Origin of the sequence: Maribellus sediminis (assembly GCF_011799805.1) — a bacterium.
In the GTDB taxonomy this organism is placed as follows: domain Bacteria; phylum Bacteroidota; class Bacteroidia; order Bacteroidales; family Prolixibacteraceae; genus Draconibacterium; species Draconibacterium sediminis_A.
The window spans coordinates 692,058-749,728 of record NZ_WXUB01000003.1 but is presented as its reverse complement, the minus strand read 5'-3'; the positions used below and the strand labels follow the sequence as shown (position 1 = coordinate 749,728).

Genomic DNA, 57,671 nt, shown 5'->3' with positions numbered 1-57,671 from the left:
AGTTCACGTTAAGCCCTCCTTTATCAAATACAATTTTAACGGCTGCTTCCGCTTCAGGAAGAATGATATTCGGGATGGTTGTATTGCTCCACGCTTCCCAACTTCCGGTTTTGGGAATTGTGATTTGCGGCGATGCCACTTTCCCGTTTACTTCCAGGTGGATAAGCGCATCATTGGGCGAAGCAGTGCGGATAACAAAATCGTAGGCAGCGATGCTATCGGAATTGATCGTGTACTGCAACCACTCGCCATTGTCGATCCAGGCCACGTGGTAACCACAAGTCGTATCCGGGTCGGTGTTCATTTCAATGTCAACGCCATCGTTCCGGTAATTCCAACCATTGTTCCATTGGCCAAACTTCTGGGTATTGTATTCATGATTTGCAGTGTCAACATCAAAATAGGCATAGCCGTTTCTGCCCAGATCGTAATCCACAGCGAAAATTTTCTGTTGTGTTTTATGCGCCTTAAAAGGCAAGGTTTTGTTGGTGTGTGGTTGTCTGATCAAAGCATCGATCACGTCGTATTTGATTTTACAGTTTTCGAAACGGTGATTTTCAGAAAAGGTCATCACGGCATCGAAGGCAGCTTCGGCCGACATCGAGCCGTTTCCTTTCCACATGTCAATCAGCGCCAGGTAATCTTCGTTGGTGGTTACCTGCAGCACATTGTTGATATTCGTCTTTTTAACAGGCCACCACGACCAGCCAATGTTCTGCGATTCGCAAAGACCGACCAGATTAGTAAACCACACATTGGAATTTTCTCCGGATTCACCCAGCCATATCGGGCGATTTGAATTTTCGCGCAGATCGGTTACCCACTTTAAAGCATCGGCATTGTTGTACGACCAGTACTTATGAAAACTGTATACCATATTGTCGTCCCATGGCTCGGTTAAGCCCGAGAAGTCGTTGGCAAACCAGTTTCCTTCGATAAAAAGGATGTGATTATTGTCAACTTCGCGAATGGCGTTGGTTATTCGTTTGTAAAGGTTGAGCAAGGGCTGATTATTGCCTTCGTCGAACGTCCAGTTCACTTCGTTAATGAGATCGTATCCGCCCATCCAGGGTTCGTTGGCATAGCGTTCGGCCAGCTTTTTCCACAAAGCCACCGTTTTGCTTTTATTCAATTCACTTTCCCACAACGAGGGTTTTGTTTCGTCGTAATCCGAGATATCGGCATTTTTCCCCTGTCCGCCGGGTGCGGCGTGCATATCGAGAATAAGGTACATTTGGTTTTCGCCGCACCATTGCAACAGCGAATCGAGTACCTGAAAACCTTCTTCCAGCCAGGTATTTTCGCCGGGCACAGATTCCTGTTCAATCGGCAGGGTAAGCCACTTGTAATGCATGGCCACACGAACGCTGTTAAATCCCCAGGCCGCCATCGAATCGACATCAATTTTTCGGAAATGATTTTTTATCCACGAATCATAAAACTGGTTGGTTCTTTCTTCTCCTATTGTTTCTATCAGTTTGTTTCTGAACTGGGTCTGCGTTCCGGCCAAACCGGCAGTCTGCATCATGTAACCCTCCTGCAAAAGCCAGTTTCCCGTACCGATGCCTCTCAAAATGAAATTTTCGTTGTTCGCATCAACAATTCGTTTCCCGTCAACATGAAGGAAGCCTTGCGCCAAAGCAGCTTGTTGTGCCCCTGTTAAAGCGACCAGCAGAATTAGAAATAAAAGTGGATATTTAATTGCAAGTGATTTCATGAAATATAAAGAATGAACTAATTAATAATTAGGGTACTTATGCCGTGAGCAGGAATCGCGGCAAGCGTGCCTTTTCCTTCAAGCCAGATTTTAAAATTGATTTCACTGTCGGTTGGATTCATGGCCACCACCGCGATACTGTTGTCGGGGTTGATAAAAGCCGTGGCCAGTAACTCATCGTTATTTGATGAGCAGATAATACGCTGCGCTCCCGGGCGAATGAATTTTGAGAAATGACCCAAATAATAGTATGAACTCATATAAATCAACTCTCCGGTACCGGTGTTGCCAATTACGGGCGCATAACAAAAATTTGCCACATGGTTTGGTCCACCGGTTTCGTCGAGCAAAATGTTCCAATCGACCCAACCTGATGTTGAATTATTCAGATCTTTAATAAGGGATTCGCCGTAGCGCTCTCCCCATTGCCATTCGTCAATTTTAGTATAATCGAAAGGAAAAACGCAGCCTTCGGTAAAAAGGGTTTTCTTTTCGGGAAAAGCCTCTGCAACCTGTTTTACATTTTCAAAATGATCGCCGCTGTACCAGTGAAAGCCGGTTCCCCAGATGTATTTTGAAGCCTCGGGATCGTCGAAAGCAACTTTGGCACGTTGGTACATGATGCCGCGGTTATGGTCCCAGATAATTATTTTCTTATCGCCCATACCGTTTTTTTCGAGCGTAGGCCCCAGGTAGTTTTTCACAAAATCCCGCTCTTCGGTTGCTGTAAAAATGCACGATTCCCAGCGCTGTTCGGCCATGGGTTCGTTTTGCACGGTGAGTCCCCAAAACGAAATATCATGCTCCCGGTAGGTTTCAAAGAAACGCACAAAATAATCGGCCCAGGTCTGGAAGTATTCGGCCCTTAGTTTGCCTCCCTGCAACATACTGTTATTAGTCTTCATCCACGCCGGCGGGCTCCATGGCGAGGCAAAAAGTTTCAAATTTCCGCCTGTTTCTTCAATGGCACGACGGATAAAAGGAATTTTGTAATTCAGGTCATGTTCAATTGAAAAATAATCCAGATCCTTATCTCCCGGCACCTCGGAATAAGCATAACTCTCGCTCGAAAAATCGCAACTGTGAATATGGGTCCGACATAAACTGTAGCCAATACCTTCGTCGCTGTCGAAATAAGCCTTTATAAGTTCGTCCTGTTTAGCCTTCGGCAGTTTGTAAAAAGTCTCGGCTGCTGCATCGGTTAGCGCTCCTCCAAATCCTTCTATCGTTTGAAAGCGTTTTGCAGGATCCAGGATCAGGGTTGGAAAATGTTCATCGGGTTGCGGAAAAGTACCGATTAAGAAGTTATCGTGTTCTGCGAATCTTAAATCATTGCCGCGCGAAGTAGTGTATTGTGTTACCCCGGAGAAATTGAATTCAGTAACTACCGGAGTTTCTTCGTTTAAAGCGTCGTCTTGCTGATTCTTAACAGAGGTACATGCCGACGTTGCCAGAACGATCACAAGAATCGCAAATAGTTTCAGTTTAGCTATGGTCATAGCGTTTTGGTTTAATTTGGAGTCGAAATTACAGGAGTATCTGGCAGGTCGAATGAATTGTAACCTCTCAATTATTCATACGCTTTTAGAGTGCGCCTCTCAAAACCACTCAAAAAAGCAATACAATTCTGACTTATAATCTGTTAGCTAAATAAAAAAGATTCAAAAAAATGCCTGCCCGGGTGCTGTTACAGGTTTAAAAGATAAGTTTGAAGCGACTCGTTGGAATCGAGTTTTAATTTTTTGCGCAAACGGTAACGATCGTTCTCCACAGCACGAATGGTTTTATTCATGAACTCGGAAATGTCTTTGGAAGTTAAATTCATCCGCACATAGGAGGCGACCTTAATATCTGTTAAGGTCAAATCAGGGTGCCTTTCTCTTAACTTGGTGATAAAATCGTTGTAAAGATTGTCCAGCCGCGGTTCAAGGTATTTCCAGTCCTTATCATCGGTAAGTTCTTTATCAATTTCCCCGATTACCACTTCAAGGCCTCTTTTAACTGATTCTTTGGCTTTTAATGACAAGGATTGCAACCTGATTTTATAATTCACTAAAATCCGTTTCCGATATACCGAGTAGTAAGTTAGTTTTTCAAGTTCCTTTTCAACGTTCTGCTTTTCCAATTCAATAATCTGCTTTTCTTTTGACGCTTTCTCCTGCAGGAACCTGTTCTTCAACAAATTTACCCTGTAGCGGTAAGCGGCAAACAAGATTCCTAGAACCAAAACCAGCGCCAATGCAATAAACCAACTGGTTTTCCAAAATGGTGGAAGCACCCTGATCTTCAGTTCGATTTGGTTATTCCCCCATCTTCCATCGTTATTCGATGCCTGAACCTTAAAGGTGTAAAATCCCTCGTGCAAATTTGAATAGGTAGCAAATCGGCGATTGGGTGAAGTAAAAATCCAGTCGTTGTCGAAACCTTCGAGCATGTATTTGTACTGACATTTTTGTGGTTGGGTGTAGTTTAGAGCAACAAACTCGATAGCGAAAATTTTATCGCTGTAATTCAGTGTTAACTCCTTTGTATAAAGAATATCTTCTTCGAGATAGCGCTTCTTCCCTGAAGTTTGGTTGGGCGTAATTTCCTGGTTAAGTATCGTCAGCTTCGTGAAAAACAAGGGAGGAATATTCTGATTAAATGAGATGGAAACCGGATCGAAAACATCGATGCCGGCAACCGATCCCAGAATGAAATAGCCGTTATTCAACTTTATAAATGCTTCTGCATTGAATTCATTTGAAGTCAGTCCATCGTAACTGTAAAAGGCCGTAAAAACATTGTTCTTTTTATCGTAACGTGCCAGGCCGTCATAGGTCGATACCCAGATATTACCTGTTCGATCTTCCTGGATACCCATGGTGATCATTCCGGGCAAACCATCTTCTGTTGTGTATTGCTTTATCGATTTATCAGCTTTATTGTATTTGAAAAGCCCGCTTCCTTCGGTTGCGATCCAGATCTCACCATTGCCGTCCTGGTAAAAATCCTTGATAACACCTTCGCGGCATACCGTTGATTTTGGCTGGGTATCCAGGCGTAACATTTTTCCCGCCTGCTTATCATAGATGTATATACCATCGCCTTCGGTTCCAAACCAAATATCACCATCGGCGTCCTCCAAAAGTGCCATTACATTGGGATGCCCTACTTTAATGAGCTCGTTGGAATACGGACCAACATTTTTGAATACGTTCGTTTTCGGATAATACAAATCAACGCCGTTGCCCAGCAGGCCGAGCCAGTTGTTCCCTTCACTGTCGGAAAGCAGGGTCCAAACATTATCCGAGTGGATCTTTTGGTTATTATTCGATTCAGGAAGATGGCGGGTAAACTTATCGCTTGCCGGATCGTAAACACAGAGCCCCCCGGTATAGGTTCCGATCAGAATTTTGCCTTCAGCATCCTCGGTTATGCTGGTAATTACGTTTGAGGAGATGCTGTTTTTATTGTTCTCTTCGGTATAATAACTGGTAAGTTTATTAAAATCAGTGATTTTATGTAAGCCATAGCCGTCGGTTCCGATCCAGATATTCTCCCTGCTGTCTTCAAAAACACTCAAAACAGATTTATCCTTAAAAAAGGAAAATATATTGTCAGGCAGCTGGCTATTTTTAAACCGGTGTTGCTGGGGATCATACAAGGCCACACCACTCTTAAAGGTTCCTATCCAAAATCGGTTGCTCCGGTCGATAAACAAGGTGTAGATGTTATTCGAAGGCAGGCTGTTTTCCCGGAGCCCGTCATGTGTCAGGTAATCGAATGTTTCGTTTTCGGGATTGAAAACATTGATGCCGCCGCCATCTGTAGCCAACCATATTTTTCCATCCGGTGCTCTGACCATGTCGCCGTTCAGCACATCGGTATTCAATTCGTTATCACCCTCAAAATAGAATTTCACATCCCCCGACTGAATGTTGTATTTAAATAGCCCGTGAATATTAGCGGCTATCCATAAATTCCCATTCTCATCATCCAGCAGCCTTTTTCTATAATTCGAAACGGCCCGGTTTCCTTGTTGATAAGCAATTGATTCAAATCGATTTGATTCCCGGTTGAAACGCTGAATATCCGCTTCCCATGTGGCCACATAAACTTCTCCTTCTGTAGTTTCAATCACGTCGCTAACCATGAACGAGTTTAATCCCTGACCGGTGTTCGGAGTGTAAGTGTAAAAACTATCCTGTTCGGGATAATATAAAGTTAAACCATAGTTTGTGCCCAGGCAGACGGTGTTATCACTCAAAACACTAACCGAATAAACCTGGTTACCGATGTTCCCGATACTGTCGTATCGTTCAAACGTGTTGGTTCTCGCATCAAATTTGCTTACCCCGTTCTGGTAGGTACCAATCCAGATGTTTCCATCCTGATCTTCCGCCATCGATAAAATCCGGTTCCCTGAAATCGATCCCGGATCAGAGTTTTTTAAATAGATCTTAAAATCGTATCCGTCGAATCGGCACAATCCGTTCCGGGTTCCAAACCACATAAATCCATTCCTGTCCTGTAGAATACATTCGACATTGTTGTGCGAAAGTCCGTCTTCTTTGGTGATTTGCTGAAATTCAAGTGCAGGAAGCGCAGAACTGTATATGGCGAAGCATACAAGAATCCACATGAATGCATTCTTTATTAGTATCCCAAAAATATTTCGCCTGTTAATCATATTCTACACCATATTCTTGAACCGAAGTTTCAAAAGTGTAATAAATTCGGCGAAATTGAAAATCTTGTTATTATAAATATTTTGATTTTCCCTGGACTACATGGCACAACATTCCTGCCTCAAACATTAACAGTGAAAGCCGCGAAATCGTGATTGAAATAACGGCAAACAAAAAGTATGAAAGGCAGTACACAAATTATCCGGCTCAATCCGGAAAAACTAATTACTTCGTAAAAGAAAAACCATGCCTTACATCGGGCATGGTTTTTTCATCATTCAAAAAACGTTATGTCGGACTGTAATTTAGTCCCTAATTCTATTATTGCTATTCATTGCTATGCGATTGAATAATGCGAACCACTTTTGGAATGTCGCGAGTAATCGACATGGCCGAAATGGTAGCACCGGAAATAGCTGAAATTTCTTCTTCGTAATACAAATCGCCTCCCGAGTAATGCTCGAATTGTGACAGCCACTTTGATGATGCAATTTCGCCGCCATGTTCGGAACGGTATTTCAAAACCTTTACAGTCTCAATTTCGCCTTTTGGATTAATAACCACTAAGTAGTCGAACATCTCGTAACGTCCTTTCGACTCTGTAAACACGGCATACCACTGTTTAGCTTCACCCGGGTAAGTAAATCGGTACGCAACCAAGTTGCGGCCTTCCGCCAGTTCGTCGCTTAAGTCGATGCAATCTCCCAACTCCAGGTCCTTATTTTTTAAGGCTTTCTGAAGTTGACTTAGAGCCTTGTTTTCGGGATAAAAGCCATCAGAAGAAAAGGCTGAAACCGAAATTGCCATTAAAGCGATAAGTAGCAGTAAACGATTCATATTACAAATTCTTAAAACCAAATTCCTATTCCAAGATTAAATTGACCGCTGTTGCTGTCGTTTGCATTAGAAAAGAACTGATAATCGGCTTTCAATACGGTACCGGTAGTCAACCACCAGCCTGCACCAACAGTTACGTCAGTTCTGTTATACTTGTCGTTTACGGCAAGATTTCCATCAGTTTTTGAATGGGTGTTGTATTGCTCGTAACGCACAAAAGGTACCAGACGTTGTCCGCTTTGGTTTCCGTGAAGTATGTTGTAGCCTGCTTCCAGGTACCAGCCCAGCATTTGACTTCCAAGGTCGCTGCCTGTCAAATCGTTGTATTCATCAGTATTCGAGATATTGGCAACGTTGAACTGGCCTCTGGCTTCGAAACCTCCATTGCGGTAACGGGCATCAAAGCCAAGCATATTTATTCCAACTACCGACGAATCAGCCATGGCTAAAGCGGCATCGTCGTCATCCGCCAATCCATCATACAAGGCCGATTGCGATTTTCCGTTGTAAGTGCTCAGTCCCAGTTTTAATCCCGGCAAACCGTAATAATCGATTCTTGCTGCCAGTGTTGGCGAACTCATGAACGACTCTGCACCTTTCTGACGGCCTTTTCTGAAGCCATCGCTTCCGCGAAACTTGCCTCCGCCATCGTAGCCGTTAAATCCGTTCATTACATACAACTGGTATTTCAAAGAAGCATTATCTAAGCGCCCCGTAAAACCTAAACCGACTTCACGCCAGGTTGTTGGTACAATCTTACTGTCGAGATTCGGACGCTCAACACCATTGTATGTTGGTGGCTCGTGATATTCGTTGATAATGCCCATCGGAACCAGCATCAATCCGCCGCGCAAATTCAACCAGGGCAGAAACTCGTGATTCATAAAAGCCTGTTCCACGTAAACCTCCTGTACATGTTCCAACTCGATTTCAGAAACAAAACTTGTTTTTTCGCCAAAGCGGTATCCAAATAGCAACACCAGTCGATGAACATCGAGTGTTGCATTTTGGCGCTGGCCATCGCTCAATGGCTGGTTAAAATCGATTTGCGCATAACCACCTATCGAAAGTTTTGAATCGGAATTCAAAAGTGTTTCAGCTGCATTTAAAGCAGAAGAATTGTTTGTTTGATTTTGAGAGAATAATTGTGCACTAATAAACAATAGCGCTACAAAAAGCATTGATCTTTTCATTTGTCTGATTAAATTATTATTTCACGGCAAAAGCCATTAATCTACATTCCGGGGGCAAAATTATTTTGAATGCAGCGGAATTTTATCCCAACATGTTGGGATATTTGAAATGAAGAATGTTAAAATTCAGGAAAGTTGGTCGGGAGAAATATCGGACGGACCTACAATTTTCTGGATAATGGCATAAACGGTTAATCCGGGAATGGACTTTATACCCAGTTTCTCGGTGATGTTTTTACGGTGCGAGATTACCGTGTGCGTACTGATAAACAAGGTGTCGGCAATGGTTTTATTGGTGTTTCCAAGTGCGATCAGGCGCAATACCTCCTTTTCGCGAATGGTAAGTTCACCTGAATTATCGGTGTCATCACTCTCAAAAAATCCTTCAGCAATCTGAATGAGCTGTTTGGCAGGTACATCAATCGGGATCAGATGATCAAAAGCGTTGTCTTCGCACTTCTCCTTGTCGTTCGTAAGGACACCTACCAACTCATGCTCGCCAATTGATGTGCGCAGCTCCAGCAATTCCTGGGCATAGCGGCAATTGGCCGGAACGATTAATAACAGCTTTTGAGCCGCTTTAAGTTCCTGCATGTTTAGCTTTGAAAAATCAGGGAAACAGCTGATCCGAACCGACTGAATATCTTCCAGCAGTGAAGAAATGCCTTTTCTGATGATCTCTGCCGGATGTATAATAACGATTGACTTTGCCATTATTCTGCAGCCCTCAGTAACTGTGTCATTTGCGGAATCAGAATAGCATCTTCCATCCTCGAGTGATCGTGAATATCCCGTTCGAAGTGGTAGATCTCCTCCATCAGTTTGTTGCAGATCAGTTCGTCGTATTCGGGAACCAGGTATTTCAGAATCAGGTTTTTCAGATCGTCCAACTCAAAATCCACATGCTCGTGTTCCTTCTCAAAATTGGCGTCGAAATTTTTATCCGCTACCTGATCGGGATGCAAAACAAGCTTTTCAACGATCGGGAATACTTCCTGTTCTTCCTCATCGAAATGTTCTAGCAGTTTCTTTTTGTAAGCCAGGTAGAACTTCTCGATCATCTGCATTTCGCTGTTTTGTTTGGGCGTACTCATCAACAGCCGATGAATCAGCTTTTCAATACGCGGAAGCGAATAATCGACATAATACTGATGTGTTTTTTTCAGGTAATCAACCAACAGGAGCGGCGAAAACGCCAGCAGCTGGTCTTTCGGAAAAAAATTCTTGTTATGAAACGTGTTTACAATGGCCAGAAAAAAATCCGAATTTATTTCGTAGTCGAAGCAGAGTTCTTCCACGGTTTTATTCCCGAATCCTAAACGGATACCAAAGCGGTGAATCACCGGCAACAAGTTGTGATTGGCCTGTACCAGGTGTACCATTTTATCGTTTTTTGAAAATACCTGCATCACCCAAATTTTTGGCAAAGAAAGAAAAACTCTAATAAATGTAGGTCTTAAACTTTTCTTTACCCGTTTCTGTATCACAACAAACGGTTTTTACAAAAGTTGTGATTATTTTCAGATCGTAATTTCAGAAATATGTCAGGGATACTGCTTTTTTCAACCACAACAATTACCCTCGCCCTGGTTTTCTATTCGCTTGGTGTGTGGGCCGAACGCCTTTCATCGTACCTGAAATCCTGGCACGTAGTTACTTTCTGGATTGGGTTTACCTTTGATGTAACCGGTACACTTGCCATGCACTTTATTTCAGAAAATCCTTTCGACTTAAAAGATACACACACGCTCACCGGCCAGCTAGCCTTATGGCTGATGCTTGCTCACGCCATTTGGGCTACCCGCGTAGTTCTTAAAAACCATGAGCAACTGCGTCAGAAATTTCACCGATACAGCTTAATTGTATGGGTGATCTGGCTGGTTCCATACATCGGCGGGATGATCATGGGCATGCATTAATAGCATCCACTCATACAAACAAGTGGAGACATCCCGGACAGTCCTACACCGATTTATTTTATTGTTAAAGTATTGCCACTCTTAGTCACGGTATAGCTTTTAAGATTGGCCATGGCCGGTCCGTTAGTTACCACTCCTGATGTGGTATACATCGAACCATGACACGGGCATGGAATATTTCCGTTTGCATGACTGTAGGTTACATCGCAACCCTGGTGTGTACACTTTCTCGACAAGGCCATGTAATTGTCGGTTCCGGTTCGGAAAATAATCAGTGTCCCGGAATAGGCATAGCCACCAACCGTATCCAAAGCATCGAATGCCGAATCGGTAAGATCAATGGTAATTCCTTCATTTCCGCCCCCATTGCCGGGATCCGTCATATCATCATCCTTTGAACAGGAAGTCATGAAAGCCGGAGCAATCAGCAATAAGCTACCTCCGGCAGCTACTTTTCTTAAAAAATCTATTCTGTCCATAATGGATCATATTTAAGTTTGAATTTACGAATCAGATTAAAGCCGAAATACAGATGCCCGTCGCCCCAATTCCCTGTTGTATTGGTGTATACCGCCTGGTCAAACATCCTGTTATTGTTCGATAGGACCAATTGAAACAGGTGCCCTCCCGTATCAATATCCACTCCCAGTGACAGGGCATTATCACCGGGTATTTCATCGTCAAAAGGGATGAGGTATTCGAGATTTGCAGATACCTTTTTTGAAATACGTACTGCAGCACCCGTTCCCAGCGTAAACATTGAAAGATCGTCGCCTACGTCGGTTAAATAACCGGTTTTCATGAACCCCGGCGAAAGCTGTAAAGCAAAACTTCCCATTGTTTTTGAAAGATGAAGTTGCGCGTTCCACGAGAACTTATCGGAAAACTGATCATATTCATCCGGGAAATAATCCCGAATTGTTGGCACCGAACCTCCTGCACTTAGTACGGCAGAAAACGGAAAACTGCTATTTTGCTGAACGAAACTGTATTTTGCAAAAGCATCATAGGTTTTTAACCAGGTACTTCGCCCAATTCCTAAATTTAGGTTATTCCCCAGACCATATTCGAAGCCGAGTCGCATCGACGCAAGATCAAGCCCGAACAATTCGTATAATCCGCCACTGATATCTCCAAAACGGTGCTGGATAAGCAAGTCGAGTTCACCATCCTTCGATAAGTTGGTCGATTGCCCGTTAACCAGTCGGTTTCCCTGAAAAGCATTCTTAACTTCATCATCCTGTGCCGCTAATGCTCCCGACACAAAAACCAGAAATATTACAAGCCAAAATCGCTGTTTCATACTCTACTATTTCTTTAGTAATTTTCGTGTCACAACAGATTCATCATACTGAAGTTGAACAAGATAAATCCCGATAGGTAATTCCGAAATGTCGAGCTCTATCCTGGATCCTGTATTCTCAGATATACGAACATCACGAGCCTTACCGGCCAGATCGAATACCCGAATTGAGGGCTTGTGGCCAAAATCCGGATACTCAAGTGTAACTCTTGATTTCGCTGGATTGGGATACATTTTAACCGCGTAAGTTCTGAAATCTTCGACCGCGGTTAGCGGGAAAATATCGGTAAAATTTGTATTGTGTGTAAAGTTAAGTGTGGTATCCCCCATTACATCATTTAGTTCCAGTCGCCAGGCATGGTCTGTTGGTGGTGCATCGTAAGTTCCATTAGAGTTATGATCGGAATAAAAATCGATTGTGTACGATTTTCCGGCCTCCAATGCAGGCGCAAAGATTGAAAATTCACTCATAACAGTAGTTTCCGAAGTGAAAATCACGGTATCCATACCCTGTTCATACAAGTAAAAATGCAAAGTTTGTCCTATATGAGGATTCATGGAATTGAAACTTAATGTTAGCAAATACTTCCACTTGATATCAGTGAAACCGGTATTATGTGTGAAGTTTAGCGTGGTATCTCCCATCACATCATTTAGTTCCAGTCGCCAGGCATGGTCTGTTGGCGGAGCATCATATATCCCATTACCATTATGGTCGGCAAAAAAATCGATGTAATATGATTTCCCGACTTCCAATACTTCCGCATGAAGCATGAAATCAGCTGTAACCGTGGTGCTTGTTCTGTAAACCTCTTCCATACTACTTTGGTCGACGACTCGCAAGTTCATCATTTGCCCTACGTGTGGATTCATCGACATAAAATTGAGCATCAGCTTGTATGGCCACATAATATCAGTGAAACCGGTATTATGTGTGAAATTCAGCGTAGTATCTCCCATCGCATCATTTAGTTCAAGTCGCCAGGCATGGTCTGTTGGCGGAGCATCATACATCCCGTTACCATTATGGTCGGCAAAAAAATCGATGTAATATGATTTCCCGCTTTCCAATACTTCAGCGTGAAGCATGAAATCAGCTGTAACCATAGTGCTTGTTCTGTAAACCTCTTCCATACTACTTTGGTCGACGACTCGCAAGTTCATCATTTGCCCTACATGTGGATTCATCGACATAAAATTGAGCATCAGCTTGTATGGCCACATAATATCAGTGAAACCGGTATTATGAGTGAAGTTTAGCGTGGTATCTCCCATCGTATCATTTAGTTCAAGTCGCCAGGCATGGTCTGTTGGCGGGGCATCATACATCCCGTTACCATTATGGTCGGCAAAAAAATCGATGTAATATGATTTCCCGACTTCCAGTACTTCAGCATTAAGCATGAAATCAGCAGTAACCGTGGTGCTTGTCCTGTAAACCTCTTCCATACTACCTTGCTCAACGACTCGCAAGTTCATCATTTGCCCAACATGTGGATTCATTGACATAAAATTGATGGTCAGCAATTGTTTAGCATTACTGTCTATTACCTCAATTTTACCTGTCATACCCAAACCGGCATGAGGGTCACAATGATAATCATAACTACCCTGAGTGTTAAAAACATACGAGTAAGTCCAGCCACTCCCCTGATTATTGCCAAAAGATTCCGGGTTGTTTGGGAATGTAGCTTGTGTACCATTAACATTGTGCCAGCCCTGAGTATTTTGCCATTCAACAGTATCACCAACCGAAATAGTCAGTTCATCGGGTGTGAAAACATTACTGGTGACTCCTACCACGTGTTTGGTTTGGGCTTGCGCTATAACTGCAATCATAACGGCAAGAAGAACAACGGCATTGCGGGTTATTGACTTTAAAGTAATGATTGTTTTCATAGGCTATTGTTTTATTTATAGTTTGAAACTGCTTCTGGATTACACGAAAAGAAAAAAGGTCCAATCGCCTGATCACTTCTTCCCGGTAGTTTTTAAACCTAACGGAAGGTATAGGGGACAAAAACTGAAGATACTGGTCAGCAAAAATACAGCTGCCAAAACCACTAAAACGATCCCTAAAGTTCCGCTAACAGTGCCCGAGAAATAAAGCGCTGCAAGTATTGCTGCAACAATAATCCGAACAATACGATCGACTATTCCCATATTCTTCTTCATCTTCCAAAAAATTATGTTAGTAAATTAAAATCCTGCTAAAAAAAGAAACTTTAAAAGACTTTATACTCTTTTAACACATAGAACAACCACAAAGCCAAATGGTTGAGTCCTTGCACTATATTTATTTTTGAACCAGCTGCTTTTTGCTCAAAATTGTAACTTACAATACATAATGAAGACTTAGTTCCACGATTTAAAAGCCGGTCCGAAAAATTTGGAAAACCATCTTCTAACAATTCGCGCCGTTCAATGTTATTAGTTTAAGGAAAATCAGGAAAGGTCATGAGAAAAGTATTTCAAACCCGGGTTAGCCCGCTTGCTGCAAACATTGGATTATTGTTATTGCGCTTAAGCGCCGGTGGTTTTATGCTTACCCATGGTTATCCGAAGTTACAACGACTGCTGTCGGGAGAAATGCGTTTTGGCGATCCCCTGGGGCTTGGCCCTGAAGTATCGCTGGTACTGGCGGTGTTTGCCGAATTCTTTTGTTCCATACTGGTAATGCTTGGAATAGGAACACGTTTGGCAGTAATTCCCTTGATAGTAACAATGAGTGTTGCTGCCTTTATTGCTCATGGCGACGATCCGTTCGGACGTAAAGAACTGGCACTGATGTATCTTGTGAGTTACGTAGTGCTTTTACTTAACGGTAGCGGAAAATTTTCGGTGGACCAGCTATTGGGTAGAAGAAAATAATTCTGCTTCCCTTGCGTTATAGTTTAGTCTGAACGACTACTTCAAAGCCTCAATTTGCAAGCATCGACTGTCAAAAGCCAAATGGCTTAAGTCAATAAACCATCCCTTTAGAATTTGTAAGAATTGAAATGACGTAACATGTGTACCGTGTGCACCTGTATATTTTACAACCATTAAATTAAGACAGATTATGAGAAGGAGAAAATTAGTACTTGCTATTGCAGCACTGGCCGTCGTACTTGCGGCTTGCCAGAAAAACGATTTTAACAGCGACAAGGATCAAAGTTCAGAACTTGGTGTACAACTGAAAGCACTTAATTCGAGTTTTGCGCTTCCGGTAAACACAACCAAATCCGGCGCAATTGCCATGGATTCCATTACCTGGGACAGCGCGCAAATGATTGTTTCAACCATTAAGTTTGAGGCCGAACTGAAAAGCCTGAGTACCGGTCGCGATTCCATTGAAGTGGAGTACAAGTGGCACGGCCCTCAGCTGGTCAATCTGCTGGATACGAACCTCACGCTGGGGAACTTTGTACTTACACCGGCAATTTACGATGAGATTGAACTGAAAGTAAGTGGCGACAAAGAAGACGCCGGCGATGACCCTGTGTTTTATCTTTCGGGAACCTACAAAAGCAGCACCGGAAGCTGGCCCATTGCAGTTGAAGTTTGGGACGACCTGAGTTTTAAAACCGAAAGGGAGGATGTTGAAGTGACCGACGAAGGAATTGACATTACGTCAGAAATTCATATTTACCTGGATGAGCTGATGCTAAATGTTGAACCGGAGGACCTTGACAATGCGCAGCTTAGCGATGGCGTAATCCTGATTTCGAGGGAAGTAAACCGTTCGATTTACGAAACCATTTTTGGAAACTTAAAACGCGACTGCCACGCAGAATACAAATACTGGGGACACAAAAAGAAGAAAGATCATCACGAACATGGTGATGACGATGAGGACTAACTAACTATCATATTATTATTTTCCCCGAGAGCCACCGGTCCGGATTGCAGAAAAAGTGCTGTAAGCTGCCGGTGGCTGTTTTTTATCTCTTCACATGTTAACTATAGGCTATTTAAAGGATCAAAATGAAAATCTGGATGATTACAATATTAGATTAACAATAAAGCTTCTGAATTTTGTGCCTGCCGGCGGCCATACTATTTGGCTTGAACCAAATAGTATGCACAAAGTTCAAGGCTGCTTTTGGTCCTTCCCTTTCGTTTTCATAAAACCTAAGTTCGGACGGGTGATCTCCTTGATTCCTCGGAGCTTCCCGCGCTCACTAAGGTTTTATTTCAACTCCAGGCAATGATCAAAAGAGGCCGGTCCACTTCTGTGTGAACAACAAATTTGAATGCTACCTTCGGAGCTTTGGCCTCGTCCGTCCGCTGATGGGCAGAAAACAAGCTGTGACGACGTTAAAAAATTACTGTTGTTTGAGGAGGTACGACGAGTTCAGTAATTTTAGTCGGCATCGCGTACCTGCCTGCCGGTAAGCAGGGCTTTTTTGAAGGAAGCGGGCGCAGCCTTGGGTTTTCTGTTTACTCTTTGGGCTAAGCCAAAGGGTAAAATCCGCCTGATAAGGCAACAACCTTTTTCACTATGTATACAGTTTATTTAATACCTAAGTTTTCTCCATTGCATATCTAATGTGATCCTATTCGAAGAATCACTATTCCGATACATTCAGCGACCAATTGGGCAGGAACCAGCCCTTCTGATCTTCGTATTTTCTGACATGGGTACTAAATTCCATCCACAATTTCCGGTAGGTATCCTGGTATTTATCGTTTAACATTTTCTCATGTTCCCGCATGGTTAGTGCATTTTCGGCCCTGAACATTAAAATCCACATCGGGGTGTCGTAGCCCATTACAACAGAGTAAATATCCCATTCATCCGTTTCTTCAATGCTGTTGTAAAAGTCGATGTATTTCTTTACCACATCAGCTGCTGCTTTTTCGTGGCCTGCACGCAAGGAAACGAAGGTCCATTCGCAATACCGGTTGTCATTCGTTTGCCCCATATTACCGTTGGGATGATACGACAGGTTTTTCATCCAGTGAATAACCATTTGCCGTGAAGTAGAAAGATCGCGAAATTCTTTATCGGCATCAAAACCGTCAGCTTTCATTTTAGCTACCACATCGCCGGCTTTTTGAAATACACCATCAATACTTCCCATATTCTCAATAGGAACCACCCAGTAAAATGAATTTACCGCAGTCCTGTAGGTGAATAACGGAATATCCAATTCGTGTTTTTTCCAAAGATCCACGGCTTTTTGCTGGGTTTCAATAAAAGCCTGCAAATCTGACGGAGCTACAAACTCCTCCATAACAAAGAAGATTTCGGGCATTGCAGGAGTTTCCTGAGCCCGTGAACTGAACGATACAAATCCTGCGAACAGGATACACAAAGCGATTAATAAAGTCGATTTTCTCATAATACATGATTTTTTTGTGAAGTACGTAACGATACGAAAATCAGACTATAAGGTTTAACGCCTGACAAAAACCGGAGGAGTGATGGATTGAATGATCATTGAATATTCCCCACCCCGCTGAGGAATGGTGGCCCCGATCCGTCAGCTGACGGACGGGGACGGATTGGTGCTTCAACGAATCAATCTTTTTATATCTTTAAAGTCGCCTGACATAAAAACTAAAACCATGTATAAAACCACAATTTATGTTATTGCTTTGGTAATCCTACTTTTCGCAGGATGCAAACCAACAACTTCTCCAGGTTCCAAAGATGATTTTGCAAAAGGCGCCGACATCAGCTGGTTGCCGCAAATGGAAGCCAGCGGCTATACCTTTTACAACGAGAATGGTGAAGCTGAAGACTGCTTTCAAATCCTGAAAGATCATGGGATTAATGCCATTCGTCTGCGAACTTTTGTCGATCCTTCCGATAATCCGTTTAGCGGACACTGCAGCAAAGACGAAACCGTTGCCATGGCCCTTCGCGCTCAGGAATGGGGTATGAAAGTGATGCTCAATTTTCATTACAGCGACAGCTGGGCCGATCCCGGGAAACAACGAAAACCCAAAGCATGGGTAGGTCACGATTTTCCCACGCTGCTGACCGATTTGTACGATTACACGTACGATGTGATGTCGGCACTAAAAGATGCCGGCGTAACTCCCGAATGGGTGCAGGTGGGCAACGAGATTCCGGGTGGCATGATCTATCCTGAGGGCAGCACCGACAACTGGCCTCAACTGGCGCAACTCATCAACAAAGGGTACGAAGCCATAAAAGCGGTTAGTCCGCAATCCATCGTTATTCTGCATGTCGACCAGGGGAATAACAACGAGCGTTTTCGCTGGTGGTTCGATGCTGCCGAAGCCAACGGTGCAAAATACGACATGATTGGCCTTTCGTATTATCCCTACTGGCTGGAAGGACGACCCGATTACACCGAAAATATCGACGATCTGGCTGCCAACCTCAACGACATGGCTTCGCGTTACAACAAGGATGTAATGGTGGTGGAAGTGGGAGGCATCGATACCATGGTACAAAACACCTACGACATGCTCGTGACTGTGCAGCAAAAAGTCAGGGAAGTGCCCAACGAACGTGGCAAAGGTGTATTCTACTGGGAACCGGAAGGTGCACGCAGCTGGAGCCGCTACCCGCTTAGCGCCTGGGGCGACGATGGCAAACCCACCAAGGCCCTGAAAGCTTTTTTAGTAAAGGATTAGCAACATTACCTTACCACTTTCGAAACGGTCTCCCGCAAACATTGGCTATTTTCGCGCATTATCTGTTTGATAACAGATTGCTAATCTTCTTTTTCCCTTCTTGTTTGCTGAAAAATTTTAGCTTTGCAGCTAACTAACATTTTACCAATGGCAACTAATCAGAAATACGGCATTATTATACTGTTATCTATTTTATGTATTCTGCCCGCTAAGGGTTTTTCAAACCTGCACTGGGAAAGCGTTTTCTATCCCGATACTATTTTTCAATATGCTTTAAGCAACAACGGAGCTCCAAATAGTAACTGGCGCAATGTTGATTTCGATGCAACGGGATGGAGTGAAGGGAAAGGCGGGATCGGTTATGCCGATAACGACGACAATACAATTATTGAACAAACAAACGCGCTCTTTTTACGCCGTACTTTTTCGATCCACGATAAAGCTGAAATTCAGACCGCGCTTTTAAGCATCGATTACGACGATGCCTTTGTAGCTTACCTAAACGGACAGGAGATTGCCCGCTCGGCCGGACTTTCAGCAGGATTTCCTGCTTTCGACGAGATTTCAACTGTTAACCACGAAGCCCGGATTTACCAGGGCGGAAATTACGAGTCGTTTCTTATTGATAAAAGCAAACTCAACGAACTGTTACTCACCGGCACGAATGTGCTGGCTGTTGAAATACACAATTCCAGTGTCAACTCTTCTGATATGTCTTCTACTTTGCTTTTGTCGGTTGAAGTCGATTCCGAAGAAAGGCGCTATCTACCTATGCCCGGGGGCATTGAAATCCCACTGGTATTTTCCAGTTCCAATCTTCCCATATTCGTGATCGATACCAAAGGGCAGACCATTGTGGACGAACCCAAAATAAACGGACACCTTGGAGTAATTTTTAACGGTCCCGGAAAAAGAAACAACCTGAGCGATCCCTTTAACCACTATGATGGAACCATTGGTATTGAACTGAGAGGAAACTCAACAATGGGCTACCCGAAAAAGCCTTATACCTTTGAAACACGCCTCGAAAACGGCGATAATAACGATGTTGCCTTGCTTGGTTTCCCGGAAGAGAACGACTGGATATTGAGGGCCTCCTACATCGACCATACCTTTTTACGTAATCCCGTGGGGCATGAGCTGTCGCGCCGTGCAGATCACTGGTCGAGCGGAAACAAACATGTAGAGGTGGTGCTGAACGGCGAATACCAGGGCATTTATATTTTGCTTGAAAAAATAAAACGCACCAAAAACCGGCTCAATATTGCCAAGCTAAAACCCGAGGATATTTCAGGAGAGGAACTCACCGGGGGATACATCTATGAAATCGCCGGACAGTACGATGATTTTGGACAGGCACGGCGCCTGCGTTACCCCGATATGGATGAGGTAATGCCTGAACAGCTGGCCTATATCAGAAAATACGATGACGATTTCCGTTTTGCGATGCAGCAGTTTAATACCGATAATCCCGGGGATTTGTATGCCCAGTGGATCGATCTACCCAGTTTTGTCGACTTTTTGCTGGTAACCGAAGCCACCCGCGACCCCGACGGTTATGGATGGAGCTGCTATTTCCACAAAGATAAAGGCGGAAAATTAAAGGCCGGACCGGCATGGGATTTCGACCAGTCGATGCACAATTCTACTTACCGCGATGGCGATCGCTGGTGGGGATGGAGCATCGATTACAACTTTTGGCCCGATCCTGCTTTTTACCAGATGATGATACATGAGCCTTACTTTCAGTACCAGATGAAAAAACGCTGGGAAACCTTACGGCAAAACGAGTGGAGCACCGAAAATATGTTCCAGTACATTGATTCCATTGCTGCCAACCTGAGTGAAGCAGCAGACCGGAATTTTAAAAAATGGCCCAACCTCGGAAAATGGATCTGGCGCGAGCTACCCGGTTTCGAGCTGCTCGACACCTACGACAAGCAGGTCAACAGCATGAAAGAATACCTCATAAAACGCTGGAACTGGATCGACGACGAAATGGCAAAAGTTTCGGTTTACGTGGTGGTGGAAGAAATTCAGAACGATACTGAATTGCTGATGTATCCCAACCCGGCCACCGATCATCTGAATGTCGACCTTACGCTCAACAGCAGTGAAGAGGTAACGCTTACCATCTTTAACAACCTGGGGCAGGCTGTTCATCAAATCAAACCCGGCTTATTGATTAACGGGAATAATCATACACATATCGACCTGCCCTCATCCATGAATCCGGGTGTTTATCTGTTGCAGGTGCGTATAGGAGATCAACAGGTACTCACGGAGCGTTTCATCAAAAGGAACTAACCTGCCTTATTGGCGAGGATCAGTTGCGCTCTGCTTAAGCATCGGTTCTCTGCCCCTGTTCCCTTGCTTTCAACCCTTAAAGTCGAGTATTTGTCGAATAATATTCGTATTTCAGCTTGTTCACGGTAATTTCAGGAACTGCATAAAAAAATAACCGTTAATAATCACTAAGCTGATATGAGACTTGATTTTAAAAAGGAGCTGAATGTATGGGGATTGTATTTCCTGACAATTTTTATAAGCATCTATTTTCATGAACTGGGTCACTGTATTCCTGTTTGGGTGAAAGGAATCAGGGCTATACCAACGCCTGCCAAAGAGTACATTCTGGAAACAATTCCAGCCGATCTGCAGCAGAAGGTATCACTGGGTGGTATTATCGGAACCGTGTTGATTACCCTTGTTGTAATGGTTTTATTCCTGGTCAAAAAGTTCAAATACAGTTCTGCTGTTTTGGCGGGTGTTCTGGCCATGCCCGGAATGTACACATTTCGGTTTTTCCTGGTGGGAAGAGGACATGATGCAAGCGAATTTCAGGAAGCCCAGGCAGCGTTGGGCGCAGCTTATGAGGGGCATTTAATCGATTGTTTGTTTCTTGCGCTGTTTCTTGCAGGAATTGCCTTATGGATATTCAAATCGCAACCCAAACTCCGGATTACCGGGCGGCTGGCCATTGGTTTTGTACTGACTGTAATTTTTGTGATCATTCACCAGGTTGTTAACAATGCTATATTCGATCCTGTTTTTCTGTAAAACTTTTTTATTTCCCTCAAAGGTTTCCGTTGTTCAGTCCCCCCTCATTGTTCTTCATTCTACTGGCGACTTAAAACTATGATTGTCAACATCCAAATCAACAAAGATTTTCTTACTACCTTTAAGCACCATGCACTGGATCAATCAAATACAGGCCTTATTCCACCCGGAGCGCTACCACGGCTGGTTGCGTTCAAAAAAGTATTTCGAAGGCTGGTACTACAAAATAGTTTCGGCCAACGAGCAACATGCCTTTGCTTTTATTCCCGGAATTGCCATGGACGAGCAAGGTGGGGCGCATGCTTTCGTGCAGGTGCTCGACGGCAAAGCACAAACAGCCGAATACATTAAATTTCCGGCGAGTGCTTTTTCTGCCAGTGCAACTTCGTTCGAAATAGGAATAGCCGGTAATCAATTTACAGGCAACTTTATACAACTCGACCTTGATAATTATTCTGGGATACTGCAGTTTAAAAATCCTGTTCCATGGCCAAATAAGTGGTATTCTCCCGGAATCATGGGACCTTATACTTTTGTGCCCTTCATGGAATGTTATCATGGCATCATCAGCATGGATCATGAGTTGAATGGCACCTTAAAAATCGGGGGTAAAAACATCGATTTTACGGGCGGACGGGGTTATATCGAAAAAGACTGGGGCCACTCCTTCCCTTCGGCCTACTTCTGGATGCAGTCGAATCATTTTTCACAGCCCGGCATATCCTTTAAAGCTTCAGTTGCTAAAATTCCCTGGCTGCGCAGTTCTTTTGTCGGCTTTATTGCCGGATTGTATTTTAACGGAAAGCTGATTGAATTCACCACCTACAATGGCACCAAACTGCTGCACTCGTATGCCGACAGCCAAAAAGTGATGCTGCTGATGGAAAACAAACAATACCGGCTGAAAGTAATGGCACACCGCGACAACGCCACTGAGCTGGCCTCACCGATTGCCGGTATCATGGAGGGCCGCATCAGCGAAAGCATGACTTCTGAGCTGACAATCTCACTCTCCGAAAGAAGCAACGGCAAAAGCCTTTTTCACGATACCGGCCGCAACGCCGCACTTGAAATTGCCGGAAAAATCGACGAAATCATTTTTGAGGATCCGAATTTTTGATGAGCATTCGCTAACGGAAACCTGTCCTGCCTATCGTTTGCAACCAGGGATCTTTATTCTAACAGATTGCTTTTCCATTATCCCGAAGGAATTAAATAGGAATAACCCCGGGTTTCAACCCGGTGAAGAAGTCAAGGTTTTTTGTTATCCCTGAAAGGGGTGAATAATCCTTTTATCCCTCATTGGTGCACATTCAACCACTTCGTGGCTGTTTCGTATTCGGCATTGTCCCACGGGTTTCACCCGAGGTTATTCAAATTTTACCACTTCGTGGCAATTACTTGTCCACCGCCTTATATTCACAAATGATTGTCATTGCGAGGAGGAACTGCTTGTCCCGAATACTCGGGAACGAAGCAATCTTCTCTGCGACTGCAAACTAATCCCTTCCCCCTTGTTTTTCCCCAACCTCTTCGTAAATTTAATGAAGCATTCTCAGAACACCGACTTATGAACAACACATCCCGGCCTATTTTCACGTTTTGCCTGAGCATTGTATTTGCGCTTATCGTCTTTCAGATAAATGCACAGGAAGAAAACAAAACCCGGCTTCTGATATCGGGGCAGGTGATGACGGATGCCGGTTACAATTTCAACCAGATCAATCCCGATTATTTCGATGTTATGCGCCCCACGCAACTGCCAGCTTACAAAAACGAATATGGCAGCGATGGCAATGTATTTTTTGGGGTGCGGCAATCGTTGTTTCGGGTACAGAGTTTTACGCCTACCAAATACGGCGAGCTCATGATCCATTTTGCCTTCGATTTGTTTGGCTCGGGTGAAAATGCCGACGAAACCACCTTTCACCTGCTCTATGCCTGGGCCGAACTGGGTATGTTTGGAGCAGGACGCAACTGGAGCCTCTTCAGCGATGTTGACGGCTTTCCGAATATGCTCGAATACTGGGGACCGGTGGGCCTGTCGCTGTGCAAAAATGTACAACTGCGCTTTATGCCTTTACGAGGCGACGACTACCTGGCCTTTGCCCTCGAACAGCCGGGTGCGAGTGCCGACGAAGGAGTTTATGGCGACCGCATCGAACTATCGGATGTAAAGCCCAGATTTAATATCCCCGATTTTGCGGCCGAATACCGGATGACACGCCACTGGGGTTATGCCGAAATTGCCGCGGTACTGAGAAAGATCGAATGGGTGGATCAGGGTAACGAGCCTTACGACCTTAGCGGTAAGGTTTGGGGCTGGGGCTTTAACCTGAGTTCGAACCTGAACCTGAACGAAAACAATGTGCTGCTGCTGCAAACAGTTGGCGGAAAAGGTATACAAAACCTGATGAACGATGCCCCCACCGACATCGGTATAAAAAACGATTTCAGCAATACCTTGCGCCCCATAAAAGGTGTGGCGCTGCCCCTTTACAGCTATTCGTGCTACATCAACCACCACTGGAATAAAAAGTGGAGCACTGACGCAGGCTACTCAGCCATACATACTCAAAACTCCGACGGACAGAAACCTGAAGCTTTTCGTAACGGGCGTTATGCCAGTGCCAACCTCCTCTATACCCCTCTAAGCAACGTGATGGCCGGGATTGAGTTGCAATGGATCGACCGCGAAAACCACAGCGACGGCTGGAACACCTCGGCCACCAAAGTTCAGTTGTCATTTAGGTATAGGTTTAGTCAGAGGCTTTAAAGGGAGAGCTTTGAGCTGCGAGCCGTGAGCTTGTAAAACTTCTTCATTGAAAATTGCCCTAAAAGAATTAAACTCAAATAACCCCGGGTTAAAACCCGGGAAAGGTACATCAAAGGTAGAAAGGCTCATCTGATTAAAGCGTTTGAAAAGCGAAGCATGCATGAGCCGCAAAGATAAGCGTTTGTTGTACAAGCGTTGATTTTACTACCCTGGTATGTGTTGTTGTTATTACAACCACCTCCCACCCCGAATTCTCAGGGCGTACTCCTCCTTCGTAAGGAGGAGAAATTCTTTTTCCAAAATAGTTAAACGGACTGAAAAACAAAATCCCGGTACGAAAATTTCCCCCGCCTCAACAAATCAGACATACCGCTTTGTTTCTCCGTCAGCTGACGGACGAGGACGGGGTGGTGCCTCATCTATTCCGTCTTTTCCAAATAATCCTTCAACCATTTATTGGTTACGCTTTTGGGCCGGATTATGGGCTGATTCAGTCCCAGTGCTATAATGCTCTGTGCACAGAACCCAAAAGTGCGCGAGATCCCAAACATCACGGTATAGAAATCAAAATGCGTGATCCCGTAATGGTAAAGCAGGGTTCCCGAAATGGCATCCACGTTGGGATAGGGATTGGCCACCTTTCCGCCTTTATAGCTTTTCAGAATGTCGGGCACCACATGGTACAGTTTCTTTACGGTTTGCAGGTAGGGTGTATTCGGGCAATGCCGGTTGCCAAACTCCATAAAGGACGTAAACCGCGGGTCGGTGACACGAAGCACAGCATGCCCGTAACCCGGGATTACCCGCCCGACATTTAGCTCTTCCTTAACAAATTCACTGAGCTGGTTGGTGGAAGGCGATTCCCCGAAATGCTCATGAATAGTATGGATAAACTTCAGGCATACCTGGTTCGCCAGTCCGTGAAGCGGCCCCGCCAGTCCGTTTAGCCCTGCCGAAGCGGCATAGTAAAGGTTCGACAGCGCCGAATTCACCACCCTCGACGTAAAAGCACTTACATTTCCGCCTTCATGATCGCAGTGCAGCACCAGGTACAAACGCATGAGCTCGGCACACGAGATCCGCGGATTCACACCCAGCATATTCGCCAGGTTACCGCCAAGGTCGAGTGAAGGATTATAGGCAATGGCTTCCTCGTGCAGCAGATGAATACGGTAAATTGCCGCCGCTATCGTTGGCAGTTTGGCCAGCAGGTTAAGTGCATCTTCCAGGGTATATTCCCAAAATTCCGATTTTGAAATTTCCCCTGCCGCATACTTCCGTTTAAACACTGAAAGTCCTTCCATCGCCAGTATGCACATGCTGAACATGGTCATCGGATGCATCCCGGCAGGCAGATTACGGATGAACGACCACATGTAGTGCGGTAATTCAGCACGCAAACGAAATTCCTCCTTAAGCTCCTCCAGTTCGAATTCGTCGGGAAACTTACCCGCACAAAGCAGGTAAAAGATCTCTTCGGGTAACTTGTCCTCAAATTCAGGAATCGCATAATTGCTGATGAACAATCCCTGGTAAGGATCTACAAACGAGGTATTGCATACCAGGGCTGTCAGTCCCCGCATTCCGCCTAGTACCTGTTTGAGTTTGACTTCACCAAGGCTGCAATCCGGGTGTTCTTTTAGCAGCACCGATATCTCCTCTCCCAGGAAATCTATTCGCTTTTTGACATTGTTTTTTAGTAGTTCCATGGCCGATCATTTTTTGTTTTTAAACCTCATTCTGTGCAGGAAAGGTTAATCGTGTGCCGGGAGCAGGTGGGGGTAAATGCTGTTTTATTTTTTACTGTTTCAGCTGCCTCAGGGTTTCACGGATGGCTGAAGTTCGGACTTAAGAGAATTAAACTTGAAACACGAACATTTCCCCTCCAAAAATCAAAATTACCGCTTTGTTTCCCCCTGCAGGGGGAAATGTCAGCGTACGGACCGGGCGAGGCCGACAAAGGGGGTCTAAGGAGGGGTGGCCCCGATCCGTCAGCTGACGGACGGGGACGGGGTGGTACATAAAAAGATTAACATATCAACCACCTACCCCTCGTTTGCAACGAGGGGTAGGTACGGAACAGATTGCTTCTCCCGAGTACTCGGGATCGAAATGACGTATGCGATATTAAGTATTGGGCAGCGGACCACAAGTTTCCCACTCCCAACAAAAAACCATATGGTCCGCTGCCTTGTATTTACTAATGACAGTCATTGCGAGGGAGTTTGCGACCGAAGCAATCTTCTTGTAACTTTAACCCAAATTCTCCGATTCATGAAAAGAGAAGCTTATATATACATTCTTACAAACGCCGAAAACAGGGTTCTCTATGTTGGCGTTACGAGTGACCTCACCAAGCGAATTCAACAACACAAAAAAGGGATTTTCAAGAATGCATTTACATCTAAATACAAGGTGAATAAATTGGTTTATTTCGAATTATTTCAGGATATCAATGATGCCATTGCGCGTGAAAAACAATTAAAGGCAGGTTCCCGTCAGAAAAAAATTGATCTCATTAATCGTCTGAATCCTGAATGGACTGACTTAATGATTAAAGAATAGATTGCTTCTCCCGAGTCCTCGGGATCGCAATGACGCGCGATAAGGGTGAAACAGGCAGCGGACCACAAGTTTCCCAATCCCAACATAAACCACATGGTCCGCTGCCTTTTATAAACTAATAATTGTCATTGCGAGGAGGAACTGCTTGTCCCGAATACTCGGGAACGAAGCAATCTTTTAATCACCCCTTAGTCGATCCTGTGCCCGTATACGTCATATTTATTTGTCGATCTACCCCAAAAAGCCCTAACTTATAACGCAAAGCACAAAATATGAAGATTCTTATTGTGGGAGCAAGCGGCGCAACCGGGCGGCTGCTGGTAAACGACCTATTACAGCGCGGAGAAAAAGTAACGGCGGTAGTACGCTCAACCGAAAAGCTAGGTGATTTACCCGCTAACAAAAACCTGACTGTGGTTGAGGCGGCTGTTCTCGACCTTAGCGATGAAAAGCTGGCCGAACTCGTTCGGGATTGCGATGCCGTAGCTTCGTGTCTGGGCCATAACCTCACCCTGAAAGGCATGTACGGAAAGCCACGCCGCCTGGTAGCCGATGCCACCCGCCGCTTGTGTAAGGCCATTGAGGCCAACAGGCCCGAAAAGCCGGTGAAAGTTGTTCTCATGAATACTTCGGGCTGCCGGAACCGCGATTTAAACGAGCCCCTGAGCTTTGCCGAAAAAATAGTGGTTGCGCTGCTAAGTACGCTGCTGCCTCCCTATACCGACAACATACAGGCGGCCGAATACCTCCGCACCCAAATCGGGCAGCAGCACCCGCACCTTGAATGGACAGCCGTACGCCCCGACAGCCTGATCGATGCCGACCTCGTAAGCCCTTACTCGGTACATCCTTCGCCCATCCGAAGTGCACTGTTTAACCCGGGAAAAGTAAGCCGCATAAACGTAGCCCGTTTTATGGCCGAACTGATTTGCGACGCTCCCACCTGGAACCTTTGGAAAGGACAAATGCCACTGATCTACAGCCGCGAGGTTTAGGGTATAGATTGCTAATGACCAGTGACTGCCAACTGCGACTGAATACTGATCACTTTTGCCTTTCTACTTTTGCCTTTTGCCTTTTGCCCTTCTACTTTTTACTTTTTACTTTAGAGGTATGGCCGACCTACATAACCGGGCAACCCCAGCCCGAATGCTTCAGTCAGGCGGGCGTTCGCACACTATGAGCCGCATTAAGGGCAAAAACGCAAAACCCGAAATAGCAGAGCAATACATGCCCGGATCATTCGGGTTGGTTCTGATGATTATCGCAGTGATTTAAAAAGTTATATTTACACAGAGCCCTAATTGCGCCGGTTGCCTGAAGCCTGAAACAGCCGATGTATTAAACTTAATCAGCGCCACCTCCACTTTATTTCTGCGAGTGGCGCCGTGTATCCAAAATGGAATACCGACAGCAGTGGACCCCATGCCTAAAAACATTAGCATGCCCCCGGTCACATAAAGTCCGGTATCGGATTCATCCCAATTCCAAAAATCACTAAATGCAGCGGCGGCTATAATCGTACCAACAGTAAAAGCGCCAACTCCGGAAAGGGTTAATATTTTACCGGCTTTTAAATTTGCCTCGGCCCGCTGCAGGGCATAATTCAGTTGTGCCTGGCTTAAATCGTCGATGCTGTTTACATTAAACTGGCGCGAATACCATTGCCCCTGTACATTTAAGAAAAGAAAGCCGAGTACAGCCAGTACCAATAGTTTTTTCATTGCGTAGGTTTTAAAGGTGATGTTGAAAACAGTCCAAAGTCCTGCCCCGTAAATGCCCCGGTGTTATACCAGACTCTGTGCTGTAATTTTTCTGCTCATACGGCAATACCTCCCCAAAGGTTTGCTTTCGTAAAGCAGGCAAACTATTAACGGGCTAAAGTGCAAAGCCCGGCAACAACGAATTGCCTGCTACCACCGAAAACTGTAAACTTTCTTCCCTAACTTTGAACGCTGAACTTTAAACTCCAAACACTTTTGCCTTTTCTCTTTTCCTTTCCACTTTTGCCTTTCTATTTTTGCCTTTCTACTTTTACCTTGTTTCTTTTTACTTTTGCCTTGATTATGGCTGACGTACATGATAAAGCAACGCGCTCCTACAACATGAGCCGCATTAAGGGCAAAAACACCAAACCCGAAATGTTAGTGCGGAAATTTCGAATGTTACTTATAGTCCGTTGACTAGCACGACTTTCTTTCATTCATTTGTGAATGAAAAAACATAAAATCATTATCGAATATTTATATCGCGATGCGGGCAACTATAAATTGTTTGAAGAAGCAGAAATCGCAAATCCAAACAACCTAACGCTTCAAGAATTTGAAAAGTGGTTTAATGATCGATTGATTGATGGATTATATTTTATTCCTCATGACTTTGGATTAATTAAACCCCAGTTTCCCGCTTATAATCCAGAATTGGATCATGATTGGTGCGAATTTATTTTGTTAAGACAGTCAAATGAATAAACATAGTCAGGCCACTATTTCTGCTCTTGAAATATTTCTCAATTCTGATCAACCAACTACTTGTCCCCAATGTGGCGTAAGAACAGAACCAATTTTAAATTTGTCTGACTCAGAACTAATCTATCAAGTTAACATCTGTTTGTCACCTATATGTAGTTTTATCTTTCTAACATCTGACAGCTAGGACTTTTAATAAAAATTCTATTAGTTTTATGCTAATAAACTTTTCCGAGCATGTCACAGAGAAAACCATGGTCCAAAGCTGAATTAATTTTAGCATTCAACTTATATCTAAAAATACCATTTGGTAAATTTCATCATAGCAATACTGACATTATCAGATTGGCAAAACTAATAGGAAGAACTCCAAGTGCAGTATCAATGCGTTTAAGCAATTTTGCAAGTGTTGACCCATACCATCAGGAAAGAGGGATTAAAGGTTTGACTGGAGGAATAAAGCAAGTTCAGCCAATTTGGGATGAGTTTCATGAAAATATGGAAGAACTTGTTTTTGAAAGTGAGCGAATTCTTGCAGAAATACAACAAACTACAATCGAAAATAAATACGCAAGCATCTTAAAAGGAACTGAGAATCTCAAAGGAAAAACAAAGCTTAGAGAAGTTAAAACCAGAGTAAATCAAAAGGTTTTCCGGGATATCGTTCTTGCCAACTATCAAGGTAGTTGTACCATTACAGGATTTTCGAATACCGATTTTTTAATTGCAAGCCATATTATTCCGTGGGCAAAAGATGTTGAAAACCGATTGAATCCACAAAATGGATTACTACTAAATAATTTGCATGATAAGGCTTTTGAGAATGGTTATTTGGCAATTGATAAGAACTACAAAATTTTAATCTGTTCTGAATTTCGAAAATCGAAAGACATATTTATTCAACAATATTTCTCAGATTATCACAATAAAGAAATCAAGCGACCAGAGCGTTTTTTGCCAAGCTCACTCCTTTTAGAAAAACATCGGGAGGAAAAATTTTTACGATGAATACAGTTCTCAAAAGTATCCTCTCCTTAAACCAAGGCGTTACCAAATACGGTAAAGCGCCTCACAAGCCAATTCTTTTATTGGCGGTGATCGATCTGTTCGAAGAAGGAGAAGTTTCTGAAAATTGGATTGAAATTACCGACGATTTAGTTCAGCACTTTCTCGATAATTGGAGCGTATTGGTAAAAACACCTCATGTTGCAACTTTTGCACTTCCTTTTTTTCATCTGAAAAACGAAAAAGGTCAGTTTTGGAGACTGATTACTTACCCCGGTAAAGAAATACCTACAACAAATAGTAATTCAATAAAAAGTTATAGGGCTTTAACCGAAACAGTGTGCGCGGCCACACTTTCTGATGAATTATATATTGCCTTGTCCGATCCGATAACATGTGAGAAGATAAAAGCCGCAATTCTCGAACACTATTTTGACATTCGTAAGTCAACACAATACCAAAGACAAGAAGTTTATTCAGCTAAAATTAAGCAACAAATACTTTACGATCCGGAACAGAACTACGCACGAAAAGTAAAACAAACAATTGAAGAACAACCCAAAGAAATACGAGATGAATTCGTTGTAATGCGAAGTTCTGTATTTCGAAAAGCCATTTTGGAAGTATACGACAATCAATGTGCTGTATCAGGATTGAAGGTAGCCGATTCAAAAAACCGTTCACTTGTTGATGCTTGTCACATTACACCCTTTGCTGAGAGCTATAACGATTCAATTAGAAATGGCTTAGCGCTTTCTCCTACTTTTCACAGGGCTTTCGACCGTGGTTTAATTGCCATTTCAGATCAATACAGGATTTTAGTTCATCCTAAACTGAAAGACTACAAACCTGAAGCTGGCATAAGACAATTCGAAAACAAGGATATCTTTCTTCCTTCCAACACTAAATTTCATCCATCAGTGAATCACCTTCGGGAGCATCGCTCAAAATTCGGATTCTGAATCGAGATATTCTCGAACCTCCCTCTACCCCTCGTTTGCAACAGCCTGCCCCGAACTGATCGAGAAGGGGTAAAAAGCAAGTCGATTGAATCGACAGAGAAAAACAGCCTTATACTATTCATACAAAAGCTTGAAGTTTCTTATCGTTAAAAAACGATAAACCCGAAACCCCTCGTTACAAACGAGGGGTAGAAGAGTTTTGCCAGCATCAGCCTTTGCAACCATTTCAACCCACCAACGTAGCCTGTAATATTATTAACAGACCTTAGGGTCTTAAATAGAAAGATTATGGCAAAGTACCTGGTTTGTGGCAAATACATTGGCGAAGGAGTAAAGGGATTGTTGAGTGAGGGCGGCTCGAGCAGGCGTTCGGTGGTTCATAAACTGGCCACTTCGTTGGGAGGAACGGTAGAAAGTGTTTATTACGCCTTTGGCGAATACGATATTTACGGCATTGTGGATATGCCCGACAGCAGCAGCATGGCGGCCTTTTCGATGCGGGCATCGTCGAGCGGACTGGTAAGCGTTAGCTGCATCCCGCTGATGACACCCGAAGATATTGACGAGGCGGCTAAAAAAACAGGAGAATACCGCGCTCCCGGTGTCGACTGGCTGCCCTAAATGTACTAACGGAGCAGTGCAGCAAGCATCGCCGGAAGTTTATAAACAGCCCGTATCCCTTAGTACAGAGGGCTTACAGCGATTTTAGGATTTGTTCGTAACAATTATTTCCTTGTCCACAGGACTTCGGGACTTGTCCGGAGGAACAATTTCCTGGTCCACCATAGACATTTTCTATGCCAGAGATATTATTTCTTAGGAAATATCGATGATTTCCTTGTCCGGCATCGTTCTTACCTTGTCCGGAGGCTTCATTTCCTTGTCTTGAACGATGGTGGAGCAGTCCTGCGAAATAATTTCCACGGCCACGGCCCCTCGGGACAACTCCCCGCACGAAAGTTTCCCCTCCTAACCGAGGAGGGGTGGCCCCGATCCGTCAGCTGACGGACGGGGGTGGCAAAAAGAAGCAAAACCCCCTGAATTAAATCAACCACCTCCCACAGCCACCGTAAACTCCGGCTGCGTACTCCTCCTTTAAAAGGAGGAGAAAATTTGTTTTTCAATATAATTTCTGAAGTACAGGATAATAACCGTACTACGAAAGTTTCCCCTCCTCACCGAGGAGGGGCGTCAGCGACGATTGATTGATCTGGTATACCTTTCACTATTTCGCTGACGGGGTGGTGCTCAACTCCACTATTCCGCCTTACAAACTGGGGGGTGGTGCAATCCACAAAAATCACATAACTTTGAAAAACGATGAAACTCCACAACCGCAAATACCTGAAGAACGTTCGTAAACATCTGCGAAATCATTCAACTGCCGCAGAAGCTGAACTTTGGAAAATAGTTAAACAAAGAAAGGTAGGTGGTTTTAAATTCCGAAGACAACATTCGGTTGGCAATTACATTGTCGATTTCTATTGCCCTGAATTAAAACTTTCCATTGAACTTGACGGCGAACCACATGCCAACCTTTATCAGATTGCAAAGGATGAAGAAAGGGATAAATGGCTCTCTGATCATGACATTACAGTCTTGAGGTATGAGAATCGCTGGGTATTTGAATACCCGGAAGTTATACAACAGGATATTCTTGATTTTGAAGGAGGTAAGTAGATTTATCAACCACCTCGACCTTTTGCTCCTACGTCACAAAAGCCCACTCCTCCTGCCCAGGAGGAGAAATTCTGTTTTCAATTTTACTTTTTGAAGTATCGAATTAATATCAAGCACGAAAGTTTCCCCTCCTCGGTGAGGAGGGGTACGGACGGCAGCTGACGGACGGGGGGTGGTGCGCAATTCTACTAATACAACCACCTCCCACAGCCTCCGTAAACTCCGGCTGCGTACTCCTCCTTTAAAAGCCTGCCTGCCGGTAGGCAGGGAGGAGAAAATTTGTTTTTCAATATAATTTCTGATGTACAAGACAATAACTGCAGTACGAAAGACATCTCTACCCCTCGTCTGTGCCGAGGGGTTAATAGCCTGTCGATTGTATCGACTTTAAAATACGTGCTGAGTGATGTTTGCTTGATTGTTGTTGCAAACGAGGGGCTCGTTGTGCACATGAACAAAAACCGCCTCCCGAATCTTATAGAAAGGATAGCCAGCGAATTAAACAAAAGGAGAACAGTAAAATGGAAAAGACCCAAACACCGCTTTCAGCTAAACGTATTTACAGGATAAAATGTCAGGGATTTACCGCTTACAGCGATGAAGAGATTACGCAACTGGCCTTTGCCAACCGCTTTCCGATGATCATCTGTTTGATTCTGCTGGGAGTGGGTGTGGCGCTGGCGAACATTCCCGTGCTGGTGGTTTTACTGGTGGTATCGGCGTTGTCGATTGTGCTGCCCTACCATGTTTTCGACTACCTGTACAACCACTGGCTGCGGCACAAAATGAACAAGCCAAAGTTACACCGGCGCTCGAACCAGTTAAAATTTGCGTGTTTTCTGGCCACCTCCTGGACCGCCGTTAATATCTACCTGTTTGCCAACGGACACATGACCGCCGGATATATTTCGGGGGCAGCCATGTTTTGTGTTCCCCTGCTGCTTACCACCACCGATTATTGTATTCCTTCGAAGATCTATAACTTTTTGTTTCGGATAAAAATTCAGTAAGCGCTACTCGTCTGAATCCTCGTTTAGACAGATTTGATGATTAGAGAATAGCTTCGGTCTCCGTCGGCTTAAGGAGACCGAAGCAATCTTTCTTCTGTCCCTCGTCTCTATACAAGGAGCAAGTAAACAAAACAGGCCCCTGCATTACTACAGAGGCCTGTTTTTGAGGTAACCGTTTTATTAGCGTGTAAACCGGTAATTGTATCGATGGTTGTTCCCGTAAAGGACAAACTCGAACTCATTATTTTTCAATTTCGACACATCGAAACTGCGTTGGATAGCAAGATCGCTGCCCAGGCTTGAATCGAGTACCAGCCTATTGCCGTTGTAGATCAAAACCGACACATCGGCCTGGTTCGAATTCAGATACGATAACAACACCTTGCCGTTTTTGTATGCAAAATAAGGAGCAAATTCTTCTGCAACTTTCTTAACTGTTACTTTACCGTTGCTTACAGTTATTTCACGCTTCGTAACTGCCTTCCCGCTCTTTAAGCTGAAAGTATAGGTTCCGTCGCTTAACTCCTGTAAATTCAAAACCGACCTGAATTGGGGCGCAGCTTTCGTTCGTTTAAAATAGATTGTTTCACCCCTGGCGTCAAGCAAGGTAATCTCAGTCGGACTGTTAGTACTGGTTTCGGCCGCAACGTATACTTTCGAATCGTTAAGTGCAACCATACTCATTTTAGAAATTTCGGTGGCAAATGCACCGGCTGCTATTACAAGCGCCAGTAGCATTAAAGTAATTGTTTTTGTTTTCATGGCTTTTGCTTTTTGTGAAGCGAATGCTGAAACATTCAACTTCCTGTTTATTTTGTTTTCTGTTTTCGCTTTCGAAACAGGCCGCTGGCTAATCGGTCTTTTCCTGTTTCCTTGTATAAAATTGACACATTAAAACGATTTTCGTTACATGAATTTCGCTGAACGATAAGATATTAAGTATGAACTGCAGGTATTGCAGGCTGAACCGTATATTGCACATATGGCAGTGTGAACATAATTCACCGGTAATTCTTCACTACCCCTCGAATGAGCATGGGGCTAGGTTGAGATTGCTTCTCCCGATAAATCGGGATCGCTATTTACAAATACAGGGCAGCGGACCATAAGAATCATGTTTCCGACAAAAAACTACATGGTCCACTGCCGAATCCCACGATGATCCGTGTCATTGCGAGGAGGAACGACGAAGCAATCTTTTTCAACCTTAATCTCATTACAATGAGAAATAGATTGCTTCGCTACGCTCGCAATGACAGAATCGCAATACAATGAAAGGCAGCGGACCACAAGAAACATGTTTCCGGCAAAAAACTACACGGTCCGCTGCCAAATCCTACTATGAACCGTGTCATTGCGAGGAATCCGTCAGTTGACGGAGACTGAAGCAATCTTCTAATCCTTCTACCTCTGGTTTGCAACGACAGGTTGTAGTAGAGCAAAAACCAGTTGCACGGAACCATCGGACGGATTTCACGTAAACGAGTGAAAATCAAAAATTAACCACCATGAACAAGCTCACATTTTTACTGGTACTGTTGGCAGCCCTGTCATCATGCACCGAAGAATTTCCTTCCAACACCAGCGAATATTACTCGTACACACAACCCATTTTTGTTGGGACCGACAGCATTCTTTACATTGAATATTACGTAAAAGAGAATTCGGGTATCCGGGATCATTCAGGCCCGGTAAGAGAAGCTGATGTCCGTTTTAAAATAATCGACACCAATGGCCAGGACATCGCTACCATCTGGCGGCTGACCGATTCGGATAACCCGGTACAGGATTTTAATTATTGCTATGCCATTAATTATTCGAAAGCCTCGAAAACAATAACAATAGGATACAGCACGGTACTTTATGAAGGAGAATCCAGGTTCAAGATCATGCTGATGGATCTGGACGGCAATATACTTTCAAATGTTGAGGACAGCGATTTGAAGGATATGGCTTACGGGTTTCCGTATCATAATTTTCCGGTGTCCCCGGATGGCGGGTATTATGTTGTAAATAAACTGATAAAAAACACCCAAGCAGCACTTGTAAAAGTATTGGCCGATACGGTTGTAGACTGGAATGCTACTGGTTTGCTATTGAAAAACGAAGCGATTGATTCTGTGCTGACCGAAATTGAAGGGACTGAATTTGCTACCTACTCACACCCCGATGCAAGCCTGTGGTTCGGAACGCAGCACCAGTACCTCGACTTCGACCTCGATACGCTTAAAATCTGCAGGTGGCCCGATTCTTCCATCCTGAGAAAAATACAAATAACAAATGCTAACACATCCGGTTACAGTCCGTATGGCAGCTATGGGTATCAGTCGTATTCTTACATTTATTTTTGGAGTTCATCCATATCGCCCGACCTGAATTACCTCGTTTATTCCGACGGCGGAATTCAATTATTTAACCTGAATACGGAAGAACAGCTTACGCTTGTACCGAGTTACCAGTATTCGTATAGTTCTGAATAGATATGTCTGGAGGATTGTCGTTAATAAAGATGGGCAGCAAGTGATTGCTTCCTCCTTTCGTCAATCGACGGATCGTCGTCGCAATAACATGTTATTTACATATACAGGGCAGCGGACCACGGAAATCATGTTTTCGGCAAAAAACTACATGGTCCGCTGCCGAATCCCACGATGATCCGTGTCATTGCGAGGAATCCGTCAGTTGACGGGGACCGAAGCAATCGCCCTTTAAAATGTCTGCAGATTCTACCACCTCCCCCTGATTCCGCATAGCTACATCAGGGTACTCCTCCTTACAAAGGAGGAGAAAGTTCTTTTTTCAATTCAATTCCATGAAGAACAAAATAAAATCTCCTTCTACCCCTCGTCTGTGCCGAGGGGTTAGCAGCCTGTCGATTGTATCGACATTTAAAATACTTGCTGGGAGCCAACAATGACCATATTGTTTTTCAATGCATTTTTGCGTAAATTATTGTTGCAATTTCTTATCGGTGCCACAGCAAAGCACTGATGTACAAAAACGGTTCTTGTAACCAACCCTTAGCGGTTTGGATGAAAAAAACTTAATTATTCAGGGAATTTAATTAAGGAGCCAAATCCGCATTGCAGCCCATTACCCCATCGCCTTCTTATCGCGTTTTATCTTTCCTTTAAACCAAATTAATAGCCACCAACAGGATGGCCGCTTAAAAAGAATCTTCCCAAAATAAATTAACCCGGAAACTCAGAAAAGCAATTTCTTATCACAACTAACATTCACTAAAAAATCAAAAAGCATGAAAAAACTAATTGTTGGATTACTAATGTTGTTCGCCATTCAATTTGTTTTTGCACAAGAAAAAATTAAAATTGAAAGAGCAGAAGACCTTCCCAAACATTATTACGATCTGAAAGGAAACAAAGCCATGGACTACATCAACAACCGGGCTTTGCTGCTGGAACTGGCCGGTAAACTCGAAGCGAACCTCAGGGACGACCTGGAGAAATACGACATTCAGGACAAAGCGACCCGGCGCGGTTACTATTCCATGTTTTCGGTCATAAGTTTCTTAAAAAACGACTTCGAACCGGCACTCGACGAAATACACGCCGGTAGGAAACTAACCGAAAAAGAATCGGATAAATACATGTGGAACCTCACCGAGGAAGTATACATGAAAACAAAGCTGGAACATCCTGATCTCCCGGAAGAAGCGTTTAAGGCTGCATTCAAAACGAACCTGGAAGCTGCGCTGGAAAAAATGCCTTTTGAAGTGGTCCGTGAAGAAATCGAAGCTATGACCGGATCGTTGGATATTCTCTCGGCTAATCTGTTGCAGGGAATCATCGAAGGACAGTTACAACCCATCATAGACAAGGCCGAAAAGCAGGTCCCCGAATTTGTGGCCAATCAACTTTTGGGACTGCGAATGACTTACGATATGACTCTGCCATATGTGGAGGAGGTGTATAAACCGGTATTTCAGGCTTATTACGATAAAAACCATGTTGAGGTGGAAATGGTGGATATATGGAAGGAACGGGATATTGCCTTTACTAACGACATGAAGCTGACACCGGTGGTGGTAGGAATCTGGGATGCCGGAGTGGATGAATCCGTTTTCCCGGAAAATAACCGCTGGGTGAATAAAGCCGAAAAACCCAATGGCAAGGATGATGACAACAATGGCTATGTAGATGACATAAACGGAATTGCCTACGATATCAACGGCAATAAGGTCAGCGAAATTCTTTTCCCAATTGCGGAAGTTAACAGCAATTATCATCAGTATGAAAAATACCTGAAAGGCCTGATGGACCTGCAGGCCATGATAAAAAGCGAGGAAGCTGATGAATTGAAAAAATACATTTCTGCGCTGACTCCTGATGAAGTTAACCCGTTTGTAGAGAACCTGGGTCTGTATGGCAATTTTTCGCACGGTACCCACGTGGCCGGAATTGCCGCCAAAGGAAATCCGCAGGCCAAAATACTGGCTGCACGATTAACTTTTCCGTACGAGAACATTCCTGCTCCTCCAACCATGGAAACGTCAAAAAACTGGGCGCAGCTATATAAAAATACGGTACAGTATTTTAAAGACAACCATGTCAGGGTAGTGAACATGAGTTGGGGATATTCGCAAAACTATTATGAAAGCGTTTTAGCCATGAATGGGATTGGAGAAAACGAGGAGGAAAGAAAAGCCCTGGCTAAAAAACTCTTTGGGATGGAAAAAGATGCCTTGTATACCGCGATGAAAGATGCACCGGATATTCTGTTTGTGGTAGCGGCGGGAAATGCAAACAACGATGTTGACTTTGCAAATGATATCCCTGCCGGGTTAACGCTTCCGAACCTGATGAAAGTGGGTGCCGTTGATATGGAAGGGAAAGAAACCGGCTTCACCACGATAGGAAAGGGAGTGGATGTGTATTCAAATGGCTACGAGGTGGAAAGTTTTATTCCGGGAGGAGAAACACGTAAATATTCGGGAACATCGATGGCATCGCCTCAGGTGGTGAACCTGGCAGCCAAACTCTGGGCAAAGAATCCGGATTTAAGTGTTGCCGAAGTAAAAAACCTGATTATAAAAGGAGCTACACCTTCGGCAGAAAAACCGGAAATACTGTTGATTTATCCACAACGGTCGCTGGGAATGCTTCAGTAATTACTGGTGCCACAGGCCGGAAAAATGGCATGCACGATGCCAATAAAACTTGATATGCCTGGACGTAGGTCCCCCGGGAAGCTTGGGGAACCTGCGTCCTATTGATAAATAAATCTCCCCGGTAGCTGATACTTTCGCCTGGGAATTGATGAAAAACCATTTTCATTTTCAGGTTAGGATTAAATCCGAAAAGGAAATGAATTTATCAGAACTAAACCTTCGAGGTAAGCGAAACCTCGAAGGTTTGGAAAGGATCAACAAACAGTTTCCCAATTTATTTAACGCCTACACGAACGTATTCTACCCCTCGTCTGTGCCGAGGGGTTAATAGACTGTCGATTGTATCGACATTTAAAATACTTGCTGATTTATGTTTACTTGATTGTCGTTGCAAACGACCTGTTATTTCCCCCTTCCCGAACAATTCGGGACAGGCTGTTGCAAACGAGGGGGAGGTTAGGGCAGCGGACCACAGGAATCATGTTTCCGACAAAAAACTACATGGTCCACTGCCAAATCCCACGATAAACCGTGTCATTGCGAGGGATCCGTCAGTTGACGGAGACCGAAGCAATCGCCCTTTAAAATGTCTGCAGATTCTACCACCTCCCCCTGATTCCGCATAGCTACATCAGGGTACTCCTCCTTACAAAGGAGGAGAAAGTTCTTTTTTCAATTCAATTCCATGAAGAACAAAATAAAATCTCCGTCTACCCCTTTGATCCGGTCTATACCATAAACCGTTTGAACACGGCTTTTACATCGGTGTCGGGCAGCATCAGGCGGTACACTTCGCACAAACGGCATTCTTTGTTTTTGCATTCCTTTCCTTTTTCCGATGCCAGCCAGCAAGGCTGATCATTGGAATAATAGGCATCGCAGGTGTTTCGCGATTTCGATTTGCACCCGGTAATTTTCCAGCAGGGGATTAAGGCCAACTGCGTTTTAATGCCGGCAAAGTTCAGCCCCCGTTCTTCAATACTCTTTTTTATCCAAATCAGCCGCTGAATGTCGTACGCAGAGAACAAATGACGGTTGGTATCCTTTTTATAGGGGATAAGCAAACCCTTATCGATGTATTGCCGGATTGAATGAGCCGGGGTATTCGACAATTTTGCCGCAATACTCAAGGTATAGATGGGTTCTGAATCGTTGTGAAGTATCTGTGACATTGGAATGTGGATTATACGATACAAAAAATCGTAATTCAAAGTTAAGGAATCCAACGATCATTTTCAGGCAATTTACAGCTGTTTGATGACAGTATTGTACAGTACTTAAATTATCCAAACACCTTTTTAACCGCTGAACAACAACCCAATACGAACGTCAAGCAATATTATTTAAATTCATTCTTGATGTAATTATCTGTATCTTTTAATACAGTTTTCGAGAACTTGAATAATCTTAACATCGTTTTATTCCCGGTTTAGGTCTGAAGAACAGAACTGAAATACCTCCACAAACTATAAATCAGCAGCGCAAGATAACCGGGATTTCGGCCTGCGGTTTAATTGGATTACGTTATTGAATTTAGGATAAAAAATAAGATCACCCAATTAGTTGGATAGCAACCGGTAGCTTTTGTTGAACTAAAAACTACAGGTATGAAAAAATTGAGAACATTGCTGTTAGCAGCATGCTGCCTGGGATTGGTATTGGCATGCTCAGAAGCTGTTGACGAGTCGCAAATCGTCGACCTGAAAAGTGGTAACATGTATGGCGCCGATAAAACGGGTGCCGACAAAATGGTGACGGTACCGTTTAAGGCCGAATTCTCGGTATGGCGTGCTATGCCACCGGGCACAGGTGAAGCCTGCGATGATGGTCATTTTAGAGAGACCATGATGGGAGCAGGCGACATTACCCACCTGGGAGAAATGACCACCTTTATGACTTTCTGTGTTGATATGGCAACCAGCGAATATGCCTTAACCGAACTAGGGTATTTTGTTGCCGATAATGGCGACACGCTTTTTATTGATGTTCCATCCGGACAGGTGCTTCCCGGATCGGACATTGATGGTTATGTGGCCCACTTTAACGATACCATGTATTTCATGGGCGGAACCGGCCGCTTTGATGGTGCCATGGGCATGGCCTTAACCAACGCTTATGTTTATGTTGGCGACGGAACAGAATTCAGAACCGATTTCTGGAGCGAAGGACATTTAACATTGAAGAAAGGGAAAAGATAAATCCGGTTAAACACCTCGTAAATTTGAAATAGGACCTTCAAGGTTTCTCTTACCTTGAAGGTCCTCAATTTCTGCGGGCCATACTAAAAATGGTGAATAAAATTTCAGGCAATTGCTGAGGTAAAAATTACAAATTCGAACTATCGAAGGAGTATTCCAACCTGTTTACACGAACCCGAACAATTGGGTGCTTCCTTCGTATAACACAGCATAATTTTTAAATCGTAAACCATTCTGAAAAATTAATTGGATACACAATTATACTAACACTCATTATTCGTTTTGCGCTGTTTGTTCATGCCCATTTAAGTTGTTTCAGACTACCAGAGTACAACTACATTATTCATTTAAACTTTACAACTATGAAAAAATCTGGAGTTCTGTTAGCAACAATGGCAATTCTTCTCTTGATTGCCTCAAGTACCACTGCTCAAATGAAAACCGTGTACACCGGTTCTTACGATTATGTAGATTACATGGTGTGCACCGACGACTTAGTTACCGGAACGGAGTCGTATATAGTAAGCGTTTGGAATAACAAATACCAGTTCAGATATGAAGGAACCTATGTTGGCGAATCGGGTAAAGAATACTCATGGCGCCTGGTTCAAAACTGGAATTGGAAAACGTATAAGGGTAAGGCATATACCGAAACAAATACCGCAATAAGTATTATTAAGTGCGAAGGTGTTCCGATTGCCATGGCCAAAACCACCTACCATATATCCGTAAATGCTCAGGGAGAAGTGACAGTTGAATTTGATAATGGAACCGGCGAATGGATTTGCCTCTAAGCCATTAATATTTGAAATAGGTTTTAAGTAATCGCTAATGTAAAAATGCGTATTAAAACTTTCAACCGCTCCTGTTAGAATCAGGCCTTCAAGGTTACAGTAACCTTGAAGGCCTGATAGTAAGTACCCTTCTACCCCTCGTCTGTGCCGAGGGGTTAATAGCATGTCGATTGCATCGACCTTTTTTGCTGACCATAAATATATATGCTTACAAATTGATTTATGTCGGCTTGTCGTTACAAACGACCTGTTGTTTACCCCAGCCCGAACAATTCGGGACAGGCTGTTGCAAACGAGGAGCAGATTCTAGCGTGCGATGATCATATCGCGTAACGACCAAAGGATGTAGAGCACTTCTTTTTTAGTGTCCTCGCTCATGCCATGATTACCGAGTACCAGCATGATGTCGTCCATCACATGGGTGTATTCCTCACGGCTGATGTTCATCCCTGTGTGCGTTTCTTCCATCGAACGGCCTTTGTATTCGGCCGCTCCTCCGCTACCGGCACTAAAAAAATCGACGGTGTGCTTTTTGATCACAGCCAGCCGTTCGGGCTGCTCGCCATATGGCATAAAACGCGCGCTGATAGCCGGATTTTCCATGTGTGTTTGAACCACCTCGTCGACAATTGCAGTTATCCCGGCAGTTCCGCCCAGACGTTCGAATAAGGTCGCTTTTTCAACTTCTTTTGTTGTTTCCATTTTACAGTATTTTAGTTTGATGAATATCGTTTTACCCGCCTTGTAAAATTTTCATAAAGAAATTTTTATCAGCGTTATAAGAAACTCCTATATGCAAGATGCGTGAAATAAAACCCAAGAGATCCCTCGCCAAATACCCGGGATCAGTTCGGCTAAATGATTTTGCGCACAAAATCAGAGTCTCACTGATTCAAAATTACGGCAGTAGTGTTGAAACAAGTCCCACTTTTGGTTCAAAGGATGACACATTTGGTTCAGGCCGGATATCAGGCCGATGTTACACCCATAAACGCTTATAGGCCGAAGGAGTCAGGCCGTATACTTTGCTAAAACATTTTGCAAAATACGATGGGCTGTTAAACCCTCCGTTATAAGCAACTTCAGCAATGTTGCTGTTCTTTTTATGCAACTGCTCCCTGATACGCTTTACACGGTAGTGCATCAGAAAACCATTGGGAGAAGTACCGATAAGGGCTGTCATTTTCCGGTACAATTTCGATTTGCTTAAAGCCAGGTGCCGCTCGAAATCTACAACGTTCAGGCCGGTATCGGTCCAGGCATTTTCTGTAAATTCAACCAGACCACTTAAAAACTGCTGATCGGCTTCCGACAGCACAAAAATCCGCTTGCCAAAAGAAGTATGATGCAAATTCTCGCTTCGGTACAGATCGTTAATTTCCTCGGAAATGCTGATCCCGGCATTCAGAAAACACATGCTTTCGGCCAGCTTTACGGTATCTTCGAACAGGGCCTTTTTTTCGGTGACAGGAACTCCGGCACTCAATCCGATTTTCAGATCAGGTAGTTCGTCCACTGCTTTTCCCTTAACTCCCGACTCAAGCTGAAGCGCGCACTCTACAGCTTTTGTAACTGAGGTAAACGATACCAGAAAACGGTTTTCCTTATTGCTTACAATCCGGCCTCCAAATTCCGGAACCGTTTCACTGATGTGCTTTTTGTAGTTTTCGCTCTGCCGTTGAAGCAACTCTTTACTGTAGTCTTTATACGAATTCAAAGCCGGTTCAATGGCCATTATAATCCGGAAAGCAGGATCGTTAATGATGTTCAGGCGGGTATCTTTGGCTTTTACGGGATCCTCTATCCTGCCCAGAAATGATTCAACAATAGACGGATCCACTTCGATGATGCGGTGCGGAACTTCGCCATGCGCATGGTCGTGCATTTGTTTCAATTTCTCGGCACTGGGCGCTTCAATCAAACAAAACGCCGTTTTCCGTAAATCGTCGAACCAGTAAGTAAGTCCCCGGCAATCGAATTTGTGTTGAACTTTCAAATCCTGCTGATGTAATTCCGCCACATTTTCGGCTGTTACCTCGGCTGAAACATCGTGTCGATCCATGTAGATAGGCATAAGCTTAGTTTTTGTATCGGCGTTGTTGAAAGCGGAGCCAAACATCCATGCATAGAAAACTGCTGATTATCTGACCTATACAAAACAACAACAGGTTTGTGAAAAAGTTCTTGACCGTTCCCTCACCTTTAGGGACAAAACTTAAAAAAAAAAGAAGTGCTGGAATGGTATAATTCCGTGAATCACTTTTTAGATTATAATGCTCAGCAAGATATAATGGATAATTCCAGTTAACATTTTGATTTTCCCCAGTAAGAAACCAGAAACTCCCCAAGTTCGAAAAGACTGTTCCGGGTTTATCGGAAAAACCCTTTCGGATTTGGACTGCCTTTTCTACTTCTCATTTCAAACCCGAGCAAACTATTCATCATCAAATATATCTGGACTATTCATGCCATCCATTTCGCTCAGCTCTTTATGCAGGAGTGCGGTCATGGCCGCTGAAAGAACCAGTTTGGTTTCGGAATCGAGTTCATCCCTTAGCCAGACATAACATTTGTTCATCCCAAGTGCACCGGCCCCCAGGTACTGCATGGCCGACAATACGGTTTCGCCTTCCATAAACTGATAACCCCGCGCCGGCAGCATGCGTTGCTGAACGGCATTGGGCATATTGGAAGATGCGGAGACAATGAGGATCTTTCTTTCCCTGCTTGTAAGAAAAGCTCCACCCGGGTCCTCCGACTGAGTACCAAACGATTTTTTCATTACCAAAAGCCACAGGTTCGAAGTATCCTTATTCAGAAACAGGGCGGCTGTAAAATTCTCTTCGCTGAGCAACAGTTCATCCTCCCCAACATAAAACAGGGGAAATACTTCCTGCTCCATTTTTGCTTTTATCTTCAGGTTATAAGCTGCATTAAGGGTTGCTGTGTTTGAGGTCTTATCGGCCATTATGAATGAAAACTTGTTTTTGGTTTGCGATTCAGCTTTTGTTTCAAACAGGTTCGAACCTCCCGTGGTAGTCGTCCATCCCACTTTACCTTCAACTACGGCATAATCACCAAACTTATATTTAGCCATTTTGCTAAAAGTCTGGGTGCCAAGTTTGATCTTTAACGGTTTCGAATGGGCTTCCAGATCCTTGTCGATGATAATGTCGTTTTGCTTTTGTGCTGAAAGTGGGGGTGCCCAACAGCCCAGCATACAAACTGCCAGGATGAATAATAAAAGCTGTTTCATTTTATTTTGAATACGTTCTTACAATCGCTCCTGGTATTATTCACGCTGCTTTATACGAGTTTCCGGGAAGGTGGTTTTGTTGTATCGTAAATCAAGGGGGCTAACCTTGAAACGAGAATTGATCAGACTGGTAAACTATTCCTCAGCCTGCCTCGACCAAGCTGAAAGGTACCAGCCTTTTTTGGTTTCTATCGTTCGCACATGCTGCACCATATTTTGCCAGAGTTTTCTAAAATCATCGCGGTATTCTTTCATCAGGGCATCTTCCGTCTCTCTTAAAGCAGCCTCACTTTCGGCCTGAACTTCGAGTATCCAGCAGGGAGTGTGTTCGCCAAATACCACCTGGTAAATATCCCAGGAATAATCTGAATCAATATTTTTATAAAATTCGATGTACTTTTTAGCAGCATCGGCAGCTTCCTTTTCGTGACCCGATTTCAGGTACATAAACGTCCATTCATGAAAACCTTTTCCTTCGTCGCTTACACCATCGGGATGGTACGACAGCTCTTTATTCCACATCACCACCGACTGGCTAATGTTGGAAATATCCCGGAATTTGGCATCGCCATCGTATCCGTTTTCTTTCATCAGCTGACTGTACTTCATCATGTCACCATAAATCTTGTCGATACCGGCAAAGTTCTTCATAGGCATGGCCCAGTAAAACGAATTTTCGCTGGTTTGATAAGCCCAAATGGTAAAGTTAAAGTCCAGTTCATCGAAGAGGTCGAACGCTTCCTGCTGCACTTTCCAGAATTCAGCCATGTCGGCAGGAGCCACAAACTCTTCCATAAGAAAAATAAGCCCCGGGTCGTCAGATTCCTGTGCTTGTGTGGTGTTAACGAAAAATGCACCTGCAAAGAGACACATTACGAGTAGTAAGGAAAATTTCTTCATGATACTAAATTTAGGTGAAACAATAAACTGGCTAACTGCAACTCAACGGGTAGGAGATACTATTCAAGTTACGAATTTTTAGAACGTTAGGAAAGGGGTGGATGCTGGCAGGTCGACGAAACGTTCTGTATTTGGTAAGAACAATATTCTGCGGATTGGATACAGAAGAAAAACCAAAACCGGCAAGCATGAAAAGAGAATTGTCGCATCCTGGTTGGATCTGGTACGCAATATTTTTTTAGTCTGAATCTTTGTCCTTTCTCCCTTCCTTGAGGTAACGCTCCGATTTCCCCCATAATATTCCGGCTTTACGAAAGAGCTTCCTGGTGGCTTTCTCTAACGATTCATCCGCTTTACGATAGGTGCTGCTTTTGTGCAGTTGCTCGGCCTTTTCATCAATGTATTCATTGGCCTTATCCATCCACGATTCTTCTTTTTGCCCGGAATCCTTGTTTTTCTTGTCTTCTTCGCTGTTTTTCGATAATGCCATGTTATTTGTTTTTATTCCTCGATTTATCTGTTAGCCAAGATACGTAAACACACCGGATTATGGTTGCAGAGTTTCGCTCATCAACAGTGGCAGTATCACTCTATATTAATTTGCAGCACTTTCGTGTGTTCCGCCAAATGTATTTCACAGTATTGTTTAGCTTTTTGAGAAATCCTTTAAACATTTTGGTTTTTAATGCTGTTTCTGCTATATGGAAAACAAGAAAACATCAGAGACGATCCTTTCGGCATACATGCATCACATGCTTGAAAAGGGAACACGGCCGGCAAGCATTTATGCTTTTGCCCGGGAACTGGAAATGGAAGAGGCCGATTTCTACAAGTACTTTGGCTCGTTCGAAGCATTGGAGAAAGCTATTTTTAAGGCCTTCTTCGAACAGAGCATGAAACTACTTAACCAAAATCAGGAATACCGCGATTTCGATGCAAAAAATAAATTGATTTCGTTTTATTATACATTTTTCGAGGTACTGAAAGCCAACAGAAGTTATGTGCTTCTGTTACTCAATAAGGAGAAAAGTCAGCTCAAAATGCTGGCTTCGCTATCGGAGTTAAAAAGAGCCTTTTCAGAATTTGTTGCAGGACTGGAGATTGAAACCCCCGAAATCCCCCACGAGCGAATCGAAAAAATGAAAATGCGAAGTATTCGGGATTCAGCTTGGGCGCAACTGCTTTTTACACTCCGGTTCTGGCTCGAGGATAATTCCCCCGATTTTGAAAAGACCGATCTGTTTATTGAGAAATCAATCAATACTGCTTTTGTACTGCTTGACGCAACTACCCTGAATTCAGTATTCGACCTGGGTAAATTTTTGTACTACGAAAAAATAATGAGCAAGGTATGAAAACCATTGACAGCATACCAACCTCGAAAATTGAGCGGGCCACGAAAATTTTGCAAACCGGTGCTAAAGTGGGCATAAACTACCTGAAGTACTACGGCGATAGAATTAACTCGCCGGAAGAAGCCGCGCGTGAAAAGCTGAACCGCTCGAATGCCGGAGACATATACGACGGACTAAAAAACCTGAAAGGAAGTGCACTCAAGGTGGCACAAATGCTCAGTATGGAAAAGAACATCATGCCCGAAGCGTATGTCGAAAAATTTTCGCTGTCGCAGTTCTCGGTACCGCCGTTGTCGGCTGCATTGGTGGTAAAAACCTTTCAGAAATATTTTGGGAAAACACCCAACGAGATATTTGATGACTTCGATCCCAATGCAAAGCACGGTGCCAGTATTGGGCAGGTACACAAAGCCCGTAAAGACGGAAAGGACCTGGCAGTCAAGATTCAGTATCCGGGTGTTTCGGAAAGCATTAGCAGCGACCTGGCAATGGTGAAACCCATGGCCATGAAACTGTTTAACATTCGCGGAAAGGGTTCGGAGGTTTATTTCAAAGAGGTGGAAGAAAAATTGCTGGATGAGACCAACTATATTCTTGAAGTGGAACAAAGCCTCGAAACCATACAGCGGTGCAGCCATATCCCCAACCTGTGTTTTCCGAATTATTACCGGGAACTGTCGACGGAACGGATAATTACCATGGACTGGATACAGGGTAGGCACATATCTGAGTTTGCTGCACGAAATACCGATAAAACGCTGGCAAATAAAATAGGCCAGGCACTTTGGGATTTTTACATGTTCCAGATCCACCGGCTTAAAAAGTTTCATGCCGATCCCCACCCCGGAAATTTTCTGGTATCGGACAACAAGAAACTGGTCGCACTTGATTTTGGTTGTATGAAGAGCATCCCCGATACCTTTTACACGCCCTACTTCGAACTGGCACTTCCCGAAAACCGAAACAATGCTGAAGTGTTCCATTCCAAACTTTACCAACTGGAGATCCTTCGCAGCGATGACAGCAAAGAAGAAATTGAATTTTTTACCGAAATGTTTCACCGCTTGCTTGGTTTGTTTACGCAGCCTTTTCAGTCCGAAATCTTTGATTTCTCCGATGCCGGATTTTTCAAACAGCTGAGCGATTTGGGAACAGAATATTCGAAAAATACCGAGCTCCGCAATATGAATGGAAACCGTGGTTCGCGACACTTTATTTACATGAACCGCACTTTCTTTGGTCTTTATAATCTGATGCACATGCTGAAGGCTGATGAGATAGAAATAAATACTTACTTGCCACAAAATAAACCCGCCAAAGTAGCCTGAACACATTAATCCGGCAATCTGTTCGCCACTTTGGGAGTAGCAATAACTCCGATCAGGTTTCCTGCTAAAGCACACAAAAAAACAGAAGTGTTGAATGTGCAAAAACCCGAATGAACTTTATTGGGTCTATTTTTGTTTAATCTTTATAATCAATAGTTAAACAAAATGAAAATGATTTTGATCGTAACGTTCATCACCCTCGGATTATTCTTAGTGGCATCGCTGCACAACAAGAGTCATGCAGAAACGGAAATACAGCCCTACGAAACACTTTACCAGTCGGGCAATTTCGAGATACGCTTTTATCCGCAGGCCATCCTTGCTTCGGTAGTCATGAACGGAAATCTTGATAAATCACGCAACTCAGGGTTTCGGGTACTTGCCGGTTACATTTTTGGTGGTAACGAGGAAAATCAAAAAATAGCAATGACCGCTCCGGTGCGTATGAGTAACACTGCTGATTCCAGTACAATGAGTTTTGTACTGCCTTCGGAAATGAATTTCAACCAACTTCCCGAGCCCTTGAACAAGGACATTGTTTTACACCGGTCGGAACCAGCCTATGCCGCCGTGGTACGTTTTGGCGGCTACACCAGTAACCGCGAGATTGAAATGCACAAAAAGGAGTTAATCGCTGCCCTCGAAAAATTGGGAATTTCCCATAAAGGCAATTTCGAATATCTGGGTTACAATGCGCCCTACGATGTGTTCGACCGCTGAAACGAGGTGTGGGTCGAACTGAAGGATTTTGAGCTCGGAATGCTGCAAAGTATTACCGTGAAATAAAACGTTCTAAATCAAAACAGCTGAAAACAATAAAAGTTAAATGCCATGAAAAGGACCATAAAAAACGATCCGCTCAAACCACTGCTTGGAGAATATTACCTGCTGTTAAAGGAAGCTTACCGGCTTGAGGGATTGAACCAGAAATTGTCGCGAAAAAAATACAACAGAGCCAGCTTTTTGGCCCTGGAAATTCAGGCTTTACGCTTTCGTAATTAATTTTTTTAAAACAATAGAAAAGCCTTTCTGGCAAGCAAATAGAAATAAAAATGCAGAAACGTTAAAACTGGAAAAGATATGTTTGGATTTTTAAAAAAAGACCCGATGAAGGCCCTGATACGCCAACACGACAAATTGATGGAAGAGGCGTTTCGCCTGTCGAGGATAAACCGCCGGATGGCCGATCAGAAATATGCCGAGGCAAAACTCGTTCAGCAAAAAATGGATGCACTCAGAACCGTCAAGTGATGCATTATACAATCGCCGGCACTATTGGTAAATGCAGGATATCATTTTAGTCAGCAAACAGCAATACCCAATAAAATGAAACAACAAAGCAGAAAATGTATCGCACTGCTATTTTTGTTTTTGGGGTCAGTCAACCTGTGGGCACAGGAACTGGTGGTAAAAAACCCGTTGCATTTTTTGGCCCTGGGCGATTCGTACACCATCGGTCAGAGTGTTGCCGAAGAAGACCGCTGGCCCAACCAACTGGCCACGGCACTGCAACAAGAAGGAGTTGTGGTAGAAGAAGTGAAATTTATTGCACAAACAGGCTGGCGTACCGATAACCTGTGGAGCATGGTGGCCGGCCTCGCTCCCAACAAGCCGCCATACAACCTGGTGTCTTTACTCATCGGGGTGAACAATCAATATCAGGGTGTAGCCATTGACCTGTACCCCGATCAATTCCGTCAGTTGTTGCAAAAAGCCATTGACTTATGCGGCGGACAAAACGAAAGTGTTTTTGTACTTTCGATCCCCGATTACGGATATACGCCATTTGGAGCATCGAACAGGGAAGCAATTAGCCACGAAATTGATCTGTACAACACCATCAACAAACAGATTGCGGAAAATTTGGACGTAGTTTACTTCAACATCACCGACATAAGCCGGCAGGCACTGGAAAAGCCCGAATACCTCGCATCGGATAAACTGCACCCAAGTGGAGAAATGTACGCACGATGGGTGGAGCGGATCCTGCAAAAGGTACAGCTTGATTTTAGTACTTCCACTGAGCTTTTAGCAGAAGCGTCCCCAGAAATTCATGTCTTTCCTAATCCCGTTGTTAACGAACTAAATTTTCGCATCCCTGCCGACGCCCAAAAATTGGTAATCAGCAACAGTTTTGGGGAAACCTGTGGTCAGTGGACTGTAACTCCCGGAACGACGCTTCAGCTAAATGTTTCCAACTGGAGCAGCGGTTTATATTTTTACCGGATTGCAGACAATAAAAATGCCCTTACTTCGGGTAAATTTGTTGTGCGCCAGAAATGAGTTTGGTTTTGCCGTTAAACCAGGCATCTCCCACTCCAAAACGGCGTGCACTTTCTGCCGCGGCGGTATATATCGTTATACCTACTACTCCAACACCAAATGCTGAATAAAGAATTCCATCATGCGCTCGGTGCTCACAGCCGTATGACCACGGTCGGGACCCACCTGAACTTCGAAACTTTTGCCCGCTTTTTGCAGCGCTTCTATTAACTGCAACGAGTTTGACGGATGTACATTGTTATCAGTTGTTCCGTAGTAAATCATCAGATAGCCTTCCAGATTTTCGGCATAATTGCGCAGGTTGGCCGCATTGTAACCTTCGGGATTATTCTCCAGCAGGTTCATGTAACGCTCGGTGTAAATGTTGTCGTAGTTGCGCCAGTCCATCACACCTGAGTTGGCCACCGATGCATGGAAAACATCCGGGTGACGCAAAATACAGGCTGCCGATGTTGTTCCTCCGTAAGAAGTTCCGAACACTCCCACCCGATCCTTATTTACATATGGGCGATCGTACAAAGCTTTAATTCCTTCGGCAAAGTCGTCCTGTTCAACAATGCTTAGGTGTCCGTACAATTTATCCAGCATTTTTTTGCCTTTCCAGCCGGCATTGCGTCCGTCGATGTTCACCACCAGGAAACCATACTCGCACAAAGCGCTGGGTGTGGTAAAATTCTCGCGAACAGCGTTGGTTGCCGGTCCGCCATAATTCGACAGGATAACCGGGTATTTCTTATTCGGATCGAAATTGCTTGGGAAATGGATCATGCCGTGCAGTTCTGTTTCACCGTCGGCTGAAGTAAAAGTGTAGATCTCTGTCTTTTTCAGGCCGAGTTCTTCAAATTTACTCATATCGCTTTCGGCCAGTTTTGCCACTACTTTTCCTTTGGCATCGAGCAACTGGGTGAAAGGCGGTGTGTCATGAGTTTCAGCCACATCAATAAAATATTTCCCGTCGGGCGATACCGACACGCTGTGTGTAAGCGCCGGATCGGTCAGGCGAACATCACCTTTACCGTCGAGTTTTACACGGTGCAGTTGCAGTTTCATGTGATTATCGCCACTGCGTGCCATGTAATACAGCTGATTTTTGGCTTCATCGATTTTTACCACGCCGGCCACTTCAAACTCATGTGAAGTGATCGGATTGATCAAACCTGCTTTCAGATCGTATAAGTAGTAGTTTTTAAAACCGTTTCGTTCGCTCTCCCAGATAAAGCGCTGTTTATCTTCGAGGTACTGCATGTACGGATGATTTTCGGTAAAACTTGCCGGCCACTCCTCACGAACAACCACGCGGCATTTCCCGGTTTCGGCATTGGCGGCGGTCCATTCCATAATATCCTGCTTACGGTTGGTACGGTGAAATAAAAGCTCTGTTCCGTCGGGAGCCCACTCAATTCCGTACACATAATGACCAACAACATTATCATCAAAAGGCTGTCCGTCGCGCACATCAACGGTGATTGTTTTTTTGGTCTCCAGGTCATAAATCATGAGATCGACCACCGGATTAACCGCCCCAACTTTAGTGTAGGCTTCAATGTTCATCGAGTCGTACAACTCGGTTTGTTCGTACTGCAGGTAATAATTGCGCACCTTGCTCATATCAAAATGATAAAAAGCCAGCTTACTGTTGTCAGGCGACCACCACATGGCATGCAGCTGATCCAGCTCCTCGCCGTAAACCCAGGTTGCGGTACCAAAAGTGAAACGTTTTTCTATTGAACCTTCAGTGGTAACAGCGTATTCATCGCTGCCGTCAGCTTTGCTGATGTATACATTTCCGCCACGGTAAACGGCTTTTAAGGTTTTATCCGCCGAGGTTTCTTCGGCATACTGTCTGCCCCTTTGCGGACGACCGGCATACATTCTCCGGTAACGCGCCATCATTGATTCTTCTTCGGGTGCATCACCGATCTCTTCGGCCTGCTTTTTCTTTACATCAAATTTGTATTGTTTTCCATCCTCGTTATAGGTGAAAGACTTTCCGTCTTCGGCCCAATCAGCAGCAATTCGACCGGGTTTTACCGAATTTCGGATCTGTGGAGCTTTTTCAGTGTATTGCTCATATCCGGGCATCGATTTTATCCACTGCTGAGCAGAGACTTGAACAGAAGTAATAAGGGTCATTAACACTACAATGACCGACAGTGCAGATTTTTGATTTTTCATCTTATTAAAATTGTTATTTTTTAAAGGTATAAGATGGAACTCCCATGATTTTAACACTAAGCGTATTGGGCAAATGTTTTTCATGCTCGTTTCATTCGTTTGAATTTTTGACTTTAGCTGTAAGTCATGGAATTCGTCCGGCAGGGCGGGACTCATTTCATCACAACTTCATTTCGAGATTTAATAATTAGAACAGCTTATAAACATACAGCCGAACGATGAATATTCAAAACAGATCTGTCATGTTTTTTGGGAAATGTATAGCAACCACTTCGACCTTTGCTTCGTTCCTACGCAAAGTCCACTCCTCCTGAACAGGAGGAGAAAATTCTTTATCCAAATAATTTTATGAAAGTACAGAATAACCTCCCGGCACGAACAGATTCCCCTCTTCGTTGAGGAGGGGTGGCCCCGATCCGTCAGCTGACGGACGGGGACGGGGTGGTGTTTCAGTCAACCGGACATCAACCACCTCCCCCTGATTCCGCATAGCTACATCAGGGTACTCCTCCTTCTAAAGGAGGAGATATGTTCATTTTTCAATATAAAATCTGAAGCATGGAATAGGATTCCAACACTGAAATTACCCGGCCACAAAGTTCATCCACGAAGAGTTTTCCTCATAGCCGTCAACTACTGTTTCGTTGTTCTTAAAATTGAATGCTGACATTAATTTGCTGATCTCCTGTTGCAGGAAAGTCACACTTCCGTCAATCAGTTCCTTCTTAAATCCCTTGTCGCCAAGATCCAGAACCTGGTTGAGCGAAATTACGCGACCGATGACCTTACCCATTTCCACGAGTTTTCGTTGCTGAATCTGAAGATCGAGGTTAAAGTCCAGCTGTTTTTTTACAAAATGTACAGCCTTATCGGTTAAATCAAATCCTTTTAAAAACTGGAACAGGTTATTTTCCCGGGTACGTTTCATCATTTTTACCAGCGCTTCAGAAATCTGGGCATAAAGAATATCGTTCGAGCCTTCAAATATCTGGAAAGGACGGCTGTCGGCAGTACCTCGTCCGGCAATATGATTGATTTTATAAGCCTTTGCACCAACCAGCTGAACCACCGATTGTGCGGCATCCTGCATTAAATCTGTTATCACACTTTTTACCGCATTGGCTTCCATTCCCTGCGACGACAGATCGACATCAAGCCCGGCTTTTTCGCTGCTGTTGGCACACATGGCCGAACAAATGGTATACGAGGCCTGTAATTCCGACAAACGGTGCTGTACCTGATCGTAATGAAACAGACTTTTCCCGCCAACCTGTCTTTCTCTGGTGTGAGTAAGTGCTTCATCTAACATGCGTTGAATAAAGCCCATTCCCATACCCGGGAACTGCATTCGGCTGCGGTGTAAAAGATCGAGCATCATTTTTACACCTGTTGTTTCAGGCACGAGCTTGTGCGCCATCGGCAACTGCACATCCAGTCGGTTTCTTCCGTATGGAATGGCGTACAAACCCAGGTTTTCAAAAAACTCTTCTACCACAATATTTTGCCCGGGCGCATTTACATCGCACAAAAAGAAATCAATGTCGCGCATCAACTTATCCGAGCTCGATTTCTGCCTGGCTGAAAGTAGCCAGTAATCGGCCCAACCGGTAAGACCGGCCCAGTGTTTTTTCCCTTTCAAATGATATTTCGATCCTTTTTCGGTATAAGAAGTTTGCATGTTTAGAGCATCGCTCCCGAAATCCGGCTCGGTAATCATCAGACCTCCCATGGCTTTTTCTTTCAGAAAACGATTAAAAACCCCGGCTTTTACTTCATCCTGGCCAAACTTGCCAAAAGGCTGTAAAAACAAAGCAGAGTTAATACCGAAGGTCAGTGAAAGCGCCAGCGATTCATACGAAGCCGTAGCCAGCAAAGCAATGTTTTCTTTCATTACTCCTCCACGACCTCCGTATTGCTTTGGAATGCCCACCGAAAGCGGATTTACCGACATGATCTCGCGCATTACAAAAGGTGGAAGTCCACGCTTTAAACTCAAGTCATCGATATCTGCCCGAACATGAAACACCTGCTTCATCTTTTCTTTCAGTTTATCCAAAAACTGAGAAAATGGAACTAGTTCAGGGTGATTTTTATTGGTAGCCGAAATTACTTCGGCAGTAGCTGCATGCATAAATTTTAAGTTAATGATGGTTTCCTTCGATGGAAAGCCACAGGTTTATTTAAACGGATTCTAAACAATTTTGTTTTTGGTATTTCAGTAAAACGTTCCTTACCTATGGTACTTCTCATCTAGTTATGCTCTTATTTTGCCAATCTTCCGTCCCTCCGGGACTAATTTCTGATGCCTATCTTTTATAAAACGGGACAAGTTCTAAGTCCCTCCGGGACTCTAATTACAGCGTATGCAATTCTGAAAACAAGTCCATATCTAAGACCTGTAGGAACGCTTTATCGGTAGCTAAAGCATAAGATAATGAGCATTGAGTCCCGGAGGGACGGTATACCGGTAGATAAACAGAAGGCCATATCCATCAAGTCCCTTATGGACGACATTCGGTAAAGAATTATTGACGCCCAATAAAAGTGCCGCAGGTACAGCACCTGTTAAGCAATGAGTTTCTTCTCTACAAGAAAAAAACTAAATTTGCTTGCTTACCATACGTCTGTTACATCATGCATAAAACAATCTGGTTTAAAAGCCAACTCTTAATTATATTACTAACGCTGATAACTTTTAGTGCTGCTGCCCAAAAAACCACATTTACCCGACAGGATACTTTACGGGGAAGCGTAACACCCGAGCGCGAATGGTGGGATTTAACTTATTATCATTTAAGCGTTAAGGTTAATCCTGAGGATAGTAGTTTTACCGGGTCAAACCTCGTGCAGTACCGTGTTCTGCAGGCAAAACAACTTATGCAAATCGACTTGCAGCCACCGATGAAGATCAGTAAAATCACCCAAAACGGAGAAGAGCTGGAGGTTGAAAACGATGGAAATGTGTGGTATATCAGCCTGAAAAAAAACCAAAACGTTGGAGACATCAATGAGCTGTTTATTGAATATTCAGGCAAACCAAAAGTGAGCCGTCGCCCACCCTGGGACGGCGGAGTTAGCTGGCGAAAAGATGAGAACGGCAATCCCTTTGTGGTTACAACTGTTCAGGGAGATGGCGGAAGCCTCTGGTGGCCTTGCAAGGATCATCCTTACGACGAACCCGATAGCATGCTCATCAGTATTACTTTCCCGGATGACCTGATGGATGTTTCCAATGGTCGCTTGCGCAGTTTGGAAGATAACGGCGACGGTACAAAAACCGCGAACTGGTTTGTTGACAATCCAATCAATAATTACGGAGTGAACATAAACATCGGCAACTATGTACACTGGCACGAAATTTACAAAGGCGAAAAAGGCAAGCTCGACTGCGATTTCTGGGTACTCGATTACAACCTCGAAAAAGCCAAAAAACATTTTAAACAAGCCAAAATGATGCTCGAGGCTTTTGAACACTGGTTTGGCCCCTATCCGTTTTACGAAGACGGCTACAAACTGGTGGAAGTACCCTATCCGGGAATGGAACACCAGAGTTCGGTAACCTATGGCAATGGCTTTCGCAATGGCTACGGCGGCCGCGATATCAGCTACTCGGGCTGGGGCGAAAAATTTGATTTCATTATCATTCACGAATCGGGACACGAGTGGTTTGCCAATAACATCACCAATTTCGACGAAGCCGATATGTGGATACATGAGAGCTTTACCAATTATTCCGAAAACCTGTTTGTAGAGTATTTCTGGGGAAAAGAAGCTGGTGGCGAATACATTCGGGGGAGTCGGCTCGGCATCAACAACGACCGCCCCATTGTTGGCATACACGGTGTAAATTATCCCGGCTCGGGCGATATGTACCCCAAAGGCGCCAACATGTTGCACACCCTTCGCCAAATGGTTGACGACGATGAAAAATGGAGATCGATCCTACGTGGAATGAACCGTGATTTCTACCACCAGACGGTAAAAACCACACAAATTGAGGCGTACCTCATCGAGCAAACCGGCCTGCCGCTGGAAGGCTTTTTCAAACAATACCTGTATGACACCCGGATACCGATTTTTGAATACGCAATTGTCGACGGAGTACTGCGTTACCGCTGGGGAAATGTGGTTCCTGAATTCAAAATGAGGACCAAGGTGCACATCAATAACGAAGTACACTGGCTCGAACCTTCACGTCGCTGGAAAGAGCTTGAACTGGACAGAAAAATCAACAATGTGGAGGTAGACAAAGATTTTTATATAGCTAGTTTTGAAGTGGCCAAACTGAAAAAATAAGTCAAAAAAAGACCATCTATTTTTCCTTTACATAAGCATACCAGTAGAAGGTACCAACAAAAAAAGCGCCGCCAACGATATTACCAAGCGTTGCCGGGATAAGATTTTTAACGATAAACGTAGCCCAGGTAATATCAACCCCCTCGAAAATAGCAAGCGGGATAAAAAACATATTGGCTACGCTGTGCTCGAATCCCAT

53 protein-coding genes (2 of these 53 cut by a window edge) are annotated in these 57,671 nt (G+C 44.0%); 29 read left to right on the top strand and 24 right to left on the bottom strand.

The genetic code is table 11. The features are described 5' to 3' along the window. From HFD85_RS15025 to HFD85_RS14995, 7 genes are all read right to left on the bottom strand, one after another. Positions 1-1,717 carry the 5' portion of a carbohydrate-binding protein gene (locus HFD85_RS15025; protein WP_167611534.1) on the bottom strand. Its footprint begins 1,007 nt before the window's first position, so 1,717 of the gene's 2,724 nt are visible here — the first part of the coding sequence; its start codon is at positions 1,715-1,717; its stop codon lies off the left edge, out of view. Between the two features lie 17 nt (positions 1,718-1,734). Further along, positions 1,735-3,216 carry a glycoside hydrolase family 30 protein gene (locus tag HFD85_RS15020; protein ID WP_167611531.1) on the bottom strand — a complete coding sequence of 494 codons (1,482 nt, stop codon included), beginning with the start codon at positions 3,214-3,216 and terminating at the stop codon, positions 1,735-1,737. A 188-nt stretch (positions 3,217-3,404) separates the two neighbouring features. Beyond that, on the bottom strand, positions 3,405-6,341 hold the full coding sequence (locus HFD85_RS15015) for a two-component regulator propeller domain-containing protein (protein WP_167611529.1): 2,937 nt from the start codon (positions 6,339-6,341) through the stop codon (positions 3,405-3,407). Between the two features lie 373 nt (positions 6,342-6,714). Next, complete coding sequence (locus tag HFD85_RS15010; protein WP_167611527.1) at positions 6,715-7,224, bottom strand: FMN-binding protein; 510 nt, start codon at positions 7,222-7,224, stop codon at positions 6,715-6,717. Positions 7,225-7,235: 11 nt separating this feature from the next. Continuing rightward, positions 7,236-8,417: a hypothetical protein gene (locus HFD85_RS15005; protein ID WP_167611523.1), complete on the bottom strand. Its 1,182-nt coding sequence runs from the start codon at positions 8,415-8,417 to the stop codon at positions 7,236-7,238. 126 nt (positions 8,418-8,543) lie between these two features. Then, positions 8,544-9,131, bottom strand: a complete 588-nt coding sequence (locus tag HFD85_RS21850) for a response regulator transcription factor (protein ID WP_277345459.1) — start codon at positions 9,129-9,131, stop codon at positions 8,544-8,546. Beyond that, positions 9,131-9,826: a hypothetical protein gene (locus tag HFD85_RS14995; protein ID WP_167611520.1), complete on the bottom strand. Its 696-nt coding sequence runs from the start codon at positions 9,824-9,826 to the stop codon at positions 9,131-9,133. Before HFD85_RS14995 ends, HFD85_RS21850 begins: the two co-directional genes overlap by 1 nt. Before the next feature lie 132 nt (positions 9,827-9,958). Between HFD85_RS14995 and HFD85_RS14990 the strand changes: the two genes are divergently transcribed. Further along, positions 9,959-10,336 (top strand): HsmA family protein, encoded by a 378-nt coding sequence (locus HFD85_RS14990; RefSeq protein ID WP_167611517.1) that lies wholly within the window; start codon positions 9,959-9,961, stop codon positions 10,334-10,336. A gap of 53 nt (positions 10,337-10,389) precedes the next feature. Here HFD85_RS14990 and HFD85_RS14985 read toward each other — a convergent pair whose 3' ends face one another. From HFD85_RS14985 to HFD85_RS14970, 4 genes are all read right to left on the bottom strand, one after another. Then, a complete protein-coding gene (locus HFD85_RS14985; protein WP_167611514.1) occupies positions 10,390-10,815 on the bottom strand; it encodes a QcrA and Rieske domain-containing protein in 426 nt (141 codons plus the stop codon). Beyond that, positions 10,803-11,639, bottom strand: a complete 837-nt coding sequence (locus HFD85_RS14980) for a DUF5777 family beta-barrel protein (RefSeq protein WP_167611512.1) — start codon at positions 11,637-11,639, stop codon at positions 10,803-10,805. Before HFD85_RS14980 ends, HFD85_RS14985 begins: the two co-directional genes overlap by 13 nt. Before the next feature lie 6 nt (positions 11,640-11,645). Further along, the gene (locus HFD85_RS14975) at positions 11,646-13,538 is read right to left on the bottom strand and encodes a plastocyanin/azurin family copper-binding protein (protein ID WP_167611509.1); all 1,893 of its coding nucleotides are present in this window, start codon (positions 13,536-13,538) and stop codon (positions 11,646-11,648) included. A 72-nt stretch (positions 13,539-13,610) separates the two neighbouring features. Continuing rightward, the gene (locus HFD85_RS14970) at positions 13,611-13,814 is read right to left on the bottom strand and encodes a YgaP family membrane protein (RefSeq protein WP_167611506.1); all 204 of its coding nucleotides are present in this window, start codon (positions 13,812-13,814) and stop codon (positions 13,611-13,613) included. A gap of 282 nt (positions 13,815-14,096) precedes the next feature. Between HFD85_RS14970 and HFD85_RS14965 the strand changes: the two genes are divergently transcribed. Beyond that, positions 14,097-14,510, top strand: a complete 414-nt coding sequence (locus HFD85_RS14965) for a DoxX family protein (protein WP_167611503.1) — start codon at positions 14,097-14,099, stop codon at positions 14,508-14,510. A gap of 190 nt (positions 14,511-14,700) precedes the next feature. Further along, positions 14,701-15,480: a hypothetical protein gene (locus HFD85_RS14960; RefSeq protein WP_167611500.1), complete on the top strand. Its 780-nt coding sequence runs from the start codon at positions 14,701-14,703 to the stop codon at positions 15,478-15,480. A gap of 712 nt (positions 15,481-16,192) precedes the next feature. Here the strand turns inward: HFD85_RS14960 and HFD85_RS14955 are convergent. After that, positions 16,193-16,966, bottom strand: a complete 774-nt coding sequence (locus HFD85_RS14955; RefSeq protein ID WP_167611497.1) for a hypothetical protein — start codon at positions 16,964-16,966, stop codon at positions 16,193-16,195. Between the two features lie 226 nt (positions 16,967-17,192). Between HFD85_RS14955 and HFD85_RS14950 the strand changes: the two genes are divergently transcribed. From HFD85_RS14950 to HFD85_RS14930, 5 genes are all read left to right on the top strand, one after another. Beyond that, a complete protein-coding gene (locus tag HFD85_RS14950) occupies positions 17,193-18,233 on the top strand; it encodes a glycoside hydrolase family 53 protein (protein ID WP_167611494.1) in 1,041 nt (346 codons plus the stop codon). Between the two features lie 147 nt (positions 18,234-18,380). Beyond that, positions 18,381-20,540 (top strand): CotH family protein, encoded by a 2,160-nt coding sequence (locus tag HFD85_RS14945; protein WP_167611491.1) that lies wholly within the window; start codon positions 18,381-18,383, stop codon positions 20,538-20,540. Between the two features lie 177 nt (positions 20,541-20,717). Beyond that, on the top strand, positions 20,718-21,293 hold the full coding sequence (locus tag HFD85_RS14940) for a hypothetical protein (RefSeq protein WP_167611488.1): 576 nt from the start codon (positions 20,718-20,720) through the stop codon (positions 21,291-21,293). An 82-nt stretch (positions 21,294-21,375) separates the two neighbouring features. Continuing rightward, the gene (locus tag HFD85_RS14935) at positions 21,376-22,413 is read left to right on the top strand and encodes a tocopherol cyclase family protein (protein WP_167611485.1); all 1,038 of its coding nucleotides are present in this window, start codon (positions 21,376-21,378) and stop codon (positions 22,411-22,413) included. Positions 22,414-22,863: 450 nt separating this feature from the next. Then, the gene (locus HFD85_RS14930) at positions 22,864-24,069 is read left to right on the top strand and encodes a DcaP family trimeric outer membrane transporter (RefSeq protein WP_167611482.1); all 1,206 of its coding nucleotides are present in this window, start codon (positions 22,864-22,866) and stop codon (positions 24,067-24,069) included. Positions 24,070-24,488: 419 nt separating this feature from the next. Here the strand turns inward: HFD85_RS14930 and HFD85_RS14925 are convergent, their stop codons facing one another. After that, the gene (locus tag HFD85_RS14925) at positions 24,489-25,778 is read right to left on the bottom strand and encodes a citrate (Si)-synthase (protein ID WP_167611479.1); all 1,290 of its coding nucleotides are present in this window, start codon (positions 25,776-25,778) and stop codon (positions 24,489-24,491) included. Between the two features lie 565 nt (positions 25,779-26,343). Between HFD85_RS14925 and HFD85_RS14920 the strand changes: the two genes are divergently transcribed. From HFD85_RS14920 to HFD85_RS14910, 3 genes are all read left to right on the top strand, one after another. Next, positions 26,344-26,634 (top strand): GIY-YIG nuclease family protein, encoded by a 291-nt coding sequence (locus HFD85_RS14920; protein ID WP_167611476.1) that lies wholly within the window; start codon positions 26,344-26,346, stop codon positions 26,632-26,634. A 272-nt stretch (positions 26,635-26,906) separates the two neighbouring features. Next, positions 26,907-27,629: an NAD(P)-dependent oxidoreductase gene (locus HFD85_RS14915; protein ID WP_167611473.1), complete on the top strand. Its 723-nt coding sequence runs from the start codon at positions 26,907-26,909 to the stop codon at positions 27,627-27,629. Between the two features lie 118 nt (positions 27,630-27,747). Then, positions 27,748-27,912, top strand: coding sequence for a hypothetical protein (locus HFD85_RS14910; protein WP_167611470.1), 165 nt, complete (start codon positions 27,748-27,750; stop codon positions 27,910-27,912). Here HFD85_RS14910 and HFD85_RS14905 read toward each other — a convergent pair. Further along, complete coding sequence (locus tag HFD85_RS14905) at positions 27,909-28,358, bottom strand: hypothetical protein (protein ID WP_167611467.1); 450 nt, start codon at positions 28,356-28,358, stop codon at positions 27,909-27,911. The genes HFD85_RS14910 and HFD85_RS14905 overlap by 4 nt on opposite strands. Before the next feature lie 342 nt (positions 28,359-28,700). Here HFD85_RS14905 and HFD85_RS21760 point away from each other — a divergent pair, with 342 nt between their 5' ends. From HFD85_RS21760 to HFD85_RS14870, 7 genes are all read left to right on the top strand, one after another. After that, positions 28,701-28,817 (top strand): hypothetical protein, encoded by a 117-nt coding sequence (locus HFD85_RS21760; RefSeq protein WP_277345458.1) that lies wholly within the window; start codon positions 28,701-28,703, stop codon positions 28,815-28,817. Positions 28,818-28,847: 30 nt separating this feature from the next. Further along, entirely contained in the window at positions 28,848-29,105 is a 258-nt protein-coding gene (locus HFD85_RS14895; RefSeq protein ID WP_167611464.1) for a hypothetical protein, read from the top strand. Between the two features lie 234 nt (positions 29,106-29,339). Continuing rightward, positions 29,340-30,110: an HNH endonuclease gene (locus tag HFD85_RS14890; protein WP_167611461.1), complete on the top strand. Its 771-nt coding sequence runs from the start codon at positions 29,340-29,342 to the stop codon at positions 30,108-30,110. After that, entirely contained in the window at positions 30,107-31,069 is a 963-nt protein-coding gene (locus HFD85_RS14885) for an HNH endonuclease (protein WP_167611458.1), read from the top strand. The genes HFD85_RS14890 and HFD85_RS14885 overlap by 4 nt, the downstream gene beginning before the upstream one ends. 288 nt (positions 31,070-31,357) lie before the next feature. Next, on the top strand, positions 31,358-31,690 hold the full coding sequence (locus HFD85_RS14880) for a GYD domain-containing protein (RefSeq protein ID WP_167611455.1): 333 nt from the start codon (positions 31,358-31,360) through the stop codon (positions 31,688-31,690). 699 nt (positions 31,691-32,389) lie between these two features. Then, positions 32,390-32,749: an endonuclease domain-containing protein gene (locus HFD85_RS14875; protein ID WP_167611452.1), complete on the top strand. Its 360-nt coding sequence runs from the start codon at positions 32,390-32,392 to the stop codon at positions 32,747-32,749. 521 nt (positions 32,750-33,270) lie between these two features. Continuing rightward, positions 33,271-33,759: a DUF4395 family protein gene (locus HFD85_RS14870; RefSeq protein WP_167611449.1), complete on the top strand. Its 489-nt coding sequence runs from the start codon at positions 33,271-33,273 to the stop codon at positions 33,757-33,759. A 180-nt stretch (positions 33,760-33,939) separates the two neighbouring features. On the opposite strand, the gene HFD85_RS14865 is transcribed toward HFD85_RS14870, so the two are convergent. Next, positions 33,940-34,521 (bottom strand): hypothetical protein, encoded by a 582-nt coding sequence (locus HFD85_RS14865; RefSeq protein WP_167611447.1) that lies wholly within the window; start codon positions 34,519-34,521, stop codon positions 33,940-33,942. 746 nt (positions 34,522-35,267) lie between these two features. Here HFD85_RS14865 and HFD85_RS14860 point away from each other — a divergent pair. Together HFD85_RS14860 and HFD85_RS14855 are read left to right on the top strand one after the other, a co-directional pair. After that, positions 35,268-36,239, top strand: a complete 972-nt coding sequence (locus tag HFD85_RS14860; RefSeq protein ID WP_167611444.1) for a hypothetical protein — start codon at positions 35,268-35,270, stop codon at positions 36,237-36,239. A gap of 776 nt (positions 36,240-37,015) precedes the next feature. Beyond that, positions 37,016-38,887: a S8 family serine peptidase gene (locus HFD85_RS14855; RefSeq protein WP_167611441.1), complete on the top strand. Its 1,872-nt coding sequence runs from the start codon at positions 37,016-37,018 to the stop codon at positions 38,885-38,887. A gap of 728 nt (positions 38,888-39,615) precedes the next feature. Here HFD85_RS14855 and HFD85_RS14850 read toward each other — a convergent pair. After that, the gene (locus HFD85_RS14850; protein ID WP_167611438.1) at positions 39,616-40,059 is read right to left on the bottom strand and encodes a MerR family transcriptional regulator; all 444 of its coding nucleotides are present in this window, start codon (positions 40,057-40,059) and stop codon (positions 39,616-39,618) included. Positions 40,060-40,494: 435 nt separating this feature from the next. Between HFD85_RS14850 and HFD85_RS14845 the strand changes: the two genes are divergently transcribed. Together HFD85_RS14845 and HFD85_RS14840 are read left to right on the top strand one after the other, a co-directional pair. Beyond that, the gene (locus tag HFD85_RS14845; RefSeq protein WP_167611435.1) at positions 40,495-41,085 is read left to right on the top strand and encodes a hypothetical protein; all 591 of its coding nucleotides are present in this window, start codon (positions 40,495-40,497) and stop codon (positions 41,083-41,085) included. Between the two features lie 362 nt (positions 41,086-41,447). Beyond that, positions 41,448-41,879, top strand: a complete 432-nt coding sequence (locus tag HFD85_RS14840) for a hypothetical protein (RefSeq protein WP_167611432.1) — start codon at positions 41,448-41,450, stop codon at positions 41,877-41,879. A 306-nt stretch (positions 41,880-42,185) separates the two neighbouring features. On the opposite strand, the gene HFD85_RS14835 is transcribed toward HFD85_RS14840, so the two are convergent. From HFD85_RS14835 to HFD85_RS14815, 5 genes are all read right to left on the bottom strand, one after another. Beyond that, positions 42,186-42,581, bottom strand: a complete 396-nt coding sequence (locus HFD85_RS14835) for a group I truncated hemoglobin (protein ID WP_167611429.1) — start codon at positions 42,579-42,581, stop codon at positions 42,186-42,188. Between the two features lie 277 nt (positions 42,582-42,858). After that, a complete protein-coding gene (locus HFD85_RS14830; protein ID WP_167611426.1) occupies positions 42,859-43,953 on the bottom strand; it encodes a nickel-binding protein in 1,095 nt (364 codons plus the stop codon). A gap of 360 nt (positions 43,954-44,313) precedes the next feature. Further along, positions 44,314-45,135, bottom strand: a complete 822-nt coding sequence (locus tag HFD85_RS14825; RefSeq protein WP_167611423.1) for a hypothetical protein — start codon at positions 45,133-45,135, stop codon at positions 44,314-44,316. A 135-nt stretch (positions 45,136-45,270) separates the two neighbouring features. Further along, a complete protein-coding gene (locus HFD85_RS14820) occupies positions 45,271-46,035 on the bottom strand; it encodes a hypothetical protein (RefSeq protein ID WP_167611420.1) in 765 nt (254 codons plus the stop codon). A 238-nt stretch (positions 46,036-46,273) separates the two neighbouring features. Continuing rightward, positions 46,274-46,525, bottom strand: a complete 252-nt coding sequence (locus tag HFD85_RS14815) for a hypothetical protein (protein ID WP_167611418.1) — start codon at positions 46,523-46,525, stop codon at positions 46,274-46,276. Positions 46,526-46,736: 211 nt separating this feature from the next. Between HFD85_RS14815 and HFD85_RS14810 the strand changes: the two genes are divergently transcribed. From HFD85_RS14810 to HFD85_RS14785, 6 genes are all read left to right on the top strand, one after another. Continuing rightward, positions 46,737-47,390: a TetR/AcrR family transcriptional regulator gene (locus HFD85_RS14810; protein ID WP_167611415.1), complete on the top strand. Its 654-nt coding sequence runs from the start codon at positions 46,737-46,739 to the stop codon at positions 47,388-47,390. Further along, the gene (locus HFD85_RS14805; RefSeq protein WP_167611412.1) at positions 47,387-48,718 is read left to right on the top strand and encodes an ABC1 kinase family protein; all 1,332 of its coding nucleotides are present in this window, start codon (positions 47,387-47,389) and stop codon (positions 48,716-48,718) included. Before HFD85_RS14810 ends, HFD85_RS14805 begins: the two co-directional genes overlap by 4 nt. A gap of 171 nt (positions 48,719-48,889) precedes the next feature. Continuing rightward, on the top strand, positions 48,890-49,438 hold the full coding sequence (locus tag HFD85_RS14800) for an SOUL family heme-binding protein (protein ID WP_167611409.1): 549 nt from the start codon (positions 48,890-48,892) through the stop codon (positions 49,436-49,438). A 111-nt stretch (positions 49,439-49,549) separates the two neighbouring features. Then, complete coding sequence (locus HFD85_RS14795) at positions 49,550-49,720, top strand: hypothetical protein (RefSeq protein ID WP_167611406.1); 171 nt, start codon at positions 49,550-49,552, stop codon at positions 49,718-49,720. 78 nt (positions 49,721-49,798) lie between these two features. Continuing rightward, complete coding sequence (locus HFD85_RS14790; RefSeq protein WP_277345457.1) at positions 49,799-49,969, top strand: Lacal_2735 family protein; 171 nt, start codon at positions 49,799-49,801, stop codon at positions 49,967-49,969. Between the two features lie 75 nt (positions 49,970-50,044). Further along, entirely contained in the window at positions 50,045-51,001 is a 957-nt protein-coding gene (locus HFD85_RS14785; RefSeq protein ID WP_167611400.1) for a GDSL-type esterase/lipase family protein, read from the top strand. A gap of 84 nt (positions 51,002-51,085) precedes the next feature. Here the strand turns inward: HFD85_RS14785 and HFD85_RS14780 are convergent, their stop codons facing one another. After that, positions 51,086-53,176: a S9 family peptidase gene (locus tag HFD85_RS14780; RefSeq protein WP_206081978.1), complete on the bottom strand. Its 2,091-nt coding sequence runs from the start codon at positions 53,174-53,176 to the stop codon at positions 51,086-51,088. Positions 53,177-53,759: 583 nt separating this feature from the next. Further along, entirely contained in the window at positions 53,760-55,307 is a 1,548-nt protein-coding gene (locus HFD85_RS14775) for an acyl-CoA dehydrogenase family protein (protein ID WP_167611396.1), read from the bottom strand. Positions 55,308-55,810: 503 nt separating this feature from the next. On the opposite strand from HFD85_RS14775, the gene HFD85_RS14770 reads away from it, so the two are divergent. Beyond that, positions 55,811-57,472 (top strand): M1 family metallopeptidase, encoded by a 1,662-nt coding sequence (locus HFD85_RS14770; protein ID WP_167611393.1) that lies wholly within the window; start codon positions 55,811-55,813, stop codon positions 57,470-57,472. Between the two features lie 16 nt (positions 57,473-57,488). On the opposite strand, the gene HFD85_RS14765 is transcribed toward HFD85_RS14770, so the two are convergent. After that, positions 57,489-57,671, bottom strand: partial view of a formate/nitrite transporter family protein gene (locus HFD85_RS14765; protein ID WP_167611390.1) — the 3' portion only. Its footprint extends 603 nt past the window's final position; the window shows 183 of its 786 coding nt (coding positions 604-786); its start codon lies beyond the right edge, outside the window — the gene reads right to left on this strand; it ends in the stop codon at positions 57,489-57,491.

Bases quoted from the DNA above. Each gene is read 5' to 3' on its own strand.
- HFD85_RS14855 (WP_167611441.1), top strand. From the start codon at position 37,016: ATGAAAAAACTAATTGTTGGATTACTAATGTTGTTCGCCATTCAATTT.
- HFD85_RS14825 (WP_167611423.1), bottom strand. From the start codon at position 45,135: ATGAAACAGCTTTTATTATTCATCCTGGCAGTTTGTATGCTGGGCTGT.
- HFD85_RS14895 (WP_167611464.1), top strand. From the start codon at position 28,848: ATGAAAAAACATAAAATCATTATCGAATATTTATATCGCGATGCGGGC.
- HFD85_RS14830 (WP_167611426.1), bottom strand. From the start codon at position 43,953: ATGCCTATCTACATGGATCGACACGATGTTTCAGCCGAGGTAACAGCC.
- HFD85_RS14840 (WP_167611432.1), top strand. From the start codon at position 41,448: ATGAAAAAATCTGGAGTTCTGTTAGCAACAATGGCAATTCTTCTCTTG.
- HFD85_RS14790 (WP_277345457.1), top strand. From the start codon at position 49,799: ATGTTTGGATTTTTAAAAAAAGACCCGATGAAGGCCCTGATACGCCAA.
- HFD85_RS14835 (WP_167611429.1), bottom strand. From the start codon at position 42,581: ATGGAAACAACAAAAGAAGTTGAAAAAGCGACCTTATTCGAACGTCTG.
- HFD85_RS14775 (WP_167611396.1), bottom strand. From the start codon at position 55,307: ATGCATGCAGCTACTGCCGAAGTAATTTCGGCTACCAATAAAAATCAC.
- HFD85_RS14945 (WP_167611491.1), top strand. From the start codon at position 18,381: ATGGCAACTAATCAGAAATACGGCATTATTATACTGTTATCTATTTTA.
- HFD85_RS14970 (WP_167611506.1), bottom strand. From the start codon at position 13,814: ATGAAGAAGAATATGGGAATAGTCGATCGTATTGTTCGGATTATTGTT.
- HFD85_RS14785 (WP_167611400.1), top strand. From the start codon at position 50,045: ATGAAACAACAAAGCAGAAAATGTATCGCACTGCTATTTTTGTTTTTG.
- HFD85_RS14820 (WP_167611420.1), bottom strand. From the start codon at position 46,035: ATGAAGAAATTTTCCTTACTACTCGTAATGTGTCTCTTTGCAGGTGCA.
- HFD85_RS15005 (WP_167611523.1), bottom strand. From the start codon at position 8,417: ATGAAAAGATCAATGCTTTTTGTAGCGCTATTGTTTATTAGTGCACAA.
- HFD85_RS14860 (WP_167611444.1), top strand. From the start codon at position 35,268: ATGAACAAGCTCACATTTTTACTGGTACTGTTGGCAGCCCTGTCATCA.
- HFD85_RS15020 (WP_167611531.1), bottom strand. From the start codon at position 3,216: ATGACCATAGCTAAACTGAAACTATTTGCGATTCTTGTGATCGTTCTG.
- HFD85_RS21850 (WP_277345459.1), bottom strand. From the start codon at position 9,131: ATGGCAAAGTCAATCGTTATTATACATCCGGCAGAGATCATCAGAAAA.
- HFD85_RS14870 (WP_167611449.1), top strand. From the start codon at position 33,271: ATGGAAAAGACCCAAACACCGCTTTCAGCTAAACGTATTTACAGGATA.
- HFD85_RS14990 (WP_167611517.1), top strand. From the start codon at position 9,959: ATGTCAGGGATACTGCTTTTTTCAACCACAACAATTACCCTCGCCCTG.
- HFD85_RS14915 (WP_167611473.1), top strand. From the start codon at position 26,907: ATGAAGATTCTTATTGTGGGAGCAAGCGGCGCAACCGGGCGGCTGCTG.
- HFD85_RS14925 (WP_167611479.1), bottom strand. From the start codon at position 25,778: ATGGAACTACTAAAAAACAATGTCAAAAAGCGAATAGATTTCCTGGGA.
- HFD85_RS21760 (WP_277345458.1), top strand. From the start codon at position 28,701: ATGGCTGACGTACATGATAAAGCAACGCGCTCCTACAACATGAGCCGC.
- HFD85_RS14905 (WP_167611467.1), bottom strand. From the start codon at position 28,358: ATGAAAAAACTATTGGTACTGGCTGTACTCGGCTTTCTTTTCTTAAAT.
- HFD85_RS14965 (WP_167611503.1), top strand. From the start codon at position 14,097: ATGAGAAAAGTATTTCAAACCCGGGTTAGCCCGCTTGCTGCAAACATT.
- HFD85_RS15010 (WP_167611527.1), bottom strand. From the start codon at position 7,224: ATGAATCGTTTACTGCTACTTATCGCTTTAATGGCAATTTCGGTTTCA.
- HFD85_RS14845 (WP_167611435.1), top strand. From the start codon at position 40,495: ATGAAAAAATTGAGAACATTGCTGTTAGCAGCATGCTGCCTGGGATTG.
- HFD85_RS14815 (WP_167611418.1), bottom strand. From the start codon at position 46,525: ATGGCATTATCGAAAAACAGCGAAGAAGACAAGAAAAACAAGGATTCC.
- HFD85_RS14875 (WP_167611452.1), top strand. From the start codon at position 32,390: ATGAAACTCCACAACCGCAAATACCTGAAGAACGTTCGTAAACATCTG.
- HFD85_RS14810 (WP_167611415.1), top strand. From the start codon at position 46,737: ATGGAAAACAAGAAAACATCAGAGACGATCCTTTCGGCATACATGCAT.
- HFD85_RS14890 (WP_167611461.1), top strand. From the start codon at position 29,340: ATGTCACAGAGAAAACCATGGTCCAAAGCTGAATTAATTTTAGCATTC.
- HFD85_RS14780 (WP_206081978.1), bottom strand. From the start codon at position 53,176: ATGAAAAATCAAAAATCTGCACTGTCGGTCATTGTAGTGTTAATGACC.
- HFD85_RS14885 (WP_167611458.1), top strand. From the start codon at position 30,107: ATGAATACAGTTCTCAAAAGTATCCTCTCCTTAAACCAAGGCGTTACC.
- HFD85_RS14805 (WP_167611412.1), top strand. From the start codon at position 47,387: ATGAAAACCATTGACAGCATACCAACCTCGAAAATTGAGCGGGCCACG.
- HFD85_RS15015 (WP_167611529.1), bottom strand. From the start codon at position 6,341: ATGTGGATTCTTGTATGCTTCGCCATATACAGTTCTGCGCTTCCTGCA.
- HFD85_RS14880 (WP_167611455.1), top strand. From the start codon at position 31,358: ATGGCAAAGTACCTGGTTTGTGGCAAATACATTGGCGAAGGAGTAAAG.
- HFD85_RS14995 (WP_167611520.1), bottom strand. From the start codon at position 9,826: ATGCAGGTATTTTCAAAAAACGATAAAATGGTACACCTGGTACAGGCC.
- HFD85_RS14850 (WP_167611438.1), bottom strand. From the start codon at position 40,059: ATGTCACAGATACTTCACAACGATTCAGAACCCATCTATACCTTGAGT.
- HFD85_RS14770 (WP_167611393.1), top strand. From the start codon at position 55,811: ATGCATAAAACAATCTGGTTTAAAAGCCAACTCTTAATTATATTACTA.
- HFD85_RS14910 (WP_167611470.1), top strand. From the start codon at position 27,748: ATGGCCGACCTACATAACCGGGCAACCCCAGCCCGAATGCTTCAGTCA.
- HFD85_RS14985 (WP_167611514.1), bottom strand. From the start codon at position 10,815: ATGGACAGAATAGATTTTTTAAGAAAAGTAGCTGCCGGAGGTAGCTTA.
- HFD85_RS14950 (WP_167611494.1), top strand. From the start codon at position 17,193: ATGTATAAAACCACAATTTATGTTATTGCTTTGGTAATCCTACTTTTC.
- HFD85_RS14930 (WP_167611482.1), top strand. From the start codon at position 22,864: ATGAACAACACATCCCGGCCTATTTTCACGTTTTGCCTGAGCATTGTA.
- HFD85_RS14975 (WP_167611509.1), bottom strand. From the start codon at position 13,538: ATGAAAACAATCATTACTTTAAAGTCAATAACCCGCAATGCCGTTGTT.
- HFD85_RS14800 (WP_167611409.1), top strand. From the start codon at position 48,890: ATGATTTTGATCGTAACGTTCATCACCCTCGGATTATTCTTAGTGGCA.
- HFD85_RS14865 (WP_167611447.1), bottom strand. From the start codon at position 34,521: ATGAAAACAAAAACAATTACTTTAATGCTACTGGCGCTTGTAATAGCA.
- HFD85_RS14955 (WP_167611497.1), bottom strand. From the start codon at position 16,966: ATGAGAAAATCGACTTTATTAATCGCTTTGTGTATCCTGTTCGCAGGA.
- HFD85_RS14795 (WP_167611406.1), top strand. From the start codon at position 49,550: ATGAAAAGGACCATAAAAAACGATCCGCTCAAACCACTGCTTGGAGAA.
- HFD85_RS14940 (WP_167611488.1), top strand. From the start codon at position 20,718: ATGAGACTTGATTTTAAAAAGGAGCTGAATGTATGGGGATTGTATTTC.
- HFD85_RS14960 (WP_167611500.1), top strand. From the start codon at position 14,701: ATGAGAAGGAGAAAATTAGTACTTGCTATTGCAGCACTGGCCGTCGTA.
- HFD85_RS14980 (WP_167611512.1), bottom strand. From the start codon at position 11,639: ATGAAACAGCGATTTTGGCTTGTAATATTTCTGGTTTTTGTGTCGGGA.
- HFD85_RS14920 (WP_167611476.1), top strand. From the start codon at position 26,344: ATGAAAAGAGAAGCTTATATATACATTCTTACAAACGCCGAAAACAGG.